The 48,338-nt window shown below is 64.0% G+C and carries 39 protein-coding genes; 13 read left to right on the top strand and 26 right to left on the bottom strand.

Annotated features, from left to right (window positions below):
- Positions 1–350: 350 nt before the first annotated feature.
- Positions 351–1,145, bottom strand: coding sequence for a SapC family protein (locus NKJ75_RS27225; protein ID WP_023835061.1), 795 nt, complete (start codon positions 1,143–1,145; stop codon positions 351–353).
- A gap of 238 nt (positions 1,146–1,383) precedes the next feature.
- On the opposite strand from NKJ75_RS27225, the gene NKJ75_RS27220 reads away from it, so the two are divergent.
- Positions 1,384–1,653, top strand: a complete 270-nt coding sequence (locus NKJ75_RS27220; protein ID WP_023672960.1) for a DUF6916 family protein — start codon at positions 1,384–1,386, stop codon at positions 1,651–1,653.
- A gap of 72 nt (positions 1,654–1,725) precedes the next feature.
- Positions 1,726–2,304 (top strand): 2OG-Fe(II) oxygenase, encoded by a 579-nt coding sequence (locus NKJ75_RS27215; RefSeq protein ID WP_023835060.1) that lies wholly within the window; start codon positions 1,726–1,728, stop codon positions 2,302–2,304.
- A gap of 15 nt (positions 2,305–2,319) precedes the next feature.
- On the opposite strand, the gene NKJ75_RS27210 is transcribed toward NKJ75_RS27215, so the two are convergent.
- From NKJ75_RS27210 to NKJ75_RS27190, 5 genes are all read right to left on the bottom strand, one after another.
- Entirely contained in the window at positions 2,320–2,847 is a 528-nt protein-coding gene (locus NKJ75_RS27210) for a GNAT family N-acetyltransferase (protein WP_023835059.1), read from the bottom strand.
- Positions 2,848–2,857: 10 nt separating this feature from the next.
- Positions 2,858–3,385 carry a phage tail protein gene (locus NKJ75_RS27205; RefSeq protein ID WP_023685706.1) on the bottom strand — a complete coding sequence of 176 codons (528 nt, stop codon included), beginning with the start codon at positions 3,383–3,385 and terminating at the stop codon, positions 2,858–2,860.
- A gap of 9 nt (positions 3,386–3,394) precedes the next feature.
- Positions 3,395–3,886, bottom strand: a complete 492-nt coding sequence (locus tag NKJ75_RS27200) for a phage tail protein (RefSeq protein WP_245265697.1) — start codon at positions 3,884–3,886, stop codon at positions 3,395–3,397.
- A gap of 42 nt (positions 3,887–3,928) precedes the next feature.
- A complete protein-coding gene (locus tag NKJ75_RS27195; RefSeq protein WP_023672955.1) occupies positions 3,929–4,435 on the bottom strand; it encodes a phage tail protein in 507 nt (168 codons plus the stop codon).
- 118 nt (positions 4,436–4,553) lie between these two features.
- Positions 4,554–16,748: an inverse autotransporter beta domain-containing protein gene (locus tag NKJ75_RS27190; protein WP_352500400.1), complete on the bottom strand. Its 12,195-nt coding sequence runs from the start codon at positions 16,746–16,748 to the stop codon at positions 4,554–4,556.
- 270 nt (positions 16,749–17,018) lie between these two features.
- Here NKJ75_RS27190 and NKJ75_RS27185 point away from each other — a divergent pair, with 270 nt between their 5' ends.
- Positions 17,019–17,558 (top strand): invasion associated locus B family protein, encoded by a 540-nt coding sequence (locus NKJ75_RS27185; protein ID WP_023672953.1) that lies wholly within the window; start codon positions 17,019–17,021, stop codon positions 17,556–17,558.
- A gap of 55 nt (positions 17,559–17,613) precedes the next feature.
- Here NKJ75_RS27185 and NKJ75_RS27180 read toward each other — a convergent pair whose 3' ends face one another.
- The 9 genes from NKJ75_RS27180 to NKJ75_RS27140 all read right to left on the bottom strand — a co-directional run bounded on the left by NKJ75_RS27180 (position 17,614) and on the right by NKJ75_RS27140 (position 25,554).
- Entirely contained in the window at positions 17,614–19,122 is a 1,509-nt protein-coding gene (locus NKJ75_RS27180; protein ID WP_352500399.1) for an aldehyde dehydrogenase family protein, read from the bottom strand.
- Between the two features lie 20 nt (positions 19,123–19,142).
- A complete protein-coding gene (locus NKJ75_RS27175; RefSeq protein WP_023672951.1) occupies positions 19,143–19,487 on the bottom strand; it encodes a cupin domain-containing protein in 345 nt (114 codons plus the stop codon).
- 23 nt (positions 19,488–19,510) lie between these two features.
- Positions 19,511–19,852, bottom strand: coding sequence for a cupin domain-containing protein (locus NKJ75_RS27170; protein ID WP_023672950.1), 342 nt, complete (start codon positions 19,850–19,852; stop codon positions 19,511–19,513).
- 21 nt (positions 19,853–19,873) lie between these two features.
- Positions 19,874–20,224 carry a cupin domain-containing protein gene (locus NKJ75_RS27165; protein WP_023672949.1) on the bottom strand — a complete coding sequence of 117 codons (351 nt, stop codon included), beginning with the start codon at positions 20,222–20,224 and terminating at the stop codon, positions 19,874–19,876.
- Positions 20,221–21,495: a glycosyltransferase gene (locus NKJ75_RS27160; protein WP_023835058.1), complete on the bottom strand. Its 1,275-nt coding sequence runs from the start codon at positions 21,493–21,495 to the stop codon at positions 20,221–20,223. Before NKJ75_RS27160 ends, NKJ75_RS27165 begins: the two co-directional genes overlap by 4 nt.
- Before the next feature lie 9 nt (positions 21,496–21,504).
- A complete protein-coding gene (locus NKJ75_RS27155) occupies positions 21,505–22,578 on the bottom strand; it encodes an ABC transporter ATP-binding protein (RefSeq protein ID WP_023835057.1) in 1,074 nt (357 codons plus the stop codon).
- Positions 22,575–23,366, bottom strand: a complete 792-nt coding sequence (locus NKJ75_RS27150; protein WP_023672946.1) for an ABC transporter permease — start codon at positions 23,364–23,366, stop codon at positions 22,575–22,577. The genes NKJ75_RS27155 and NKJ75_RS27150 overlap by 4 nt, the downstream gene beginning before the upstream one ends.
- Positions 23,367–23,552: 186 nt before the next feature.
- Positions 23,553–24,395, bottom strand: a complete 843-nt coding sequence (locus NKJ75_RS27145) for an ABC transporter permease (RefSeq protein ID WP_023701453.1) — start codon at positions 24,393–24,395, stop codon at positions 23,553–23,555.
- Positions 24,396–24,489: 94 nt separating this feature from the next.
- The gene (locus NKJ75_RS27140; RefSeq protein WP_023698839.1) at positions 24,490–25,554 is read right to left on the bottom strand and encodes a polyamine ABC transporter substrate-binding protein; all 1,065 of its coding nucleotides are present in this window, start codon (positions 25,552–25,554) and stop codon (positions 24,490–24,492) included.
- Between the two features lie 235 nt (positions 25,555–25,789).
- On the opposite strand from NKJ75_RS27140, the gene NKJ75_RS27135 reads away from it, so the two are divergent.
- From NKJ75_RS27135 to ggt, 5 genes are read left to right on the top strand one after another with little or no spacing between them, the layout of a single operon-like run.
- Entirely contained in the window at positions 25,790–26,728 is a 939-nt protein-coding gene (locus NKJ75_RS27135; RefSeq protein ID WP_023698838.1) for a GntR family transcriptional regulator, read from the top strand.
- A gap of 10 nt (positions 26,729–26,738) precedes the next feature.
- Complete coding sequence (locus NKJ75_RS27130; RefSeq protein ID WP_023698837.1) at positions 26,739–28,022, top strand: glycosyltransferase; 1,284 nt, start codon at positions 26,739–26,741, stop codon at positions 28,020–28,022.
- Between the two features lie 6 nt (positions 28,023–28,028).
- A complete protein-coding gene (locus NKJ75_RS27125) occupies positions 28,029–29,411 on the top strand; it encodes a glutamine synthetase family protein (protein ID WP_023698836.1) in 1,383 nt (460 codons plus the stop codon).
- Positions 29,412–29,413: 2 nt separating this feature from the next.
- The gene (locus tag NKJ75_RS27120) at positions 29,414–30,715 is read left to right on the top strand and encodes an NAD(P)/FAD-dependent oxidoreductase (protein ID WP_031201307.1); all 1,302 of its coding nucleotides are present in this window, start codon (positions 29,414–29,416) and stop codon (positions 30,713–30,715) included.
- Between the two features lie 41 nt (positions 30,716–30,756).
- Complete coding sequence (ggt, locus tag NKJ75_RS27115; protein WP_023704262.1) at positions 30,757–32,343, top strand: gamma-glutamyltransferase; 1,587 nt, start codon at positions 30,757–30,759, stop codon at positions 32,341–32,343.
- A 22-nt stretch (positions 32,344–32,365) separates the two neighbouring features.
- On the opposite strand, the gene NKJ75_RS27110 is transcribed toward ggt, so the two are convergent.
- From NKJ75_RS27110 to NKJ75_RS27090, 5 genes are all read right to left on the bottom strand, one after another.
- Entirely contained in the window at positions 32,366–32,530 is a 165-nt protein-coding gene (locus tag NKJ75_RS27110) for a hypothetical protein (RefSeq protein ID WP_023701459.1), read from the bottom strand.
- A complete protein-coding gene (locus tag NKJ75_RS27105; protein WP_023685718.1) occupies positions 32,527–33,582 on the bottom strand; it encodes an ABC transporter ATP-binding protein in 1,056 nt (351 codons plus the stop codon). Before NKJ75_RS27105 ends, NKJ75_RS27110 begins: the two co-directional genes overlap by 4 nt.
- Positions 33,583–33,593: 11 nt before the next feature.
- Positions 33,594–34,427 carry a carbohydrate ABC transporter permease gene (locus NKJ75_RS27100; protein ID WP_023835053.1) on the bottom strand — a complete coding sequence of 278 codons (834 nt, stop codon included), beginning with the start codon at positions 34,425–34,427 and terminating at the stop codon, positions 33,594–33,596.
- Between the two features lie 10 nt (positions 34,428–34,437).
- Entirely contained in the window at positions 34,438–35,370 is a 933-nt protein-coding gene (locus NKJ75_RS27095) for a carbohydrate ABC transporter permease (protein ID WP_023835052.1), read from the bottom strand.
- 67 nt (positions 35,371–35,437) lie between these two features.
- Positions 35,438–36,751 (bottom strand): ABC transporter substrate-binding protein, encoded by a 1,314-nt coding sequence (locus NKJ75_RS27090; RefSeq protein WP_023826303.1) that lies wholly within the window; start codon positions 36,749–36,751, stop codon positions 35,438–35,440.
- Positions 36,752–36,988: 237 nt separating this feature from the next.
- Between NKJ75_RS27090 and NKJ75_RS27085 the strand changes: the two genes are divergently transcribed.
- Genes NKJ75_RS27085 through NKJ75_RS27065 form a run of 5 tightly spaced genes read left to right on the top strand, consistent with a single transcriptional unit; the run spans position 36,989 to position 42,026 of the window.
- Positions 36,989–37,666: a beta/alpha barrel domain-containing protein gene (locus NKJ75_RS27085; RefSeq protein ID WP_023835050.1), complete on the top strand. Its 678-nt coding sequence runs from the start codon at positions 36,989–36,991 to the stop codon at positions 37,664–37,666.
- Entirely contained in the window at positions 37,666–39,123 is a 1,458-nt protein-coding gene (locus NKJ75_RS27080) for a xylulokinase (RefSeq protein WP_023835049.1), read from the top strand. Before NKJ75_RS27085 ends, NKJ75_RS27080 begins: the two co-directional genes overlap by 1 nt.
- Before the next feature lie 14 nt (positions 39,124–39,137).
- Positions 39,138–40,430, top strand: a complete 1,293-nt coding sequence (locus NKJ75_RS27075) for an iron-containing alcohol dehydrogenase (protein WP_081726209.1) — start codon at positions 39,138–39,140, stop codon at positions 40,428–40,430.
- 7 nt (positions 40,431–40,437) lie between these two features.
- Positions 40,438–41,241, top strand: coding sequence for an HAD-IIB family hydrolase (locus NKJ75_RS27070; RefSeq protein ID WP_023824656.1), 804 nt, complete (start codon positions 40,438–40,440; stop codon positions 41,239–41,241).
- Positions 41,242–41,243: 2 nt separating this feature from the next.
- The gene (locus NKJ75_RS27065) at positions 41,244–42,026 is read left to right on the top strand and encodes a DeoR/GlpR family DNA-binding transcription regulator (RefSeq protein ID WP_023835046.1); all 783 of its coding nucleotides are present in this window, start codon (positions 41,244–41,246) and stop codon (positions 42,024–42,026) included.
- A gap of 10 nt (positions 42,027–42,036) precedes the next feature.
- Here the strand turns inward: NKJ75_RS27065 and NKJ75_RS27060 are convergent, their stop codons facing one another.
- The 6 genes from NKJ75_RS27060 to NKJ75_RS27035 form a co-directional block, all read right to left on the bottom strand.
- Positions 42,037–42,549 (bottom strand): L-2-amino-thiazoline-4-carboxylic acid hydrolase, encoded by a 513-nt coding sequence (locus NKJ75_RS27060; protein ID WP_023824654.1) that lies wholly within the window; start codon positions 42,547–42,549, stop codon positions 42,037–42,039.
- A gap of 58 nt (positions 42,550–42,607) precedes the next feature.
- Positions 42,608–43,384, bottom strand: a complete 777-nt coding sequence (locus NKJ75_RS27055) for an ATP-binding cassette domain-containing protein (RefSeq protein WP_023744052.1) — start codon at positions 43,382–43,384, stop codon at positions 42,608–42,610.
- Positions 43,381–44,382 (bottom strand): ABC transporter ATP-binding protein, encoded by a 1,002-nt coding sequence (locus tag NKJ75_RS27050; protein ID WP_023835045.1) that lies wholly within the window; start codon positions 44,380–44,382, stop codon positions 43,381–43,383. The genes NKJ75_RS27055 and NKJ75_RS27050 overlap by 4 nt, the downstream gene beginning before the upstream one ends.
- The gene (locus tag NKJ75_RS27045; RefSeq protein ID WP_023835044.1) at positions 44,379–45,209 is read right to left on the bottom strand and encodes an ABC transporter permease; all 831 of its coding nucleotides are present in this window, start codon (positions 45,207–45,209) and stop codon (positions 44,379–44,381) included. Before NKJ75_RS27045 ends, NKJ75_RS27050 begins: the two co-directional genes overlap by 4 nt.
- The gene (locus NKJ75_RS27040) at positions 45,206–46,192 is read right to left on the bottom strand and encodes an ABC transporter permease (RefSeq protein WP_023804581.1); all 987 of its coding nucleotides are present in this window, start codon (positions 46,190–46,192) and stop codon (positions 45,206–45,208) included. Before NKJ75_RS27040 ends, NKJ75_RS27045 begins: the two co-directional genes overlap by 4 nt.
- A 270-nt stretch (positions 46,193–46,462) precedes the next feature.
- Positions 46,463–48,067 (bottom strand): ABC transporter substrate-binding protein, encoded by a 1,605-nt coding sequence (locus NKJ75_RS27035; RefSeq protein ID WP_081726211.1) that lies wholly within the window; start codon positions 48,065–48,067, stop codon positions 46,463–46,465.
- Between the last annotated feature and the right edge of the window lie 271 nt (positions 48,068–48,338).

The raw sequence follows: 48,338 nt of genomic DNA, 5'->3' as shown, positions 1-48,338 counted from the left end.
GTCACAGGTTCAAATCCTGTCCCCGCAACCAACAAAAAAAGCCCGCTTCACGCGGGCTTTTTGCGTTCGGACCGTGATCGATGGCCGCGACCGGCTATTCAACGATCGAGGAGGGCAGCAAGGCTGGCGTGCTCGACTTTATTGACAGGTCCGCGAACCGGGGGGTGATGCCGCCTCGGCGCATTTCGGCGAGAGCTACACGTCGAGCATTGGGAGTTCGCCAACCCGTCATGGCAATCGATCTGCACGACAACAGCATGATTCGAGCGGCGGAGAGATCGTCGTGCGAAGGCGCGAACCGTTGATTTAAACAACCCGCGCCTTGCCGAAGCTTTTCGTCGCGGGCCGCGTCAGCCAGCTCGCCGCAATGACGCCTGGAAGGCCAGCGAGGTCCAGCTGTTGCTCGAGGCGAGATGGCAATAGAGCAGCGCAAGCGCGCCGGATTTCCTGAGATCAAGAAACGCCTCGTCGCTCAATTTGTTGAAGGCCGGCTCGTCGATCACCTGAAAGTCGGTGAGGTTGAGGGTCTCGCCGCCCTCCAGCGTCACCTTGCTCTGCCGCGGCGCGAACAGGCCGTGCGCGTCGATCTTGTCGATCATGGCGCGAGTCGCATTGAAGTCGGTCTGGAACTGGCTGCAGAAGGCGAGCGCCTGCTTCGAGGCCTCGGCCGGCTCGTTGCCGTCGAAGAAGGGCGCGGTCTCGTCGCTGTCCTTGGACGAAGGCATCTGCTCGACGACGCGTTCGCTGGCACGGTCGATGCACAACGTCAGGCGGCCGGTCGTTTTCGATTCATCGGCGAGGATGAAGGGGTAACGGCGGACATAGGCGGGAATGTAATGCGGCTCCGCCCATTTGCCGTCGGCGCCTACGAACAGGTTCTGGTCCTGGCGCAGACCGGTGATGATGACAGGCGCCTTGGCGTCGCCAATGAAAACGATCGGATAGGAGCGCATCGCCGCGGGCATTTCCGATGCGAGGACGGGGATGGCGTGCGCGGTGCGGGCAAAGGAGAAATCGGCCCGCGCCGTAAGGCCGAGTGAGCCGTGCCGCAGCGGATTGAGCGCCTCGGGTTTTTTGTAGAACAGCGGCAGCGCGTTGGTCGCGGTGCTTCCGGCCGGGGCCGTGTCTGTTTTCGCGTCAGTCATCCCTAGTGTTCTCCTCTTATACCATTCCGGTTTAGGCCAGTGGCTGCCGGTGCGCAACGCGTTGACGGCTGCTTCACCCTACGTGGCCAAGATAAATCTATCTGTTTGTTTGATCGTGCTCTTTTGTACTTCTGGAGATCGAGCTCTATAGACAGCACGCCATGAAGCGGCGAGATTGGCTGACGGGATAGACATCTCAAGAGAGCCGTCTGAAAGACAGACGAACCAGGGCAGGCGCATGGCATCGCTTTCGGATTTCGAGCAGGGGCAGAGCTTTTCCGTCGAAGCCGGCGGTCAGACGCTCACGATGGAACTGAGCGCGGTGCAGCCCATTGCCAACAGCCCGCGCGACGGCGGTGGCTTCACGCTGCTGTTCAGGGGGCCGCGCGACGCGGCGCTGCCGCAGGCTATCTATCGGTTCAACGGCAAAAGCGGCGCCCATGAGATCTTCATCGTGCCGATCGCTGCCGATGAGGCAGGGCGGCTTTACGAGGCGGTATTCAACTGATTTTTTTCGACCGGATCGGCCACGGGGACGCTCCGGCCATCAGGGCGATTTGGCAGCGCGGCGGCTCGACATATGATCGACTATATCGAGATTGCGGACGTATTTGACGGAGCGGCGTGTAGCGCACTGTGCGCGGAAATTCGGGCGGCCGTGGGCCGTCCGGCCGGCCTGCTGGGGCGTGCCGACCAGAAGATGGCATGGCCGGAGATCCGAAAGACCGTGCGCGCCGATGTTTCGCGGGCCACTGAAGAGCGAGTGAGTGCCCTGTTGGCGCAGCAGAAGGCGGCTCTGGAACGGCATTTCGGGCTGCTGCTCGGCCAGGTCGAGAAACCTCAGTTCCTTCACTATCGGCAAGGCGATTTCTTTGTGCCGCACCAGGATGGCAACACGCCGCTCATTCACGACGAGTCGCGGTTCCGAAAGATCTCGGCGGTGATCTTTCTCAACCGTCAATCGGACAACCCTTCGCCAAAAAGCTATGCAGGCGGCTCGCTGGTCCTGCATGGGCCTTACAGCGGCCCGGGCCTGCGCGTTGCCATGCCCGCGTTGCCGGGCTCTCTCGTCGCCTTTCGTTCGGAAACGACGCATGAAGTCACCCCGGTCACGCGCAACGAACGTTTCACCATCGTCTCCTGGTATCGCGGCACGTGACGACCGGCACGGCCCTTACGGCGAACGGATCATCAGGTCGTAGAGGCCCTTGTCCTCGGCAACGGTGAAGCCGAGGCGTTTGTAGAGCCGCCGCGCTGGATTGTTCTTCTCGACATGGATCGAGACCGACTTGCCGACGGCGGCGGCCTCATCGATGAGATCGGCGAGCAACGCACCGCCAGACCCCTTGCCGCGATGCGCCGGCAGGAAGGCGATATCTATGATGCAATGCTCGCTCGCCGAGCGCTCGATATACAGGCGACCGATATCTTGCCTTGCCTGCTCGATCACCAGCCAGTCGGCGTTGGGATAGTATTTCTGGTAATGCGCGTGCTGCGCTTGAAACTGCATGTCGAGGAACGCCGTTTTCTGCGCATCGCTCCACGGCGTGACGGCAAGTTCTTCGGCGCGGGTCGAGGCGTAGAGCGCCGACAGGAACGGCAGATCGGCGTCCGCCATCGGGCGGAACGTCAGATCAATCCGCGCCGCGCGCACCCAGCAAAATATAACAGGCCCGTTGTCCACAATCGGAAGCTGGATCATGGAGTGGCGCTTACGGACGCGCCGGATAAACGCCTTGCATGGCAATGATGAACGTCATCGCCAGATAGGGAGGCAGGTTGTTGTGAGGCAACGTACTGCCCGCCATGCTCAGTGCCTGGGGGTCCATCTGGACCAGATTTTGCGAAGTGTTGTTCTGATACAGCGTTCCGCCCCCCGACTTCCCCAGAACAACCGCATCGGTAAGAGTTCCCTGGGCGCCACTCTCGGTGGACATCGCGACAAAATGATTATGTTGCGGCATTTCCGTTTGCAGAAGGGTGATGGACGTTTCGCCACCCGTCTCGCCGAGAAACCGCTCCGACAAGCCATTGCCCTGTCCTTGCCCCATGGGCGCGGAGCCAGCCATATTCGGCAACGCGAAGGTCGACTTGCCGTCGCCGCCGTAAACTGTGCCCAGCAGCGAAAACAACGCCGTATTCTGCGAGATTGGCAGGAGCTGGCCATCGCAGGTCGCCCACCCCGTCGGGGCGAAATCTCCGGCAAAAATTCGAATTTCGGCGACGAACGGATTGGTCATGGCAAGTCTCTAGCTTTGCTGGGGGAAGATGCCAAATAGCGAGATGATGAAACTGACGGCGAGGAACGGCACCATATTGTCGTGAGGCTGGCTGCCGCCGGCCGGCGAAATGGCTCCGGCGGCCATGTTGCCATCAGGTGCGATACCCACATAGGGCGTCAGCAGGCTCGATGTCGCCAGGACACCGCCGGACGGACCCGGATTCTTGGCGATATTCGACGAACCGGTCCAGGTATGGGAATGGTTCGGCATTTGTTGGGTTGAAACAGTGACGGATTCGACCCCGCCCAGTTCTCCGATGATATAGGTCTGGCTGACCAGCGGGCCCTTGCCAGCATGGACGGGGATGCGGGATGCGAGGTTGGGCAGGGCGAATGTTTCCTCCCCGTCGCCGCCATAGGTCGTACCGATCAGATTGAACAAGGTTTCGTTCTCGGAGATCGGCATCAACTGGCCTTGGCAGAACGCCCAGCCATTCGGAGGGAAATTGCCACCGAACATCCTGATCTCGCCGACAAAAGGTTGGCTCATCGAAGCGTCCTCTTAATTTCGCGACGGGAATATGCCTTGCAGGGCAATGATGAAATTCAAGACGAGATAGGGCGATCTGTTCTCATGCGGCTGGCCGCCACCGACGAAAGTGATGTTTTCCTTCGCCATAGCCACCGCGCTGCCAGGCGGCTGATAGATCGGGCTGGCGTTCGCCCCCAACAGCGCGCCGGATGGATTGTTGACGTTGCCGGCAGTGTTCGATGCGTTGACGAAATGGTTGTGTGTCGGCATTTCGCCGAGCGTGAGCGTGTGAAACTCTTCGCCGCCCTGGCCGCCGACAATTGCACCGATAGGGCCGCCCGTATGAACCGGCGCACGTCCCCTCATATCCGGAAGGGCAAAATTTGTCTGGCCGTTGCCGCCGTACCTGGTGCCAAGAAGTGAGAACAATGGCTGGTTCTGGTTAAGCGGCAACAACTGGCCGTTACAAAATGCCCAGCCGCGCGGTGCATAGTTCCAGGAAATGATCTTGACTTCACCTAAATAAGGCTCGCTCATCCCCGTTCCCTTCGTTGGCGGCTTACTGTCTGAATTCTTGTATTATGCCTAAGTAAGACAACAAGTCGATATCAGATTCATAAAATATATTTCCTAGGACGAAATCCAAGGTTGCTGACTACGGTGTCGCGGCAGGCAGCAGTGGCAGCGGCTGGTTGAAGAACGTCCGGGTGTCCGTCAGTGCCGTTGCCCCGCCATTGACGGTTTCGATACCGGCCTCGCTCGCCTGCGGTACGTTGATCGTGCCGTCGGCGCCGCCGAGGCCGTCCGCGAGGAAGCGGATGGCATTGGCGTTGTTGACGTTGGTGATGGTGTTGGCATGAACGTCGGCATTGATGATAGCGCCGGCAAATGTGGCGGTGACCGTGATGCCGCGGCTGTCGGCATTGTCGCGAATGGTGTTGTTGGTGACCGCCGCGTGCACGGTGCCCGGCTGCACGAGCTGCGTGATCGAGACGCTGTCGCCACCGCTTATGCCGTTGACGCCGATGCTCTGGATAATGTTGTTGTCGATCAGCACCTTGGCGACGCCGAGGCTTTCATGCCCAACCCTGATGCCGTTGCCGGTTCGCGATCCCGAGGTTGCTACGCCTTGCGTACCGATGACGTTGTTGGCGATTGTGCCGTCAAGCGTCCGTGCGAGGTCGCCGCTGCTGAACACGTTGATGGCCGTCGAGTCGCTGTTGGTGACGGTGTTGTTCCGGACGGTGAAATTCAGATTGCCGCCCGTGCCGGCGCCGGAATTGCTGCTCTGGGTGAGGTTGATGCCGTTGTTCAGATTGTTGAATAGATTTCCCGTGGTCTCGCCGATGTGAGCGTTGACGGTGCCGTCATTGGCAATGACGAACAGACCGGTTCCAGGGATGACTCCCGGTCCGGGATAGGCGTTGTTGCCGGTGAAGGTTGCGCCGTCGACGGTCAGCGTCATCGTCGGCGCGCCGGCGACACCGGCGCCGTCCGCCTCGAAGATGAAGTCGCTGCCGGCATTGTTCGAGGCGCCGTTGTTCGAGAACGTGCCGCCGCTCACCACCAGGTTCGCCAACGTGCCGCCGGAATTGATGACCTGCACGTTATGGGTGAATGAGTTGGAGACCGTGAGGTTGGTGAACGTGGTGACGTGCGAGGCGTTGCCGGTAAGTTCGTTGAACAGGATTCCGGACTCGGTGTTGGCATCGGCATTGCTGTTCAGGGTCAGACCGTTGAGCACCACGCCGTTGACCCGCAGCCCCTTTATGCCGTTGCCCGCATTGTCGCTGATGATCATGTTGCTCAGGCTGACATCCTGAGTGTCGGTCAGGCTGACGCCATCGCCGGTCGAGTTCTGGATCGTGCCGCCGCTGCCCCCCGTCGCGCCGGTGCCGGTCACCACCAGATTGCCGCTGGTGCCGGTGTTGTTGAGCACGATGCCGTTGGCTGCACCATTGGACGCAATGCTCCTGAACGTCACGTCGCCGGCGCCGATCGTCGTGTTGGCGACATTAAGCGCCGTGCCCGTGCCGGACGCGATGGTGTTGCCGGTGCCCTGCACCGTCACCGTGCCGCCGCCGGTGGCATTGAAACCGGCGCCGCTGGTGGTGGCGATGACCAGCCCGCCATTGGTGAAGTTGATCGTCGCACCGGTATTGTCGCTCAGGCTGACGCCAGCCGCCGTGGTCGAGGTGATCGACTTCGACGCGCCGGAGAAGGTGATGATGCCGGCGACATTGTCGTCCAGCAGGAGGCCGATCTGGCCCGCCGCATTATGCGTGATGTTGCCCGACAGGGTGATGTTGCCGGCGGTCAGGGCGCGATCCTGGATGTTGACCGCCTGGCCGGTGCTGCCGCTGGTGATCGCGCCGGCATAGGTGAAGGCCGCCGTGCCGCCGCTGTTGGCGGTGCCTAGGCCATCGCCGATACGGATCACGGCGCTTGTTCCGCCCACCAGCGCGCCGGTGCCGAGGTCGATCGCTCCCGAACCGGTGACGGTATCGAGGATGACGGCGCTGGTGCCGCCGGCGCCTTTGTTCGTGGAAGCGAAGGTCACGCCGCCCGCCGCGATGGCAACGCTGTCAAGGTTGACCGCGACGCCGCTGCCGGTCGAAATCGTGTTGCCCGAGCCGATAACGGTCACGGTGCCAGTACCGTTGCTCGTGGCGTTGAAGCCGGTGCCGGAGGTGGTGGTGATGGCCAGGCCGCCGCCGGTGAAGTTGACCGCGGTGTTGGTGTTCGCCGTCAGGTCGACGGCATTGTTGGCTCCGGTGGTCAGTATCTTGCTGGCGCCGGAGAAGTTGATCGTGCCGCCGGTGTTGGCGTTGACGAGGATCCCGTTGGCCACGCCGCCGGTGGCGCTGAGAGTGCCCGACAATGTCGTGGTGCCGGCGGTGCGGGTGGAGATGCTGACGACGTTTCCGGCCGTGGTCTTGGTGACCGAGCCGGCATAGCTGACATTGGCCGAGCCGCCGGTGACCAGGAAGGCCGCGCCGGTCGCGCCGCCGAGCGCACCGGAGCCGAGGCTGACAGTGCCGGCGCCGGTGACATTGGTCAGCGACACGTTGTTGGTTCCGCCGGTCGAATTGGTCGAGGTGAAATTGATGCCGGTGGTGGTGGCGATGCCGTTGAGGTTGACCGCCTGCGCGGAAGTGGAGCTCACCGTGCCGGTCGTCACATTGACCGTGCCGCCATTGATGGCGCTGAATCCGGTGGTGCCGTTGGTGACGATGTCGAGGTTTGCGAAGCTGACGGTCGAGGCCGTGGCGCCGTTGTTGATTGCGACTGCGGTGCCGGTCATCGGCGTCGTGGTGCCGAGATCGACCGTACCGGTGAAGCTCACCGTATTGGCCGCCGTCGCGCCGGAAATACTAATGCCGCTGGCAGCGCCATTGGCGATCACCGAGCCGGCGAAGGTGAAACTGCCGCCAGCGCGGGTCGAGATCGTGGCCGCCGCGCCCGACGTGCTGATGATAGAGCTGGCGCCGTCGAAGCTGATCACCGCGTTGCCGCCGGTCACCGAAAGGCCGCTGCCGCCCGATATGTCGACATTGGTACCGGCAATCGTGCCGCCAGCGCCCGACGCGCCACCGAAGGCGATGCCGGTTCCGGTCGCCGCCGTGGTGATGTTGACGTTGGTCAGCGTCGTCGTGCCGGTGGTGTTGTCGAGTTTGAAAGCAATGCCGGTGGCGCCGGTGCTGGTGACGTTGGTGATGGTGGTGTTGGACGCGTTCAGCCACACATCGCTGGCGTTGCCGGAGAAAGTAACGTTGTTGATCGTCGTGCTGTTTGACGGCGTGATCTCGATACCCTGCGTGGCGAAATTGCTGATGGTCATGTTGCTGATGACGGTATTCGCAGCACCCGCGCCATTGTCCTTGACGCCACGCGCGGCACCCGCCGGGCTGCCATTCAGGATGAAGCCGTCGATGATGTTGCCGCTGGCGCCGAGCGTGATGACATTGTTGCCGGCGCTCGTCGTCAGCGTCGCGGCGCCATTGGGCGTCTGGTCGATGATCGAGATGCTGTTGCTGGCGAGCTGGATGGTGGAGGGCACCGTCAGCGCCAGATTGATGTTGCCGTTGCCGAAGCCGCGCACCTGCTCGCCGGTGGCGAGAGCCAGCGTGTCGTTGCCATTGCTGCCTGCCGCGGTGATGGTGCCGCCATCGTTGACGAGAACCAGAATGTCCGTCGCCACGGCTGCTGCTTCGGCGGTGGCCAGCGTCGCGAGATTGTTCTGGTCGCGACCGCTGCCGTCACCGGTCGCGGACGCGCCGACGAAATAGACCTTGCCGACTCCGAAGCCCAGGCCGGGAGCCGACTGGAAGTTCACATCCTGGAAATTGTAGGTGCCGGCAACCGGCGCACTGGATGCGTCGATGCCTACATTGGCGCCGATGGTCGAGAGCTGGTCGGTCGCCGATTCGCCGTCGCCATAGGTGAAAGCGAGGTTGGTGGCGCTGTTGAGGAACACGCCGGTGTTGACGCCGGCAATGCTGGAGCTGGCGCCGCCGACAACGGCATCGCCGAGGCGTACCGTCTGGCCGCCAGTGGTGCCACGCAGGTCGACGCCTATCGAGGTGCCGGCGGCGGCGGCATTGGTGACATCGAAGTCATTGGCCGTCACCGCCGCATTGATGGTGGCACCGTTGAGGTCGAAGGCCACGCCCGTGGTGCTGTTCAGGCCGATGTCGAGATCGTTGAAGGACAGCGCCGCGCCAAGCGTGCCGGAAACATCGACACCACGCGTGGTGATGCCTTGCAGGTTGACCGTGCCGAGAATGATGGCCCCGCCGCCGGACGAGGCGATATTGGTCAGCGAGATGCCGGTTGCGGCGGCAGTGGCCGAAACACTGTCGAAATTCATGCCCGCAGCGCCAATCGTAACGCCATTGAGGTTCAACGCGGTGCCGCCGGCCGTCGTGGTGATGCTGTTGTCGCTGAGGAGCGCGCCGACGCTGACCGTGCCACCGCCGCTGGCGTTGAAGCCCGTGCCGGAGGTGGTGGTAATCACCAGGCCACCCGTATCGAAGTTGATCGTCGCGCCGGTGTTGGTCGTCAAGTCGACCGCCGTATTGGCGCCAGTGGTCAGCGTCTTCGTGCCACCGCTGAGAGTGATGGTCCCGCCGGAGTTGCCGTGGACATAAATACCATTGTCGAAACCGCCGGTGGCGCTGAGCGCGCCGGACAGTGTGACCGTGCCGCCGGTGACGCCGGAGATGTCGACGATCTTGCCGGCGGTGGTCTTGGTGACCGAGCCGGCATAGCTGACGGTCGCAGCGCCGCCATTGACCAGGAACGCAGCACCGGTCGCGCCGGTGAGCGATCCGGACCCGAGGCCGACTGTGCCGGTGACATTGGCCAGGCTGACATTGTTGGTGCCGCCGGCCGACGAGGTCGAGTCGATCGCGATGGTGGCGGTGACGCCGGTCAGGCTGATCGCCGGGCCGAGGGTCGAATTCACCGTCTCGCTGCCGCCGGTGGCGGTGATGCCCATCGTGCCGCCGGTGCCGAAAATGGCGGTGCCGAACGTGGTGTCGATGGTCAGGCCGCCGGTGAAGCTGGTGGTGCCACCGCTCTGCGAAAGGCCGATGCCGTTCGTCGTATCGATGTTGGCGAGGCCGGTGACGTTGACCGTGCCTGATACCACATGGATGCCGCCGCCGGCCGTGGCGGTGTTGTTGACCGTCACCGCGCCGAAGGTGAACGTACCGGTGTTGGCGCCGGTGACGTCTATGCCGAAGCTGCTGGTTCCGGTGATGCTGGTCGCGCCGGAGACATTCACCGCCCCGGTGACGCCGTTGAGGATGATGCCGCTGGTGGCGCCGCTCGAGGTGATGCTGTCGAAATTGACACCGCCGGCGCCGAGTGTGCCTTGCAGCGACAGCGCTGTCTGGCCCGTCGCGTCGATCGTCGTCGAACCGGCATTGGCGACGGTCAGGACATTCAGCCCCGAAAGGCTGAGGCCCGTGGCGAGCGATGTCGTGATGTCGAGGCCGCCATTGAAGTTGACCGCAGCTGCCGCGCTGCCGCCCGAAATCGAAACGCCATTGCCCCCGGTGATCGTCACCTGGTCGGTGAAGGTCACCGCGCCGCCGGTGCGGTTGGCGATATTGATGCCGCCGCCGGTCAGTGTTCCGGCCGGCCCGCCATTGGGCAGGAAGCCGCGCGACACCGAGAGGGTGCCGGTGCCGCCATTGACGTCGAGCAGCGTGCCGGCAACGTTGATGTTGTTGTTGATGACCGACAGGTTGCCATTGAGGCCGGTAACCTGGATGGCGGTCTGGCCGGCGGCGACGTTGCTGATCGTCACACCTTCGATGGTGATGCCGCTGGCATTGCTGAAGCCGACCGCGCTCTGGTCGACGAGGAAGGCGGCGCCGGTTGCGCCGGTGAAGTCGAAGGTGGTGTGGCGCACGGCATTGTCGCCGAGCAGATGCATGAAGTCGCCGGTGCCGCTGACCACGGCCTCGTCGCCGGTGATGTTGCCACCGGTGGCGCCGAGATTGCCCTGGACATTGGCCGGCTGGATCGTGCCGGTCGAAACCACATTGCTGTTGCCGAAACCGGTGATCGTCTGGCCGGAATCGAGCGTGAAGGCGGTGGCGCCGAGATTGATCGTGCCGACGAAGGCAAAGGTCTGCGCCCCGGTCAGCGCATCGGCGGCGGCAAGCGAAATGGTGTTGACGCCCTGGCTGAGATTGCCGGTCGTCCCGCCTGCGATGAACCCGCCCGACTGCGAGACCATCGTGACCGAGCCAGGCGCTACGGGCAGGTTGGCGCTGCCGGTGAAGAACACGTCGTCGAAATCGTAATTGCCGAGCGTCGGATCGAGACCGACCGTGTTGACGGTGAAGCCGCCGGGCGCGGTGATGGTGATCTTGGATTGCAGCCCGTTGACCGAGGTGCCGTCGCCGAAGGTGAAGTTGGCGTTGGCCGAGGTCGCGGTGGTGCCGCCGGACGACAAGTCGACGCCGATGCCGACAGTCTTGATCTCGGAGCCCGCCAGGAAGGTGACGACCTTGTTGCCGGTGGTCGACGACAGGTCGATGCCGCGCGAGGTCAGGTCATTCGTGCCGGTGATCGTCGTCAGGCGGAAATCGGCCGTCGTCGAGGAGCCGCTGAAGTCGATGCCCGTCTGGTTGGCGCCGACGTCGTCGATGGTGGTCGTGCCGAAGCTGACATCGTTGTTGGTGCCGGCGAAGTTGATGCCGGCAGTGCCGCTCGTGGTGCCCAGCGTGACCTGGGTCGTGCCGAAGGTCACCGGGCCGGCATTGCCGACAATGTTGATGCCGATGCCGCCGGCGCCCGTCACGGTCACCGCCCCGAAGGTTGCCGATGCGGTGCTCGCGACACCGGAGATGGACAGGCCGGTGCCCAAGGCATTGGTGATCGATAGCGGGATGGTAACATTCAACGTTGCGGTGCCGATCAGGCCACCGACCACCGCGCCGCCGCCACCGCTCGCCGACAGGGTCGGGCCGGTGAAGCTGAACGCACCGCCTGCCGGGGGCAATGTCGAGCCGATGGCGAACAGATTTCCGGTGCCGGTTGACGTGACGCTGCCGCTGAACTGGGCCGAGCCGCCGATGGTGCCGTCGATCTTGACCGCCGTTCCTGGTGCTGTTGCCGAGCTGGAGATGTTGGCCGAGACCGTGATCGCGGCGCTGCCGCCAAAAACCACGACGCCGTTGCCGGTGCCGGAATTGGTGATGGTGCCGCCGATGTTGATCGTGCCGGTGTTGTTGGTCAGGCTGACGTCGTCGCCCGAAACCAGCGTCGTCACCAGATTGTTGACATTAACCGTCGCGGCGCTGCCTTGCACCACGAAGCCGGGGCCACCGCCAACAACCGTGTCGATCGTCGTCGTGCCATTGAAGGTAACGGCGTTGGCCACGTTGGTGAGGCGGATGGCGTCGCCATCGACGCGATTGATGTCGACAGCGCCGAAGGTGACGCTGCCGCCGCTGGTGTTTTCGATGAGGATGCCGGTCTGCACGGCGCCGCCTGAGCCGTCGACGGTGATGCTGTCGAAAATGACGCCGCCTGCGCCGATGGTCAAACCGCCGGCGCCACCGAGATGGATGCCGTTTTCGACAGGGCCGAGCCCAGATGCGGTCGTGTTGGTGCCGGTGACGGTGAGCGTGCCGCCATTGATGGCGCTGAAGGCAAGGCCGCCATCGGTGGTGAGGTCGAGCCCGCCGGTGAAATTGATCGTGCCGCCGGCATTGCCGGTCAGGTCGATGGCGTTGGCCGCGCCGGTGCTGGCGGTGATTTGGCCGGCGAAGGTGGCCGACCCGCCGGTCATGCCGCTGATCATGACAGCGCTCGCGGCACTCGTCTGATTGATGGTGCCGTTGTAGGTGAGGTTAGGCGTTGCTCCAAGAATGCTGAGCGCCGTGCCCGTCGTGCCGGCGATCGAACTCGCATTGTCGAAGGTCAGCGTGCCCGTGGAACCGCCCGTGACGCTGACGCCGATACCGGCGCCGGTGATGTCCAAATTGTTGAAGGTGCCGGTGCCGCCGAAGTTGCTGGCCAGCAGGCCAGTGCCGCTGACGCCGCCCATCGTCGTGTTGGTGATGTTGATCGCACCCGTTGCGCCGGTCAGGTCGATGCCGGTTACGGCGCTGCTGATCGTCACCCCGGTGATGGTGGCCGCGTTTACATTCGATCCGTTGATCGCCGAGCCCGAACCTGCATTGCTGACGCTGAGGTCGGCGACGCGGTTGCCGTTGGCGAGATCGATGGTGCTGCCGGCCGAGTTGTTGAGAGTGGCGGCGCCATTGCCGAACGGATCGACCTGGGTGCCCGACGTAACCACCTCGGCGCCGGTGACGTTGGCGGGCGGCCCGCCGAGAGCGACGGTGTTGCCGTTGGCGAAGGAGACGATCTGCTGGCCGTCGGCAAGCGTGAAGCCGTCGGCATCGGTGTTGATGGTTCCAGCGCCGTTGTTGACAAGGACGAAGATGGTGTTGGCGTCGGTCGTCAGACCGTCGGCGGCGTCGGCGTTGATAAGGTCGCCAACGCTCGCGCCGGAGCCCGTTCCGGTGTCTGCGGCGCCAACGAAGACGATGTTGGCGGCATCGAACAGCTGCGGTCCGACCAGATGAGTGGCGTTGAAGGCATAGGTGCCGCTGCCGGCCATCAGGCCGCGCATGTCGAGCGAAGCGGTGGTGCCGGTGATCGTGCCGCCGCCGAACGAGAAGGTGGTGTTGGCGGTGGTGCCGGCTGCGCCATGTGTGCCCATCTGCACGCCGGTGTCGGCCGTAATGGTGCCGGTGCCGATGGTGACCGAGCCGCCAGTGGTGCCCGACAGGTCGATACCGGTCGACGTGGCGCCACCGAAGACGGTGAGCGAATTGGCGCTAAAGGCCGACTGGCTGCCCGACAGGTCGAGGCCGGTGGCCTCGACGCCGCCAATATAGATTGAGTCGAAGCTGATCGTGCCGTTGACGCCTTGAACGTCGATGCCATTGAGGCCCGGCGCACCGATTTCCGCATAGCCGAAGCTGACGGCGCCGGTGTTGCCGTTGAGCGCGATGCCATTGCCAAGCACCTGGCTGATGAGCACGTCGCCGCTGAAGCCGACCGTTGCCGTGCTGCCGCTGATCGAGATGCCGTCGCCGGTGGTGCTGCCGATCGTCGTCGGGCCGGTAACGCTGACGCTGCCGCTGACGCCCGAAAGGCTGACGCCGGTTGTGCCGCCGACGTGGCCGATGTTGGAGAGCGTGACACCGAGCCCGATATTCGACGCCGTAAAGGCGGATGTGGTGTTGTTGTTGACGGTACCGCCGTCGATCGAAAGCGAGCCGGTGCCAGTTGACGTGGCCTGGACGCCGCTGCCGCCATTGCTGGTCGCGTTGAGCGTCTGGAAGCTGGTGATGGCATTGCTGTTGATCAGCAAGCCGTCGCCGGCATTATCCGACACCGTCGTCGTGCCGGTGAAATTGTAGGTGCCGTCGCCCTGGATCGACAGCCCAGCGCCGCCATTACCGGTCGAGCTCAGATTGCTGCCGGAAACGTCGTTGGCGCCATCGAACAGCACGCCATTGAGGGCGGCCCCCGACACGGTCATGCCGGTCAGCACGACGCCGGTAACGCCGCTGCCATGGATGCCGTTGGCGGTACCGCCGGAGATGTTGAAGTCCTGGAGCGAGGTATTGTTGGCCAGCGTGACGACGTCGCCGCTGCCCGAAGCGGTCAGCGTTGCGGCGCCGGCCGCATCCGAGATGGTGCTGCCGTGATCGACGTTGTCGCCGGTCACATTGATCGGCAGGCCGCCGAGCGAGAAGGTGCGGCCGTTGCCGAAAGAGGCCAGGGTCTGCCCCGCTTCGAGCGTAAAGCCGTCGGTGTCGTCGATGACACCGCGATTGACCAGCACGAAAATCGCGGTGCCGTCGGTATTGTTGTCGGCGTCGGTGATCGAAGCCAGGTCCGAAAGCGAGGTACCGTCGCCTGTGCCGCCTGCGGCGACAAAGATCAGCTGCGTCTGGTCGAACAGTTGCGGCCCGTTGAACGTCGTCGTGCCGAATGCGTATTGGCCCGAACCGGAATTGAGGCCGCGTGCGTCGAGCGAGGCGAGGTTGCCGCCGATCGAGCCGCCACCGAAGGTGAATTGGGCGTTGGCGGTGTCGGCCGGCGAGCCGGCAATGCCGAGCCGCACGCCGGTGCCGACATTGGCGATGGTGCCGCCATTGGTGATGATGATCGTGCCGCCGTTGGTCTGGACAAGGTCGATGCCGATGGACGTCGTGCCGCCGGTGCCGTTTATGTTCAGGGACTGCGCGGTGAAATTCGTCTGGCTGCCGGAGAAGTCGAGGCCGATGCTGGAGCCGAGCCCCGAGATGATGATGTTGCCGGCGATGACGGACGCATTGACGCCGGTAAACACCATGCCGTCGGTGCCGGGATCGGTGATGTTGATGTCGCCGAAGCGGATCGCGGCCGGCGAATCCGTGATCGCGATGCCCGGTCCGGTCGTGTTCGAGATCGTCGTCGAGCCGTTGACGGTGAAGCTGCCCGAAAGATTCTCGAGCACGACGCCCGATGCGCCGCCCGTCTGGGTGATCGAATCCAGCACGATATGGGCGGTGATCGGATCGATGAAGACACCGACGCCGTCGTCGCCGAGCGCCTTGTTGGCCGACACCTGGCCGCCGCTGATGGTGATCGAGCCGGCGACCCCGGTGCCCTTCACGGTAATGCCGGCATCGTTGTTGTCGAGCGAGTTGAGGGTGGCGAAAGTGTAGGTGCCGTGGCCGGTTATATCCAGGCCGTCGTCGCCATTGCCCTGCAGTAGCGTCGTGCCGGTGAAGTTATAGGTGCCGTCGCCTTCGATGTGCAGTCCGTCGAGGCCGTTGCCGGTCGCGGTGAAGTTCGAGCCATTGACGCCGGTCGATGTACCGGTGAAGTCGGCGCCGTGGCCGCCGGTGCCGGTGACCGTGACGTTGGTCAACGTGGCGCCGGTGATGTTGTTGCCGAAGATGCCGTCCTTGCCGCCTGTGATGATGATGCCGCTCAGCGTGTTGCCGTTGGCGAGCGTCAGGACGTTGTTGGCGGGGTCGGTGCCCTGGAGGGTGCCGTTGGATCCGCCGAAATTGTAGGTGCCGATGCTGCCGTCGACGAGCCGCGCCTGGACGCCCCCGCCACCGCCGATGACGGTCTGGCCGTTGGCGAGCGTCACACCGGCTGTCGTAATGTTGCCCTTGCCGCCGAGCGCGACGACGACGGCGTTCGCGCCGGCGCCGGCGACCGCATTGTCGAGCGTGGTCGGGTCGCCGATCGTGCCGAGGCCGAGCGCGTCGTTGTCACCATCGGCAAAGAAGAACTGGCCGAATGCCGTGTTGGTGGCGGCATTGATCGCCACCCGCGTCGACGTGCCGGTAACTTTGTCCTGGCTCTCGATGCGAACGCCGATGTCGCCACGCACGCGCTCGTTGACGCGTTTGCGCAGGCCGGGGCTGACCGGATAGACCGGCTCGGCGCCGTCATCGGCCGAAGACGAGCCCTTGTCGAAAGCGTTGAGCGGCACCGTCAGCCGGATGCTGCCGGCGAACTGGGTGTCATCGCGGTTGTCGTTGCGCACCTCGCCGGTGAAGGTCAGCGACGTGCCTTTGCCGATGACGTCGCCGATCGAATATTCCAGGCCGGCCTTGGCGCCGGTGATGCTGCCGTCGTCGCCGTCGGGATCGCCGAAATGGTAGGCGCCGAGATCGAAACGCAGTGAATGGTTCTCGGGCAGGTTGAGCGGCACCTGAACGCCGACCTCGCCCTCGATGCCCCAGGCCGCGTAATCGCGGTGGGCGATGGCCGATATCTGCTCGATCAGCTGATGACCGACCAGCGACAGGCTCGACTCTTGCCCGGCCGTGCTGCGGTCGCCGCTGATCGGCAGATAGACGTTTACGTGCGCATCGTATTTTGAGGTGATGGCCTCGAGGCCGAGCGTCGAGGCGACGAACTGGTGACTGTCGTGGTTCTGGATGTTGAGATAGGCGTAGCCGCCGATCATCAGATCCGGATTCACGATGCGGCGAACGCCGAGGCCGACGTCCTGGCCGAAGCCGTCGTCGAAATCGTATTTCGAGCGCACATCGAGAAAGAGAACGGATTCGAGGTTCTGCTTCAGCGGCAGGAAACCCTCGATCGCCGTGTTGCCGCCATTGTTGTTGGCGCCGATGATGGCGCGGACCTGCGGCTGCCACAGTCCGGTGTCGCCGGCATGGGCGGCTATGCCGGAAAGGGCAAGTGCCAGAGTGGACAGCGCAGTCGTCTTCCAGAGATGCCTGGAAAAACCTGACCGGCGATACTTGCTATTCGCCCGGAAGCTTCTTCCGTGCGTCGCCATGTCATTGATCTGCCGAGTTTTCTCGGTCGTCTCCATCCCTTGCGAACCCCGACGAGTACACGCTCCGTCGCTAATACTATCCGAATCCCAGTGTATAGCGAGCATGATTGTTTGCTTTACACGTACAAGATTTCAAAGTTGTTTATTGTGACAATTCAGCAACAGTAATTTAGCCTGAGCTCATGTACCGTATTGGCTTCCCCGCCAGGCTCGGCTGTTGTATCAACGCGCTCGGCGAAACCCTGACACGACGAGGATCGGGTGGCTTCATTGCTGAGAACCGTTTGTGGCCGGGCCGCCTGGGTCGGCGCGCTATGGCTGGTCGTGACGGCAGGGTCGGCGCTTGCCGAAGAGCCGAAGTCAACCACATCTGCCGAGACCAAGCCTGCAGAAGGCAATCCGTGGGCGCTAAACTGCGCCAGCGGATCGGCCGGCATCGAGCTTCAATGCCAGGTCTCCCAAAACCTTACCGAGGCCAAGACGGGGCAGCGCGTTCTTACCGTTACGGTTCGCCGCGACAACGGCAATGGCAACCTCGCCATGCTGCTGGCCTTGCCGCACGGGCTGTTCCTGCCTTCCGGCGCCTCGTACCAGATCGACCAGGGGCAGAAGACGACCATTGCCATCCAGACCAGCGACCAGAACGGCGCCTATGCCGCGACCCCTTTGTCGGCGGACCTCGTCAAGGCGATGAAATCGGGAACCAACCTGAACATCGGCATGGAGTCGGTGACGCGCAAGCCGGTGACCATTCCGGTCTCGCTTGCCGGATTCACTGCCGCGATCGACAAGCTTCAAGCGTTGAAATAGCCGGCCTATCTCGGCAGATGCGTAAGCATCAGCTTACGTTATGGACTGGCCGGGCTCACACGTGCTTGCGGCCGCCTGTCTCGCGGAACCAGCTGTCGGGGTAAGGATACCACCAGTCCTGGATCGCCGGTCTGTGGTCGATGATGACCATCTTGGAGCGTCGGAAGGCGTCGAGTCCCTGGCGTCCCAGCTCGCGGCCAAGGCCTGATGCCTTCCAGCCGCCGAAGGGCAAGGCGTCATTGTCGATCAGCGGGTTGTTGACCCAGACCATGCCGGCCTCGAGCCGCTCGGCCGCCTCATGCGCCTCGGCGAGGTCGGTGGTGAACACCGAGGCGCCGAGGCCGAACGGGCTGTCATTGGCAAGCCGGATCGCCTCGTCGAAATCCTTGACGCGGCAGATCGCGGCGACCGGTCCGAAACACTCTTCGCGCACGATCGCCATATCGGGGGTGACGCCGGTCAGGATCGTTGGCTCGTAGAACCAGCCAGTGTTGTGCGCCGGCGGAATGCGCCCGCCGGCAACGGCTATAGCGCCGTTGCTGATAGCATCATCGACCAGCCGCATCACTTTCGCCCGGGCGGCTTCGCTGACCAGCGGGCCGATCTCGGTCTTGTCCATGCCATTGCCGATGCGCAGCGCCCGCGTCTTCTCGGCGAACAGCTCGACGAAGCGATCGTGAACCGAGTCGACGACAAAGAAGCGTTCGGCCGAGGTGCAGACCTGGCCGGTCAGGTGGAAGGCGGCGGTGACGCTGCCGGCTGCCGCCACGTCGAGCGGCGCGTGCTCGCTGATGATCAGCGGATCGCTGCCGCCGGCTTCGATGACGCAAGGCTTCATGCGCTCGGCGCAGGCGACTGCCACGGCTTTGCCGGCGGCGACCGAGCCGGTGAAGGCGACAGCGTGGGTGCGCTCGGAGGCGATCAGCGCCTGCGCGGTGGCGGCCGTGCCGGGCAGGCAGGAGACCAGCCCTTCGGGCAGCGAGCGGAACACGGTCATGTAATCGAGTGTCGACAGCGTCGTGGCTTCGGCCGGCTTGATGATGCAGCCATTGCCGGCGGCAAGCGAGGCCGCAACGGTCCAGGACATCAGCAGGATCGGGAAGTTGTAAGGCATGATGTGCACGGAGACGCCATACGGCTCGTAGCGCGCATACTGGAACGACCCGGCCTGCGTCGTACCGGCGATCTTGCCGGCGTCGTCGCGCGCCATCTCGGCATAGTAGCGGAAGATCGGCGCGCAATTGGCGATCTCGCCGATCGCTTCGGGATAGGGCTTGCCCATCTCGCGCACCATCAGCTCGGCGCAGCGCGTGAAGTCCGCCGCCTCGATGGCGTTGGCGACCGCATGCAGATGCTTTGCCCGGCTCTTGGCATCGAGCTGCTTCCAGGCGGCTTGTGCCGTGGTTGCGGCACACAGCACCGCATCGACCTCACCGTCCGTTGCGGCGGAGATCGAGCCGACGGTCTCCAGCGTCGCCGGATCGATCACCGGTTTTGCCGTGCCGGTCATCGGCCGGTAGTCCGGATTGACGAAGAAAGCCGGCCGTTCAGCGGAGAATTGCATGGTCGTCCTTTCAGGTCCGCTCAGCGGATCATGTAGACCTTCTTGATGGTCTCATGGACGGTGCAGACGCCTTTCCAATTCTGAGGAAAGAACGCCGCCGTGTCCGGCTCGATCTGGATGACCTCGCCCGATTCGTGCACATAGGTGCAGCGGCCCTCAAGGAAGTGGCAGAACTCGTCGCGGGTGACATGGCAGTGCCATTTGCCGGGGGTGCAGACCCACAGGCCGCATTCCGAACGGCCCTCCGGCCCCTTGTAGAGCAGCTTGCCCGAGGTGTGGGACACGCCCTCGATCATGGTCGGGATGACGCCCCAGTCGACGAGGTCGGTGATGGCAAGCGGGGATTGCATGATGGGCGTGGTCATGGCGATTTCCTTTAAAAAAGTGCTCAGCGGCACATGAAGGCCTTGGTCAGTGTTTGCGTGATGGTGGAGGTGCCGGCCCAGCCGGCGGGGAAGAACACCAGCATGCCGGCCTCGACCGGGATCTCTTCGCCATTCTCGCGGACATAGGTCCCGCGGCCCGACAGGAAATGGCAGAACTCGTCGGCGGCAAAGGTAACCTTGCGGCTGCCTGGCGTGCACGACCACAGGCCGCATTCGCTTGAGCCGTCCGGGTTCTGCGAGAGGATCCTGCCCGAGGCGCGCGGCGAGCCGGCAAGCGTGTTGCTGCCCCCGCCCCAGTCCTCCAGTTTCACGGTCGAGGCCTTTGGCCAGTGCGGTGTCGGCATATTGGGAAGCTCCGTTGCTGTTCAAGCCAGCATGTAGACGTTGCGCATGGTCTCATGCACGGTGCATTCGCCTGTCCAGCCGGCAGGGAACATGACCACGGTCCCGGCTGCGACTTCTACCACCTCCCCGGCATCCGACCGGTACGTCGCGCGGCCGGCGACGAAATGGCACAATTCGTCGCGCGGAATCGAGAGCCGCCAGCGGCCGGGCGTGCAGACCCAGATGCCGGATTCCGGCTGGTTGTTGGGTCCTTTGTGGACAAGCCTGCCGGTCGAGTGCGACGCGCCGTCCAGCGCGTCGGACTGGGCGCCCCAGTCGACGAGGTCGGTGCGGGTGGAGGCTTGGTAGAGGTGTGGGGCGGAGGAGGTCACAGCAGCGCCTCCAGCAGCCCGGCTGCCTTCTCAGGCCCGTTCTGGGCCTGCATCTGCGCCGAGGTCTTCGCCAGCCTGATCTTCATCTTGGTGTCAGTCAGGCAGGCTTCGATCCTGCTGATCAGCTGGGCGTCGCTCCAGTCGTAGCGCGGCATACCGAAGCCGTGGCCGGTTTCCTGGACGCGGGTGGCGTTGTCGTGGCCGTCCCAGACATAGGGCATGATGATGGCCGGCTTGCCGAAATAGAGGCACTCTGTGAACGAGTTGTTGCCGCCATGGTGGATGACCGCATCGACTTGCGGAATGACCGAAGGCTGCGGAAACCAGCTCTCGACGATGACGTTGCCCGGCACATCCGTGTACTGGTCCTTGTAGCCGCCGACATTGACCAGCGCGCGGTAACGGGTCTTGCCCAGTGTTGTGATGATGCGCTTCAACAAATCGACATCGCCGGCGCCGAGGCTGCCGAAGGAGACATAGAGCAGCGGCCCGTCATTGTTCTCGGCGAAGGTCGGCACGGCGTATGGCTTTTCCTGCCGCACGCAGCCTTCGAGATACTGGAATTTCGTCGTATCAAGCGGATGGCGGCGTTTGAACTTTGCCGCTTCGGGATAGAGCAGGAGATTGAGATAGGGCGAGGCCTCGAAGAACTGACCGACCGGGTATGGCGCTTCATTGTTTGCGGTGAGGAAGGCGTTGAAGTCGTCGTGGATGGGCTTGATCACCGCATTGAAATGATCGCGATAGCGCTGGTGGCCGACATGGTCGTTCTCGCCGCAACCGGAGAGATGCGGCGGGATGTCCTCATCCTCGATCTCGTTTTCCGAGCAGGAGATGACGCGCACCCAAGGCTTGCCGAACTGTTTGATGGCCGGAAACAGGATGACATTGTCGACGCAAATGACATCAGGCTTGATGGCGGCCAGGACTCGCGGCAAATCCTTCTGCGCCCATTTGGCGCTGTCGACGATCGCGGTCCAGCAATCCTTCACGTAATTGTCGACCTGATCGTAGGGCGATTTGCGGAAGTTCGGGATGTGGCCGTTGATGAAGTCTTCCCAGAATTTCGCCATCTGCTCGGGCGGCATCGGCTCCGACAAGTTCACCGGATGCGCTTCGAAGCCGTAACCCTTGTAGACATCGACAAAGCCGGGGTCGGACAGGAACACTACCCTATGGCCGCGCGCCTCGACGGCTTGCGCGATGCCGACCGAATTGAGCGCCGGGCCGTAGGCCGCTTCGGGAAAAAACGCGATCGTCTTCTGCGCCATCAAGCTCTCCTATTCCTGAAAAATTCTGACATCGGCGGCGTCCCAGCCGAGTTCGACCTGATCGCCCGACGAGACCGGCCGGCGGTCGGCGGCATCGGCGGTGACGCGCACCAGGAACGGTTTTGGCGACAGAGGCGTGCGGATATGCAGCTGCAGGTCCAGCCCGTGATAGGCCAGCGCCTCGACCGTGCCGGCGGTGTGGTTGGCGGTCTCGGGTGACGGGAACAGCCGGATGCGCTCGGGTCGCACCGAAGCGACAGCGGAAGCGCCGGGTGTGAGCTTGGCGGGAACCTTGCCGGTGATGCGCGCGCCGTTCGCGGCGATCACGCCATCCGCAGACACCTTGCCCGGTACGAAATTCATCACGCCGATGAAGTCGGCGACGAAACGGTCGGTGGGATGCTCGTAGATCGCGTGCGGCGCGTCGCATTGCAGCAGCTGGCCGTCCTTGAGCACCGCCATGCGGTCGGCCATGACGAGTGACTCTTCCTGGTCGTGGGTGACGATGACGAAGGTGATGCCGACTTCGTGCTGCAGGCGCTTCAGCTCCATCTGCATGGCGCCGCGCAGTTTCTTGTCCAGCGCGCCCAGCGGTTCGTCGAGCAGCAGCAACCGAGGCCGTTTGACCAGCGCGCGGGCGAGCGCGACGCGCTGCTTTTGGCCACCCGACAATTGCTCAGGCTTACGGTCGGCGAAGGGGACAAGCTCGGTGGTGGCCAGAATGGCCTCGACGCGGGAACGGATTTCAGCTTTCGGCAAGCGCTCCATCTCCAACCCGTAGGAGACATTGGCGCGCACGCTCATATGCGGGAACAGCGCGTAGGACTGGAACATCAGATTGACCGGCCGCTTGTTGGGCGGGGTCCGGGCGATGTCCTTGCCATCGAGCAGTATGCGGCCGTCGGTTGGCGTCTCGAAGCCGGCCAGCATGCGCAGCAGCGTGGTCTTGCCGCAGCCGGAGGGTCCAAGCAGCGCGAAGAACTCGTTTTCGCGGATGTCGAGCGAGATGCCGTCGACGGCGGTGACCCGGCCGAACTTCTTCGAAACGTTATCAATGGCCAGCAGCGTGCGCGGTTCGCTCATTGGCCGATGATCCCACGGTTGAGCCGCTGCGACAGGGTCAGCGCGGTGATGGATACCGCCATGACGATGGTCGCCAGCGCGTTGATCTCCGGCGTGATGCCGAAGCGGATCATGGCGTAGATCTGCATCGGCAGCGTCGTCGAGGCGCGGCCGGCACCGGCGGTGAAGAAGGCGATGATGAACTCGTCGACCGAGAGCGTGAAGGCAAGCAGAGCGCCGGCAATCACTGCCGGCGCGATGACCGGCAATGTCACACGCCGGAAGGTGGTCAGAGCCGAGGCGCCGAGGTCGGCGGAGGCCTCGACGATCGACCAGTCGAAACTCTTTAGCCTTGCGCGCACCACCGAGCAGACGAAGGCGAGGTTGAAGACGACATGGGCGAGGATGATGGTATGCAGGCCCATGGTCAGGTTTAGCATGGAGAAGAACGACAGCAGAGCGATCGCCAGGACGATGTCGGGGATGATCATCGGTGCGAAGATCAGCGCCTCGAGACCCCTGCCGTATTGCCGGCGCATCTCGATGCCGATGGCCAGCAGCGTGCCGAGCAGCGTGGCGATGGCCGTGGAGACCAACGCCACGATCAGCGTGTTGAGCGCAGCGGAAAGGATGGCGGAATTGCCGGCCAGCGAGGCATACCATTTCAGCGAAAAGCCCGACCATGCCGTCGGCAATCCGCCTTCGTTGAAGGACAGCGCCACCAGCACGGCGATCGGGATGTAGAGGAAGGCGAAGACGAGGGTGAGGATCGTACGCATGCCGAGCGTACGGGTGAAGGAATGGGTCATCGCCGGCCTCCGACAATTGGAGGGCAAGCGAACGACCAGAGTCCTTCTCCCTGTTCGCGGGTAGAAGCTACCGGCAGGCAGACGGGGGGCAGCGTTGAGCGTCGCAAAGGTTGACGCCGCCCCTCATCCGCCCCTTCGGGGCACCTTCTCCCGGTGAACGGGGAGAAGGCAAGAATTGCGCGGCGCTCAGCCATAGGCGTCACCCCTTGCCTCAGCCGCACGCCCCGCGGCGCGGTCGGCGGCGAGCGCCTGCGCCATCAGCACCAGAAGCATGATGGCGATCAGCGCCATGGCGAGCGCTGCGCCGAACGGCCAGTCATTAGCAGTCAGGAACTGGTCGTAGACGAGGTTGCCGATCATCTGGAAGCGGCCGCCACCGAGCAGCGCCGGGGTGACGAAATTGCCGATCGACAGCACGAAGACGAAGACAGCACCCGCAGCGATGCCGGGCACGGTCAGCGGCAGGATGACACGTCGGAAGGTGGTGGCAGCGGAGGCGCCGAGATCGCGCGATGCCTCGGCCAGTTCCGGGTTGAGGCGCGACAGCGGCGCGTAGCAGGCGAGGATGACGAAGGGCAGATAGTTGTAGACGAGGCCTGCGATGACCGCGCCTTCGGTATAGAGCATCGAGGGCGACTCGCCGGTGTAGCCGAACCAGCGCAAGAGCTGGGTGATCAGCCCTTCGCGGTTCAGCAGCACGATCCAGGCATAGGTGCGGATCAGGTAATTGGACCAGAACGGCAGCACGGCGAAGAACAGGAACACCGGCTGCCACCGGCGTGGTGCGGCGGCAATTGCATAGGCCGCGGCATAGCCGATCACGACTGCGATGAGCGTCGCGGTACCGGCGATACGTGCTGAGTTGAGGAAGATGCCGGCATAGAGCGGGTCGAAGACCAACCCGAAATTTTCCAGCGTCAAAGTGTAGTCGATGCCGCCATAGACGCCGCGCCGGAAGAAGGCGAGCGCCAGCACCAGGGCGCATGGGATAACCATCAGCGCGGTCAGCCAGACCAGCGCCGGGGCCATCAGCAGAGAGGAACGAAGTCGGGTCTGGGACAATTTCTCGGGTACCGCTCAGGGCCGGCGGCAGAAGTGCTGCCGGCCGTGAAGTCTGCGCCGCTTACTGCGCGGCCTTGATCTCGCTGACGATCTTGGAATAGTCGCGCTGGGCTTCGCCGACGTCACGCAACTGCTCGAACTTGACGAGATCGGCCACCGGCATCGCCATGTTGGGGAATTTGGCCAGGAAGTCGGCCGGCAGGCTTTCCATCGCCGGCTTGTTCGGCACCTTGTAGTCGATGTTCTGCGCCGCCCAGGCGTGGTTCTTGGCGTCGAGCATGAAGTTGATGAACTTGAAGGCGTCGTCCTTGTGCTCGGACGCCTTCATCACCACCATCGTGTCGACCCACAGGTCCGAACCTTCTTTAGGGATGACGTATTTGATCTCCGGCTTGTCGGCGATGCCGTAATTGCACCAGCCGTCCCAGGCCTGCACCATCAGCGCCTCGCCGGAAACCAGCTTGGAATAGAAGGTGGTGTCGTCATAGGCGAGCAGGGTCTTCTTGGCGGAGATCAGGAGGTCCTTGACCTCGGCCATCTTGGCCGGGTCGGTCTCGTTGACCGAATAGCCCTTGTCGAGCTGCCCGGCGGCCAGCAGCCAGCGATCGGTCGCCAGCATGGTGGTCTTGCCCTTCATCTCGTCGGAAGGGGCGAGCAGGTCGCTCCAGCTCGTGGGCGCCGTCTTGACAAGGTCAGAGCGGTAGCAGAGGCCCGTCGTGCCCCAGGTGTAAGGCACGGAGAAAGCGTTGCCGGCATCGTGCGGCAGCTTGGTCGCTTCGGGATAGAGGTTGGCGAGGTTGGGGATCTTGGCATGGTCGATCGGCTCGGTCAGGCCAAGCTTGTTTAATACTTCGGCGAAGGGCGAGGAGACGAAGACCACGTCATAGCCCTTGCCGCCGGCGGCAATCAGCTTGCCCATGATCTCTTCATTGGTGGCGTGCACCACCACTTCGCCGGCAACGCCGGTGGCGGTCTTGAAAGCGGCCATGGCGTCGGGTGCCATGTACCCATCCCAGTTCGAAATAACGAGGTCGGCTGCGGCGGCCGGCCCCGAGAGCGTCAGGGCGAGACCGAGAGCGATTGAGGATGTATTGAGCGCACGGCGCCGCAGGCTGGTAGCGGTCATGGCAGTCTCCCATTCGGTTTGATCGTCGAAATCATTTGCCGGACCAAGGCCGGCGACGCGCGCGCCTGCCTCGATCCTGTTCCCTCGGTCTTTTCTCGCCGATTGTGCCGACAGTACTATTGCAGAAAAAAGTACGTCAATCCATAATCTGTCAACCGACGGAGGAATTTGGCCGATTGTCCCTGTTCCGGCGATCAGCCAGACCAATGCGCCACATTCGCATTCGAGAAAAGTCATGCAAGCCGTAGCCAGACGACCTCGCACCAACCATCTCGATCTGGCGCAGCGCATCCTGGATGTGGCGCGGCAGCGTGGCTTCGAGCCTGGCGCCCGCCTGCCCGAACAGCAGATCGCCTCGCTGTGCAATGTCTCGCGCACGCCCGTACGCGCCGCACTCGGCCTGCTCGCGGAACGGGGCGTGGTGCGCTGGGAGGCCGACAGCGGTTATCATCTGACGGTCGACCTCGCCGCCCAGCCCGCCATTGCCGCCGAACTACCCAGTGCGGAGGAAGACGAGCTCGCCGAAGCCATCCTGCGCGACCGCTCGGCGCGACGGTTGGACCAGACGGTGACCATCGCGGGGCTGATGCGACGCTACGACGCTGATCGCAAGACGGTACTAAAAGCACTTAACAAACTGACCGACGAGAATCTTCTGGATCGTGCGCCTGGGCAATCCTGGTTGTTTCGCCGCGCGCCGGACGATCCGGAGGCGCAAGGCGAAAGCTACGAGTTCCGCCTGGTGCTGGAGCCGGCGGCCATCCTGACGCCAGGCTTTCGGCTGGACGGGGCGCGGGCAGCAATGTTGCGGCAAGGCATGGAAGCGCTTGCAGCGCTGCCGGACGAGACATTCGACACGCGCGAGTTCCAGCGGCTGGACATGGATTTTCATGGCATGATCGCCGAGGGCTGCGCCAACCGTTTTGTGTCGGATGCATTGGCCGATCATCTCCGCCTGCGCCGGCTGCCGGGCATCTATTCCGGCGTCAACGTGTTTCGGCTGCGGCAATCGTTGCGCGAACACTCGGGCATACTCGACTATCTTGAAAGCCGGCAGTATGAGGTGGCTGCCGATCTGCTTCGCATCCACCTGCGGCTCTCCCGCAGCCAGCGACCGCAAGCAGCCAGCCGCGGAGCTCCCGCACTGTTCAGCATGATCAGCCGGCCGGATTGAAGAGGAATAATTGACGCGTAAAGCCAGCCCGACCATCGCGCTGTTTCCCGAAGCCAGTTTCGGCGCCGCGTTGAATTGCGTCGGTATCGCACAGGCATTGCGCGCACGGGGCGCTCGCCCCGTCTTCATCTGCCATGCCGGCTTCTCCGGCGTCTTTACCGACTATGGCTTCCAGGAATACCATCTGCCGACGGATGAGCCGCTGAGCGACAGCGACCGCCAGAGCTATTGGCAGGCCTTCGTGCGCCGGCACCTGCCGCATTTCCGGCTGAGCCCGATCGACCAGCTCGAGACCTATGTCGCGCCGACCTGGCAAGCGATCGTCGACACCGCCGTCAACGCCGAGGCGCCGCTGCGCCAATTGCTGGCGCGGCTGAAGCCGGACGCGGTGGTGCTCGACAACGTCATCATGTTCCCGGCGATCGCCGCCGCCGGCTGCCCGTGGGTGCGCGTCGTCTCCTGTGCCGAGACGGAACTGCCGGATGCCGAGGTGCCGCCCTATCTCTCGGGGATGGGTGCCGACGACCCGCAACGTGCGGCGTTCGAAGCGCGCTATCTCGCGGCCTCCGCACCCGCGCATGAGCGCTTCAACCGTTTTCGTGCGGATGCCGGCCTGGCGCCATTGCCCAAGGGCCTGTTCCTCGAGACATCACCCGACCTCAATCTGCTGCTGACGCCAGCGATCGTACGGCGTGAGCGGGCCGAGCCGCTCGACCCCAAACGCTTTGTCTATCTCGAAGGCTGCGTGCGTTCGGAAGGGCCATTCGAGGTGCCGGTGTTTCCGCGCAATGGCGGCCCGCTGGTCTATGTCAGCTTCGGCAGCCTCGGCGCGATGGATGTCGGGCTGATCGAGCGCATGCTCGCCGTCTTCGACAGGCTGCCGGCGCGCTTCATCGTCAATGCCGGCGGCCTGCGCGACGCCTATCGCGCGGTGCCGGACAATGTCTATCTCGACGCCTGGTTTCCGCAGCCTTCGGTGGTGGCGAAGTCGGACCTGTTCATCCACCATGGCGGCAACAACAGCTTTTGCGAGGCGCTGCGCTTCGGCGTGCCGTCGCTGATCATGCCCTATTGCTGGGACGGTCACGACAATGCGCAACGCGCGGGAGAGACAGGTGTCGGCGACCATATCGGCCGCGACGCCTGGACGGAAGGGGGATTGGAGAGAGCCATTCTCGGCCTGCTGGCCGACGATGCGATGCGCGCCCGCCTCAGGGACAATGCTGCCAAGATGGCGCTGACCCCTGGAACGGATGTGGCCGCGCAAGCCATACTCTCTCTCATAGGTACGTGAACCAAAATGCAGGACAAAAATACCAACACCGCTCTCTTCACCGGCAACGATCCCAAGGCCTGGCTCGCCCAGCACGGCATCACGGAGGTCGAGTGCCTGGTGCCCGACATGAATGGCGTGCTGCGCGGCAAGGCGCTGCCGACGGTGAAATTCCTCAAGGCGCTGGAAGACCGCGCACTCTACCTGCCGAGCAGCGCTTTCCTGGTCAGCATCGATGGCCGCTACTCCGGTTCCATCGACGAAGGCTTTGCCTATCAAGACCCGGATATGCGCATGGTGCCTGATATGTCGACGCTGTGCCTGGCGCCGGGCGGTGGCGTCGGCAAAGCCTATGTCTTCGCCGACGCCTTCCACATGCAAGGCAAGCCCTGGATGGCCTCGCCACGACATGTGCTGCGCGCCGTGCTCGATCTCTACCGGAAGCGCGGTTGGCGCGCGGTGGTGGCGCCGGAAATCGAATTCTATCTGACCGCGCCCAATCCGAATCCCGACCAGCCGCTGACGGCACCGGTTGGCGCCAATGGCCGCGCCGAGGGCTCGCAGCATCCCTATGACATGGTGGCGCTGGAAGAATTCGAGCCGGTGATAAGGCGCGTCTATGATTATGCCGCAGCCGCCGGCCTGCCGCTCGACACGCTGATCCATGAGTCCGGCACCGCGCAGCTGGAGATCAATCTCTTGCACGGCGACGCGGTGCCGCTCGCCGACCAGGTGCTGCTGTTCAAGCGGCTGACCCGCCAAGCGGCGCAACAGAGCGGCATGCACGCGACCTTCATGGCCAAGCCGATCGCGGCGCAGGCGGGAAGCTCGATGCATCTGCACATGTCTGTCGTCGATGAAACGACAGGCGCCGCGCTGTTTGCCGACAGAGATGATGCAGACACCGAAATGTTCGGCCATTTCATCGGCGGCCTGCAGAGATATGTGCCCGAGATCATGCCGCTGTTCGCACCCAACGTGAACTCGTTCCGCCGCATCCGGCCGAACCACAGCGCACCGGCCAACATCGAATGGTCGCATGACAACCGCTCTTGCGGCCTGCGCGTGCCGGCAGGTGGCCGCGCCGCCCGGCGGGTAGAGAACCGCTTGCCGGGAGCGGATTGCAATCCCTATCTGGCGATCGCCGGTTCGCTGCTTGCCGGCTATCTCGGCGTCGAGCAGAAGCTGGCGCGCTCGGCTGAGGCCTCGGGCAATGCCTACAAGATCAAAAGCACGCTGCCGAAAACGATGGAGGAGGCGCTTGATCGTTTCATTGCTTGCGAGCCGGTGCGGGCATTGCTCGGCGAGGATTTTTTCCAGACCTATCTGCGCGTCAAGAGCGTCGAACTCGACCTGTTCCAGAGCGTGGTGACGAGCTGGGAACGCGACCATTTGCTGCTGAAGGTGTGATCATGGCCTCCGGCTCGACGGGTTTCAATTCGAGCCTCGATATCGGCAATTCCTATTATGTCGCCACCGCCAATCCGGCGCCGGACCATCCGGCGCTGGTGGGAGATGTCGGCGCCGATCTGGTGGTGGTCGGCGGCGGCTGCACCGGCCTGTCGGCCGCCCTTCATGCCGCCGAGCGCGGCCTGAAGGTGGTGCTGCTCGAAGGCGGCAAGATCGGCTGGGGCGCGTCGGGCCGCAATGGCGGCCAGATGATCCCTGGCCTGCGCAAAGGCGCCAAGGGGTTGGTCAAGCTTTACGGCCCCGAGCGGGCGAAGGCGCTGTTCGACCTCGCCTTCGAGGCGCGGGGCCTGGTGCTCGACATCATCGAGCGCCACGCCATCGATTGCGATCTGCGGCTGACCGGCCATCTCGTCGGTGCCGTTAATGGCTCCGACCTCAGGGATCTCGAAGACGAGGCCAAATGCCTCGAGAGCGTGATGAAGTTCCGCGACGTCGAGATCCTGTCGGCGGCGCAGGCACGCGGCAAGGTGGACACGCCCTATCATGGCGCGATGTATGAGCCGCTTGGCGGCCATATGCATCCGCTGAACTACACGCTCGGCCTTGCCCGTGCCGCCGTGGCGGCCGGTGTCGTCATCCATGAAAATTCCGTCGCGGTAAAGCTGGAGCGCGAGCCTTCGATCCGGGTCTCGACGGCGCAGGGGTCGGTAAGGGCCAAACATGTCGTGCTGGCCGGCGACGCGTTGCTGCATGGGCTGGAGCCGCGCGTCAACAGCCGCATCATGCCGGTCGGCAACTACATCGTCGCCACCGAACCGCTGGAGGGCAAACACAATGTCATCCCGGCCAATGTCGCGGTGTCCGACACGCGCTTCGTCGTCAACTACTACCGCATGTCGGCGGACGGTCGGCTGCTGTTCGGCGGCGGCGAGCGCTACACGCCATCGCCGCCGGCCGACATCGCCGGCTTCGTGCGGCCGCACATGGAGGCCACCTTCCCGCAACTGAAGGGCTGCCGCATCGATCATGCCTGGGGCGGTCTGGTGTCGGTGACCACGTCGCGGCTGCCGCATGTCGGGCACTATGGCGAGGTCTATTTCGCGCATGGCTATTCCGGCAAGGGCGTCATCCTGTCAACGCTGTCGGGCAAGCTCTTGGCCGAAGCGATTACGGGCGACGCCTCGCGGCTGGACCTGTTCTCGACGCTGACGCCGATGCCGTTCCCGGGCGGTACGGCGCTGCGGGGCCCGCTCTATGTGCTGGGGATGTTGTGGTACGCCATGCGCGACCGCATCAAGCATTGAAGGCTGCGGCCGGCGGGCGCGAAATCATTGGAGGCGATTGCATGCGTGATTTTCAGTCCCCCGGACGCTCGCCAGTTCGCGCGACAGAAGCGATGGCGGCGACATCGCATCCGCTGGCGACGCTGGCCGCCATCGACATGCTGCGCTCCGGCGGCAATGCCATGGATGCCGCTGTGTGCGCTGCGGCGGTGCAAGGCGTCGTCGAGCCGCAATCGACCGGCATCGCCGGCGACTGTTTTGTGCTCTACAGTCCCAAAGGCGAGGGCGATGTTCTCGCTTTCAACGGCTCGGGGCGTTCGCCCGCTGCGGCAACCGCCGAATGGTATCTGGAGCGGGGGCATTGCGAACTGCCTGCGGCCGGACCGCATGCCGTCACCATACCAGGCGCCATCGATGCATGGTGCCGGCTACTCGAGGACCACGGAAAAAAGGGCATCGACGCCGCGCTGGCGCCAGCCATTCGCTATGCCGAACAAGGCTATGTCGTTCATGATCGCGTCGCCTTCGACTGGGCCGACGAGGTCGCCCTGCTCTCAGCCGATGAACATGCCGCGCGCATATTCCTGCCCGAGGGAAGGGCGCCGCAAGCCGGCGATGTGCATCGGCAGCCGCACTTGGCGGACACCTTGCGCATCATCTCCAACCGAGGCCGTGCAGGGTTTTATGAAGGTGAAGTCGCGGACGATCTGGTGGAACGTCTTCGCGCGCTGGGCGGGCTGCATGCATTGGAGGATTTCGCCGAGACCCAAGGCGACTACGTCACGTCGGTGAATACGTCCTATCGCGGCTACGATATCCATCAGATGCCACCGAACAATCAGGGCATGACGGCGCTGATCATGCTGAATGTGCTTTCGGGCTTCAGCCTTGGTTCGTTGGAGCCGAACAGTGCCCAGCGGCTGCATCTCGAGATCGAAGCCGGCCGGCTTGCCTACCAGGACCGCGATACTTTCATCGGCGACCAGGATTTCGTCCAGGTCCCCGTCGAACAACTGCTGTCGGCAGCTTATGCGGAGCGGCTGCGCGCCGCCATCGATCCGGCCCTCGCCATGACGCATCTGCCGCGGCTTGAGCTGCCGCGCAGCGACACCGTCTATATCTCCGTGGTCGACCGCGACCGCAATGCAGTCAGCTTCATCAACTCGACCTTCGGTTCCTTCGGCAGCGGCGTCGTCGGTCCCAAGACAGGCGTCGTGCTGCAGAATCGCGGCAGCAGTTTTCGCCTCACGGAAGGCCATCCAAATCGTATCGCGCCGCGAAAGCGACCGATGCACACCATCATGCCTGGCATGGCGACGCGAGGGGGTAAGGTGGTGATGCCGTTCGGGGTGATGGGCGGCGGCTACCAGCCGTTCGGCCATGTCCATCTGTTGACCAACATGATCGATTTCGGGATGGACCCGCAGCAGGCACTGGATGCGCCACGGGTGTTCTACAAGGACAATGCCGTGCTGGCCGAGCGCGGGATTCCGGCTGAGGCGATCGCCGGCCTGCGTCAGCGCGGTCATCAGGTTTCGATCGCCGAGGAGCCGCATGGCGGCGGCCAGCTGGTGCTGATCGATTGGGAAAAGGGCACGCTCACCGGTGCCTCCGATCCTCGCAAGGACGGTTGTGCGCTGGGCTACTGATCTGCGTTGCTGGAATGCGCATTCAGAACCAGATCAGCCAGACAAGCTGCAGGGTTACCAGTGCAATGGCGTCCCAGAAGATGAGTTCGCCTGTCGAGAACCAGCGCCGCGACCGGTTGAAGCTGTAGAACAGCCACCAGACCAAGGCTGCGGCGGCCAGCGGCACCAAAGCGAGCAGCGTGCTCACGGCAGCCGCGCTCCCGACACAGCATCGAATGTGTGCAGCGCTGCCGGCGGAAAGCGTAGATAAAGCGGCTGGCCGGGATCGAAAGCGCGATCGTCATTCACAGTCCTGACGATCAGCGCGTTGGCCTCGCTATTGGCGAAGATCAGCACGTCCGGCTCGACCGGTTCGACGACGTCGACGGCAAACAGGATGGCGTCGCCGGCAGTCGCGTCGACAAGCTGGATCTGCTCCGGGCGAATGCCGAGCACGATGGGACCATCAGGCTTTCCCGGAAGCGGGCAAGTGAAACCGCTGGCGTGGAAGACGCCGGCGCGGACATCGCCATCGAACGTGTTCATCGCTGGACGGCCGATGAATTCGGCGATGAAGCGATTGGCAGGCCGCCGATAGATCTCGCGCGGGTCGTCGTACTGGATCAGTGCGCCTTCGCGCAACACCGCGACCCTGGTCGCCAGCGTCATCGCCTCTTCCTGGTCGTGGGTGACGAAGACGAAGGTCTTTTTCAGCTCGCGATGCAGACGCTTCAGCTCGGTGCGCATGTGGAGCCGCAACAAGGCGTCGAGATTGGACAGCGGCTCGTCCATCAGACAGAGGCTCGGCTGCCAGACGAGTGCGCGGGCCACAGCCACGCGCTGCGCCTGGCCGCCCGACAATTGCGAAGGGCGGCGGTCGAGGTAACGGGTGATTTCGAGCAGCTCGGCCATGGCGCGGACGCAGCGGTCAAGCTCGGCGGCCGGCATTTTTCGGATGCGCAAGGGATAGGCGATGTTCTCGTAGACGCTCTTATGGCTGTAGAGCGCATAGTTCTGGAACACCATGCCCATGCCGCGCAGGCGCGGCGGCAGGTCGGTGACATCGAGGCCCTCGACCATGATGCGCCCGGCGGTCGGCCGCTCCAGCCCGGCGAGCAGCCGGCAGGCTGTCGTCTTGCCGGAACCGGACGGGCCGAGCAGAACCAGGAATTCGCCGGGCTCGAAAGCAAGGTCGAGCGCCTGCAGCGCCACCGTCCCGTCAGGGAAAGCCTTGGTGACGCCGTCGAAAACAATTGCCATGCGAGATCCCTTCAACCCTTGACCGCGCCGAAGGTGAGGCCGCGCACGAGCTGTTTCTGGACAAGGAAAGTGAAAAGCACGATCGGCAGCGTCGCCACGATGGCGACCGCCGCGACCTGTCCCCAGAGCGTGCCATGCGGCGTCACCAGTCCGGGTATGCCGACGGTCAGCGGCCGCCCGTCGAAAGCGACGAGGATGAAGGCATAGAGGAACTCGTTCCACGACAGGATGAAGCAGAGCACCGCTGTGGCGCCGATGCCGGGTGCGGCCAGCGGCGCGACGACGAAGAAGAATGCGCCGAGCCGCGAGCGGCCGTCCATCATCGCGGCCTCGTCGATCTCCCTGGGGATTTCGGCGAAGAAGCCGCGCATCATCCAGACGACCAGCGACAGGTTGAAGGAGGTGTGGGCGATCACCACGGCGTAGATGGTGTCGATCAGGCCCAGCGAGGTGAAGAACAGGAACAGCGGCACGGCGATCGAGATCGGCGGCGCCATGCGCGTGGTCAGGAAGAAGAAGAACAGGTCTTCCTTGCCTGGAAAATCCGAGCGGGCAAAGCCGTAGGCGGCCGGCGCGCCGATGACGATGCAGAGCACCGTCGACGAGACCGAGATCAGCACCGAATTGATCGCCAGCGGCCAGTATTCCTTGTCGATGAAGACCGCCGGATAGTTGGAGAACGTCGGCGTAAAAACCCATTTCGGCACCGAGGACAACAGGTCGACGCGGTTCTTGAACGAGGCCAGCACCATCCAGACGTAGGGCGTCAAGGCCACCACGACAGCGACCAGCAGCACGGCCCAGGCAAAGCTGCTCCAGGCGCGGTTGGTGGATTGATCGATCATCGCAGCGCCCTCAAAACGACGCCGCCTGCTTGCGGCTCGACCAATAGACGGCCTTGTAAAAGACGGAGCACAGGATCAGCACGACGAGATAGATCATGAAGGCGACCGCGGCGCCGTAGCCGAGATCCCAGTTGCGGAAGTTGACGCGGTAGGCGTAGATCGACACCAGTTCGGTCAGCGTTCCCGGACCGCCGCCGGTCATCAGGAAAACCTTGTCGAACTCCTTGAAGGCATCGATGCCGCGCAGCAATAGCACCAGCGCGATGACGGGCCGCAGCAGCGGCAGCATGACATCGCAAAAGATCTGAAACGGTTTTGCGCCATCCATCATCGCCGCCTCGAACGGCGCGCGCGGCAGGCTCATCATCCCGGCGAGCATGATCAGGGTGACGAAGGGCGTCCACTGCCAGACATCGATGGCGACGATGGTCGGAAACACCAGGTCGGGTGCCGAAAGCACCGCCGAATTCTGCGCCAGCAGGCCAACCTTGCGCATGTAGAAGGTGAGCATGCCGAAATCGCCCTGCAACAGCAGCCGCCAGATCAGCCCGACGGCGACCGGCGCAATCATCATCGGGATGAGCAGCAGTGTGGTGAGAAGCCGCTGGCTGGCGACGAAGCGGAAGATCAGGAAGGCCAGCGCAAAGCCGAGCAGGAATTCGAGGCCGACGGCGATGATGACGAATTTCAGCGTCAGCAGGAACGATGCCCAGAAGAGTGGATCGTTGCGCATCAGCTTGCGGAAATTGTCGAAGCCGACGAAGGCGCCCCCATGGCTGGCATCAGCGAAGCTGAGGTCGGTCAGCGCGGTGTAGACCATGTAGTAGAACGGGCCGACCAGGAAGACGACGACGAGCAGTGTCGCCGGCAGTATCAAGAGCGGTCCCACCCCACGGTCGAGAAGCGGCATTCCGCGGCGCGGCGATGGAGTGCGGTTCGTCACGAGCGTTTCCTGCGGACAAGAACGGCTACCCACTTGTGCGGGTAGCCTCTGCGCGACATCTCAAGGCCTATCGTGCCGGATAGGTCATGGGTGCGCAAGAACCGAGCAATGTCGAGATATCGGTGGCGGCGGTGTCGAGGGCGGCCTGCGCCTCCTTTTCGCCGGCGAGGTAGGACGACAGTTCGCGCACCAGTATGTCGGTCATCTCGGCCGATTGCGGCAGCGTCGCCTTCGGCACCGCATGCTCGTTGGCCTCCATCGAAGCCTTGGCATAGGGCAGCTTCTGCACCTCCGCCGAAGCATAGACATCGGGCCGACCTGAAGCGCCGCCATTGAGATGCTGCTCGAGCTGGCGGTCATAGCCCATCATCCACTGGACGAAGAGGAAGGCGGCCTGCTGGTTCTTCGAATAGACCGGGATGAGATAGGTCCAGCCTTCGACCTGGCCGATCTTGCCGCCATCGCCTTGCGGCACGAGATCGAAGCCAACCTTGCCGACGACGGTGGAGGCCGTGGTGTCGACCGATACGGCATAGGTTGCGTCGTTCCACATGATCAGCTCGGCGACCTTGGCTTGCTGCATCAGCGCCATGACATCATCCCAGAAATAGTTGAGGCTGTCCGGCGGCGAGAATTGCAGCAGGCTCTTGTAATATTCGAGCGAGGCGACGGCCTTGGGGCTGTTGACGATGACCGGGCCGCAGGCCGAGCCGCTCTTCACGTCGAGCACGTCGCCGCCGAAGGAATAAAGGAAGTTGAGCCACTCATACCACAGCGCCTCGTGGCGCTTGCCCTGCAGGGCGGTGCCGTAAAAGCCCTGGTCGGGGCGATAGAACCATTCGGCGATATCGCGATACTGCTTCCAGTCCTTGGCGGGAGCGAGGTCGTAGCCATACTTGGCCTTGAAGCCTGCCTGCTCCTTGGGATCGGCGAGCAGGTCCGACCGATACCACATGAACATGTTGAGCACGGTGAAGGGGAAACCGTACTCCTTGCCGTCATACCAGGAGATTTCGTGCCAGGCAGTCTGGTAGAGCTGCTTCTCCGGCTCGAAGCTCGGATCGCGCAAAGCCGGGTCGGCCATCATCTTGGCGATTTCGACCAGATGGTTGTTGGTGGCGAACTTGCCGAGTTCGCGATGCGGCTGGATGATGACGTCGTAGCGGCCGCGGTGCGAGTTGAGATCGAGCTGCACCTTGTTGACGGCTTCCGAGTGCTCGTACATCTCGACTTCGACATGGATGCCGGTCTGTTTTTCAAACTCCGGCGCCATCTTCTTCAGCGCTTCGAGCGGCGGCAGCGCCTCGCCGACCATGCGGATGGTCTGGCCGCTATAGGGTTTCGACGCCTCTTTCAGATCCCACGCGGCCGCTTGTGTCACTTGCCACGTCAGGGGCCACACAAATACGGCTGCGACGAGCAGTCTGGACGCGGTACGTCTCAGCGGCTTGAGCATTCTTCCCTCTCCCTAGAAGTCGTGCCTGGCGGGCCGGCGCCCGTTCTGTCATAAAATGTGTGGTACTGCAAATCAAAATGTGGCACCTTGCAACAAATGGTTGGGAGGTGTTAACAGACCGGCAGCAAACCGGCTTTCCCGACCAGGCGAGGGACCTTTCGGATGGACTTCATCTTTATGCTGACGCGTAACGATCGCACGGTCGAGGACTGTCTCGACCTGGTCGAGTTGATCGAGCCGGTCGGCCTGAAGCATGTCGGCTTCAAGGATATCGGCGTCGCGCCGGATGTGCTGCGAAAGCTCGCTGGCGCCATTGGGCGGACAGGCGCCACTACTTACATGGAAGTTGTCTCGACGACGGCGGAGGCCTGCCTCAATTCTGCACGCATCGCCAGGGATCTCGGCATCCAGCGCCTGCTCGGTGGAACCCAGGTCGACGAGATCATGGCGCTGCTGGAGGGGAGCGGCACGGAATACTACCCTTTTCCGGGTCGGCCGGTCGGCCATCCAACCAAGCTCGGCGGCTCGGCCGAGGACGTCGAGGCCGACTGCAGGGCCTTCGCCGAGAAGGGTTGTGCGGGATGCGACATCCTCGCCTATCGCGCCACCGAGGCCGACCCGGCCGAACTGGTGCGCGCAGCCCGGCGCGGGCTTGGTCCGTCGCGGCATCTGATCGTCGCCGGCGCCGTGGCATCAGCCGATCGGCTCAAGGCGATCAAGCTGGCCGGCGCCAACGCTTTTACCATTGGCACAGCGATTTTCGATGGCTCCTATTCGCCGACGAAAGGTTCTATCCTCTCGCAATTGCGGGATGTCCTCGCGGATTGCGAGCGCGTCTAATGCCAGTCATCGGCATCGATCTCGGCACACAAAGCCTAAAGGCGATCGTTGTCGATGACGAATTGCGGCTGCGTGGCGAGGCCGCTGCGCTGTACCAGCCGGCCTTCCCGGCGCCCGGCTGGGCCGAACAGAACCCGGCGCTGTGGCTGGCGGCGCTCAAGCCGGCCATTGCCGGCGCGCTCGACAAGGCTGGGCTTGCGCCGTCCGACATCAAGGGTATTGCCATTGCCGGCCAGCTCGACGGCTGCGTCGCGGTCGATGGCAATGGTGAGGCGCTGGCTCCGTGCATCATCTGGATGGACCGGCGGGCGGCAGGAGAGATCGCCGGCATCGATCCGGACTTCATCCGTGAGCGCACCGGTCTCGTTCTGGACGCCACCCATATGGCGGCGAAAATCCGCTGGGCCGCGCGCAACCTGCCCGAAGCGCGCCGGGTGGCGCTCTGGCATCAACCGGTATCGTTCGTGGTCGCGGCGCTGTGCGGTCGTGCCGTCATCGATCACGCGCTGGCCTCGACAACCATGCTCTATGGACTGAAGGAGCACAACTATGCCGGCGATCTGCTGGCGGCCTTCGACATCGATGCAGATAAATTGCCCGGCATCGACGATGCATCTGAGATCGCCGGCGCCTTGACGCACGCCGGCGCCGAGCTCACCGGCCTGCCTGTGCGCACGCCGCTGGCGGTTGGCACCGGCGATGATTTTTCGGCCGCCATAGGCGCCGGGGTTGTCGTGCCCGGTGTCGTCGCCTGCAATCTCGGCACGGCCGAAGTGGTCGGCGCGGTTTCCGGCACGCTTCGCCTCGACCCCAGCGGCCTGGTCGAGACCCATGGCTTTCTCGGCGACGGCTATTTCATCTCCAATCCCGGATGGCTCTCGGGCGGCGCGGTGACGTGGTTTCTAACAACCTTCGGCGTCGATTCGCCGGCGGCGATGTCGGAACTGGCGGCGACGGTGGTTGCCGGCAGCGACGATTTGCTGTTCTTGCCCGCGTTGTCCGGTGCCATGGCGCCGCGCTGGATCGCCGAAGCGCGTGCCGCTTTCTACGGCCTGACATCCTTCCACGGCAAAGCGGCCTGCGCTCGCGCAGTGCTGGAAGGCTGCGCCTTCGCCATGCGCGACGTGGTCGACCGGCTGGACGATCTCGATATCGCGACGGATCGCATCCGGCTCTCAGGCGGTGGCGCGCGCAGCCGGGTATGGGCGCAAATCCGTGCCGATGTCAGCGGCAGGCCGGTCGAGATCGCAGGTGCGGCCGATGCCTCGCCGATCGGTGCGGCAATCCTTGCCGCCGCGGCCATCGGCCTTACCTCCTCAGTGCAGCAGGCGGCTGAAAGGCTGGCCGGCCACATCGAGACGATCGACCCTGATCCTTCCGCCAAGGCCGCCTACGACAGAAGTTACCGCCGGTATCGCACCTTATTCGATGCCCTGACCCCGCTTCATGCTGACTGACCGGACTGCATCCTATGTCCAGACAAATGCTCGATCGCCTTATTGCCGGCACGCTGCCTGACCCGGATAGCCAGGGAATGCTGTCGGTGCCGCTGAAGACCATCGTCATAGGGCGCGGCCTCGGCGACGAAGCCGATGCGCTGGTCAAGCCGCTGCCGCTCGGCCGCAAGCTTTCCGTGGTCATGGACCCAGACACAAGGCTGGCGCTCGGCGAGAGGGTGTCGATTGCGCTGCGCGGCTCCAGCGATGTCGACAAGATCATCCTGCCGCGCCATCCGCATCCCGACATGGACGCCGTGCGATCGGTGATCGCCCGCACGAAAGACGCCAGCGGCCTGGTCGCGGTCGGATCGGGCTCGATCAACGACATCACCAAATATGCCGCCCATCTGACCCAAAAGCCCTATGCGGTGTTCGGCACCGCGCCGTCGATGAACGGCTACACCTCGGTGTCGGCGGCAATCACCGAGGACGGCCTGAAGAAATCGCTGACGGCGAGCCTGCCGGTCGGCGTTTTCCTCGATCTCGATGTCATGGCGCGGGCGCCGGACCGGCTGATCGCTGCCGGCTTCGGCGATTCGATGGCGCGCCCGACCGCGCAGACCGATTGGCTGATGGCGCATCTGTTGCTCGGCACGCCCTACCGGGAGGCGCCGTTCATGCTTCTGGCCGAGGACGAGGAGGCGCTCATCGCCAAGGCCGGCGAACTCGGGACCGGCGACCTTGAGGCGATGGAAGTGCTGGTGCGCACGCTGGTCATGTCGGGTCTTGGCATGACTTTGTGCGGCGGCTCCTATCCGGCCAGTCAGGGCGAACATCTGATCGCCCACTATATCGACATGCGGGGCCAGGGATTGCCTGAGGCGCATCACGGCGAACACATAGCGGTGACGACGTTGACGATGGCGCGGCTGCAGGAGCGCGTGCTGGCACTGCCGGAGCTGCAGCTCGCGCCGTCCGCGGATACGCCAGAACGCTTCATCGAGATCTTCGGCGAAACGCTCGGACGTTCCTGCTGGGCGGCATTCAAGCCCAAGCTGCTGGACCGCGAACGGGCAAACGCCATCAACACCATGCTGGCCAAGCAATGGCGCTCGCATCGTGAAAGGCTGGTGCGGGTGGCACGCCCGGCGCGCGAGATCGCGGCAGCACTGCGCGCCGCCGGCGCGCCGACCACGCCGCAGGAGGTTGCCATACCGGCTGGCTTCTACGACGAGGCGGTCGCCAATGCCCGGCTGATCCGCGACAGGTTCACCATGCTCGACGTCGCGGCTGCCTCGCTCGAAACGGTTGCGGCGGGAGCCTGAGCGGGTGCTGCGTCCGCTTGCCGACTTCACCGCGCTGGACCGGCGCAACATCGCCGTCGTTCTGACCGATATCGACGACACCTTGACCGACAAGGGACGGCTGCCGGCAAAAGCCTATGCGGCGCTCGAGCGGCTGAAGCAGGCCGGCTTTCTTGTCGCGCCGGTGACCGGCCGCCCTGCCGGCTGGTGCGACCTGATCGCGCGGCAATGGCCGGTCGATGGCGTGATCGGCGAGAACGGCGCCTTCTATTTCCGCTATGACGACGCCAAAAAGCGGATTGTTCGCCACTACGCCAAGAGCGCTGCCGAACGGCAGGCCGATGCCGCGCGCCTCAAGGAGATCGAGCAAACCGTTCTGCGCGAAGTTCCGGGTGCGGCGGTCGCGGCCGACCAGGCCTATCGCGAGGCCGATCTGGCGATCGATTTTTGCGAGGACGTGGCGCCGCTGCCCAAAACCGAGGTTCTGAAGATCGTCGGCATCTTCCAGCGCTACGGCGCGACGGCGAAAATCTCGTCCATCCACGTCAATGGCTGGTTCGGCAAATACGACAAACTGTCGACAAGCCGGCTATTCTTGCGGGACTGTTTCGGTATAGATATCGACCACGACAAGGACAGCATTGTCTTCGTCGGCGATAGTCCAAACGATGCACCAATGTTCGGCTTCTTCCCCAACAGCGTCGGCGTCGCTAATGTGCTGGACTTCGCCGGCGAGCTTCCGGCGTCTCCCGCCTTCGTCACAAGCGGTCGCGGCGCGGAGGGATTTGCCGAGCTTGGCGACGCGCTGATTGCTGCAAAGGGAATGGAATAGTCATGGACCAAGGCCGACTGACGAAGAAGGAGCGGCACGCGCTTATCCTTTCGGAAGTGCGCCGGTCGGCGTCGATACGCATCTCCAAGCTCGCACGGCGCATCGGCGTCGCCGGCGAGACCATCCGCCGCGATCTCATCGAACTCGGCGATGCCGGGCTGATCAACCGCACCTATGGCGGTGCGACGATCTCGCTGGTGACATCAGAACCGGTGATTTCGGAGCGTGGCCTGACCCTGATCGAGGAGCGCGCCCGCATCGGCCGCGGCGCGGCAAGCCTTGTCGAGAAGGGCCAGATCGTGATGATCGATGGCGGTTCGACCACCTATGAGGTGGCGCGCAACCTTTCGCAGCTGAAGCGCGACCTGACCATCATCACCAATTCCACCGGCGTGGCCTCGGTGGCGGGCGCCAATCCGACCTGTCGGGTGCTGCTCTGCCCCGGGACCTATGATAGCCGGGAAGGCAGCGTGTTGGGCGAAGACACCGTCGAGTTCCTGCGCCGCTACAATGCCGACGTCGCCATTATCGGGGCATCGGGGATAAGCGCCGATGGCCCGAGCGACATGATCTCGGGCGCCGCGGCCGTTAAACGCGCAATGATATCGCGTTCACTGTCGACGGTGCTGGTGGTGACCCACGACAAGTTTGGCCGCAGCAGTCTGGAACGCATCTGCGGGCTCGACGACATTGCCGATATCGTCACCGACAGCGAACCGAAGGCCGACCTGCGCACTGCTGCCGAACAGGCGGGCACGGAGCTGCATGTGTTTGCCGCCGACTGATCAGCATTGGCTATCCGGCGGCATCCCGGTTGGTCAGCGCGATGTGGCAGCAGCCGGGGCCGTGGCCCGGCGTCCAGGTGACATTGTCGAAGCGCACGCCCGTTGCCTCGAACAGACCACGGTCGAAAGCGCCGGCGATGCGGCAGAGCGTGGCGAGTTTTTCATCACCGACACCGGCCTCGACCCAGGCGTCCTTCAGCGGACAACGCTTCACCTTGAATGCGATGTGGTCCGGCCCGCGCTCGACATCGGTCGGATACATCAGGCCGCCATCCGGGCTGACGGCCAAAAATGCCTCGCCGATGGCCGGCGCGTCGTTAGGTCCGAAACGGGCGAAGGCGGCGGCCGCCACCTCCTTGCCGCGCTGCTCGATGGTGCGAATCATGATCGCCTCGGCCTTTTCCGCGCCGAGTTCGCCGGTCAGCTCGTCGAGAAACAGGCGGTAGAGATCGGCGCGGTTGCGGAAGGCGAAATCGAGTTCGCGCGAGAGTTTTTCGGCTCTGGGTGCTTCGGGATCGGTCATGATGTGTCCTTGCCTTTGACCATGATCTTGTCCGCAAACGGGTTTGCACTTTGCGGGATCATGGCCGGATCCTGTTCAATCTTGGCGCGGCCGCCACCAGCGCCTTGCCGACCGCCGATTGCGGCCCGTCGATGATGGTGCGGGCGTCGCCGCTCTCGGCGATCCGCCCGGCGTCGAGAAGGACGACGCGGTGAGCGATCGCACGGACCACGCCGAGATCGTGCGAAATGAAGAGATAGGCGATCCGTTCCCTGGCTTGCAGGTCGAGCAGCAGTTCGAGGATCTGTCCGCGCACCGAAACATCGAGCGCCGACACTGCCTCGTCGAGCACGATCAGCGACGGGTTTGTCGCAATGGCGCGGGCGATGGCGACGCGCTGGCGCTGGCCGCCGGAGATTTCGTGAATGGCGCGCGGGGCGAGATCGGCTGCCAGCCCGACGCGATCCAGCAAGGCAGCAATGCGGGCCGGCCTCTCGGCGCGGGAAGCGATGGCATGGATGCGCAAGGGATCGTCAAGCACGCGAGCCACCGTGGCGCGCGGGTTGAACGCGGCGAGCGGATCCTGGAACACCATTTGCAGGCGCGCGCGCTTGGTGCGCAGGGCCGCACCCTTCAAGAGCAGAAAGTCATCGCCTTCGAACTGGACGGTGCCGGCGTCCGGCTCGATCAACCTAAGCACCAGCCGCGCGATCGTCGACTTGCCGCCGCCGGAGGGCCCGGCCAGCGCCAGCGTCTCGCCGGGTTCGATGGCGAAGGAGACACCGTCGACGTGCGCGATGGCCTTGCCGCCACGACGGTATCGCTTGGTAAGACCGGAGACGGTGAGCAAGTTCATGCCGGCGCCCGTCGTAGCAGCGGATCGGCGTCGAGGCCGAGATGGGCGTCGAGCAGCGTTCGTGTATAGGCATGGCGCGGGGCGTTTATGATTTGCTCCGTCGGGCCGAGTTCGATCAGTTCGGCGTTCCGGAATACAGCGATACGCTCTGCGAGTTCGGCGGCCAGCGCGATGTCGTGGCTGATGAACAGCAGCGTCATGCCGTCCTCCGCCACCAGTTGCCGAATGAGGCTGACGATTTCGGCTTGCACAATGGTGTCCAGCGCGCTGGTCGCCTCATCGGCGATCAGCAGTTTCGGACCGGCTGCAATGGCCGCGGCAACAGCAACGCGCTGCTTCTGGCCGCCGGAGAGCTGGTGCGGGAAAGCACGCATGGCGGTTTGTGGGTCGGGCAGCCGGACACGTTGGAGCAGGGTTTTGGCTTTGGCGTAAGCTTGTGGCCAGTCGAGGCCGAGGTGGGTGCGGGCGACTTCGGCGATCTGTTTGCCGACGGTCATGACGGGGTCGAGGCTGGCGGAGGGGTCCTGGAAGACGAAACCAATGTCGCGACCGGGAAGGGGGAGCGTACTGGGTTCGGTTAATTTGAGAGGTCGGCGTTCCGTCACACCCCCCTCTGTCCTGCCGGACATCTCCCCCGCAAGGGGGGAGATTGCTCTCTCATCTCCGCCTTCGCCAACCACGAACGTTGCAGAAGGGAAGCCGTCGGCAAAGCTGCTGATCTCCCCCCTTGCGGGGGAGATGTCCGGCAGGACAGAAGGGGGTGGGAAGGATCGCGGCGCCTGAAATTGCCACTTGAAATGCCCTTCAATCTTGGCGCTCGCCGGCAGCAGTCCAGCCACCGCCAGCGCCAGCGTGCTCTTCCCCGACCCGCTTTCGCCGATAATCGCCAGCCGCTCGCCGGCAATAACATCCAGGCTGACCCCCTTCAGTGCCGTCACTTCGCCCCCGTCCCGCCGATAGCGCACCGACAGGTCGCGTACCTCAGCCAGTGCGGTCATGACAGGCTCCTCCGCACCGCCGTCGTTTCGACCACGCCTTCGCCGGCGAGATAGACGCCGAGCACGGTCAGCACCAGGGCAATGCCCGGAGCGATCGACAGAAAGGGCGCGGTTCGCAGCACAGTGCGGCCCTCGGCAATCATGCCGCCCCAGGTAACGCGATTGGGGTCGCCGAGACCAAGGAAGGACAGCGCCGCCTCGGTGAGGATCGCGGCGGCCACGATCACCGAGGACAAGGCCAGCACCGGCGGCAACGCGTTGGGCAACACCTCGCGAAAAGCGATCTCAAGCGGATGCATGCCGATGACGCGAGCGCCGGCGACGTAATCGCGCTCGCGGATCGACAGCACTTCGGCGCGCGCTACACGCGCCGGTCCGGTCCAGGCGCCAAGCGCTATTGCCGTGACGACGACGCCGAGCGACGGCCCGACGACGCTGACGAAGGCCAGCGCCAGGAGAAAACTCGGCACGGTCTGGAAGGCATCGGTGATGCGCATCAGCCCCTCGTCCACAAGGCCGCCGGCAAAACCGGCCAGGGTGCCGACGACCGCGCCGATGAAGAGTGCCGCCGCTGCCGCCGCCAGGCCGACCGCCAGCGAGGTGCGGGCGCCGTGGAACAGTTCGGCCAGCACGTCACGGCCGAGCCGGTCGGTGCCGAGCGGCAGCGACCAGTCCTGGAAGGGCGGCAGCAGTGCTGGTCCGGCAATGGCCTGCGGGTCGCCGGGGAAGAGCAGCGACGCAAACAGCGCCATGGCGAACAGAAGCGCCAGGATGATCGCGCCGGCGACCGCTTCCGGCCGGCGCAGGAACCGCGGCAGCGCGCTCACGCGCTGGCCTCGCCGGCGCCGACGCGCGGGTCGAGGAAGGCGTAGGCGATGTCGACGGCAAGGTTGACGGCAATGACGAGGACGGCGCTGGTGAGGATGATGCCGAGCAGCAGCGGCGTGTCGCGCGAAGCGACCGCTTCCTGCGCCAGCCGGCCGAGCCCGGGCACGGCAAAGACGCTTTCGATGACGACGCTGCCGCCCAGCATCTGCGCCGATTGCAGGCCGAGCATGGTGACCAGCGGCAAGAGCGCGTTGCGGGCGACATGGGCGAGCACGATGCGGCGGCGTGACAGCCCCCTGGCGCGGGCGGCGAGCACAAAATCCTGCCGCCACGCCTCGGCCATGCCGGCGCGCATCATGCGCAGATAGAGCGCGAGATAGATGAAGCCGAGCGCGGAAACCGGCAGGACGAGGTGGACGGCGATGTCGGTGGCGCGGTCAAAACCGGTCTTGTCCGAGGCCAGGCTCTCGATGCCGCCGATCGGCAGCCAGCGCAGGTCGACGGCAAAGACGACGATCAGCACCAGGCCAAGCCAGAAACCCGGCACGGCATAAAGCGCCAGCGAGCCGATCGACAGGAAGCAGTCGCGAAAGCTGCCGGGTCTGGCGCCGGCGTAGATGCCGAGCGCCGAGCCCAAACCGAAGGAGAGCGCGGTGGCGGTCACCATCAAGAGCAGTGTCGTCGGCAGGCGTTCCAGGATGACATCGCGAATTGGCCGCGAGAAGGTAACGGACTGGCCGAGGTCGAAATGCAGCAGCGCCCAGAGATAGTTCGCGAGCCGTGTCAGCTCGGACTGGTCGAGGCCCCAGCGATGACGCAGCAATTCGATCATGCCGGCGTCGCCGCCGGTCGAGACGATGTAGGCGTCGACCGCGTCACCGGGGGCGGCTTCCAGGAGGAGGAATGTGCCGATGATGACGATCAGCAGCACGAAGATGCTGCCGACGAGGCGACGGCGCATGAGGGTGAGGGCGCGGGTCATGGGAAAGGCATAGCGCTGCGCCAGTCGGGAGAGGTGCGGTGTCTAGGCACCCCCCTCTGTCCTGCCGGACATCTCCCCCGCAAGGGGGGAGATTGGATGTCGCCTCTGCCTTCGCCAATCTTCGATGCCGAATGTACGCGACAGCGAAGCTGCTGATCTCCCCCCTTGCGGGGGAGATGTCCGGCAGGACAGAGGGGGGTGTGATGAAACGCGGCCCTACGCCATGCTTTCACACCAATTTCTTTGCGAACTTTCATCCGCGCAAATGTGTCACGATTCCAGATAGGTGTCCGCCCAGTTCGACACCGCCCATCGCGGGTTGTTGGCGATGTTGCCCACGGTATCGCGCGCGACGCTGATGAAGCTCCATTCGGCGACGTTGATCAGCGGCAGGTCCGCCGCGACCTGTTTCTGGAATTCCTTGTAGAGGTCGGTGCGCGCTGACGTATCCAGCGTCTCCGAAGCCTTGGCGATCAGCGCGTCGAGCGCGGCGTTCTTGTAGCCGCCCTGGTTGGAGAACGGCACGCCGTCGGGAATGCCGCTCTGCACCAGGATGGTGGTCGAGATCGCCGGGTCGCCGCGGAACACCGGCGGGCCGACGGCGAGGTCGAAGGTGTGGTCGGTGTAGACGGCCTTGATGTGCGCGGCCGAGTCGTTGTTGACGATCACGGCGTCGATGCCGATTGCCGCCAGCGCCTGGCGCAGATAGTCGCCGAACTGCTTCGTCTCGTTGAAATAGGGTGCCGGCAGGAGTTTCAGCGCAAAACGCTTGCCGTCATCGGCGCGCTTGTACCCCGCGTCGTCGAGCAAGGCGTTGGCCTTGGCGACGTCGAATGGATAGATCGGCACGTCGGCAGTGTAGAATTGCGGATCGTTCTTCGGCACCGGGCCGGTGGCGGTGGCGGCATAGCCGAGGAACACCGTCTTGACGACGAAGTCCTTGTCGATGGCATGCGCGATCGCCTGGCGGACCTTCACGTCGGCCAGTTCCTTGCGGCGATGGTTGATCTCGACGACGAGCTGATAGGTCAGCCCCTCATAGCCCTTGGAGATCACCTTCAGGCCCGGCACCTTGGAGATGCGGTCGAGGTCGGCCAAGGGCACGGCGGAGAAGGCGGCGAGCTGGATCTCTTCGGCCTCGAGCGCCGCTGCAGCCGACGTGCGGTCGGGTAGCACCTGGTAGATGATCTCGTCGAGATACGGCTCGTCCTTGGCCCAGTAATCCGCATTCCTGGTCAGCTTGTAATACTGGCCGGCCTTGTATTCGCCGAACTTGAACGGCCCGGTGCCGATGGGTGCATTGTTGGCCGGGTTGTCCTCGATCTTGCCGACCTCGTAGATGTGCTTCGGCACCACGCTTGACAGCGCCGGCAGCGCGTTGCGGATCAGCTGGAACGGCGTTGGCTTGGCGAATTTGAAGACGGCGGTCAGATCGTCAGGGGTGTCGACGCTGGCCAGATCCTTGAACACGGTGCGGCCGAGATTCTGCAGCGGCTTCCAGATCTGCAGCGCGGAGAAGGCGACGTCGGCCGAGGTGAACGGCTCGCCGTCATGCCATTTGACGCCGTCGCGCAGTTTGAAGGTCACCGACAGCCCATCGGCAGCACCTTCCCAGGAGAGCGCAAGGCGGGGTTCCAGTCCGTCCTTGCCTTCGAACGAGGCTTCGGCCAGCGTTTCGACGATCTTGCTGGAGATGAAGAAGACGCCGTTGGAGGCGACGATGGCCGGATTGAGGTTGCGCGGCTCGGAATCGGCGGCAAGCACGAGGCGGCCGCCCTTCTTCGGCGTCTGCGCCCAGCTGAATGTGGGCATGGCGGTGGAGGCCAGCAGCAAAGCTGAGCCGCCAAGCAGCGTGCGTCTGGAAATATCCGACATGATCAACCTCCGTCCTCTCCGCGACCAGATGGGCGCACCCCTCGAAGCTGGCCTCACCCGCCAGCATCCTCGCGGCGATTATGACCCTTGCCAAGGGTTTCGCCAGAGACGGAATTGGCGCATCCTTGCTTGGCTTTGAAATTTTCGTCCGCTGGACCAGTTTTAGAGGTGGCCCTTTCATTCTGGTATTCTGGTAGGACCAGATTGCCTTAGTGTGCAGCAATGACGAGTGGTGACAGCCTGCCGAAGCAATCTAACCTGTTTCTGGCTG

Origin of the sequence: Mesorhizobium sp. M0058, assembly GCF_040323095.1 — a bacterium.
In the GTDB taxonomy this organism is placed as follows: Bacteria; Pseudomonadota; Alphaproteobacteria; order Rhizobiales; family Rhizobiaceae; genus Mesorhizobium.
This window is presented reverse-complemented; position numbering and strand designations above follow the sequence as displayed.

Excerpts from the sequence above, each read along its gene's own strand:
- NKJ75_RS27180 (WP_352500399.1), bottom strand. The coding sequence starts at position 19,122 with ATGCAATTCTCCGCTGAACGGCCGGCTTTCTTCGTCAATCCGGACTAC.
- NKJ75_RS27035 (WP_081726211.1), bottom strand. The coding sequence starts at position 48,067 with ATGTCGGATATTTCCAGACGCACGCTGCTTGGCGGCTCAGCTTTGCTG.
- NKJ75_RS27210 (WP_023835059.1), bottom strand. The coding sequence starts at position 2,847 with ATGATCCAGCTTCCGATTGTGGACAACGGGCCTGTTATATTTTGCTGG.
- NKJ75_RS27220 (WP_023672960.1), top strand. The coding sequence starts at position 1,384 with ATGGCATCGCTTTCGGATTTCGAGCAGGGGCAGAGCTTTTCCGTCGAA.
- NKJ75_RS27040 (WP_023804581.1), bottom strand. The coding sequence starts at position 46,192 with ATGACCCGCGCCCTCACCCTCATGCGCCGTCGCCTCGTCGGCAGCATC.
- NKJ75_RS27195 (WP_023672955.1), bottom strand. The coding sequence starts at position 4,435 with ATGAGCGAGCCTTATTTAGGTGAAGTCAAGATCATTTCCTGGAACTAT.
- NKJ75_RS27080 (WP_023835049.1), top strand. The coding sequence starts at position 37,666 with ATGCCAGTCATCGGCATCGATCTCGGCACACAAAGCCTAAAGGCGATC.
- NKJ75_RS27085 (WP_023835050.1), top strand. The coding sequence starts at position 36,989 with ATGGACTTCATCTTTATGCTGACGCGTAACGATCGCACGGTCGAGGAC.
- NKJ75_RS27215 (WP_023835060.1), top strand. The coding sequence starts at position 1,726 with ATGATCGACTATATCGAGATTGCGGACGTATTTGACGGAGCGGCGTGT.
- NKJ75_RS27150 (WP_023672946.1), bottom strand. The coding sequence starts at position 23,366 with ATGACCCATTCCTTCACCCGTACGCTCGGCATGCGTACGATCCTCACC.
- NKJ75_RS27120 (WP_031201307.1), top strand. The coding sequence starts at position 29,414 with ATGGCCTCCGGCTCGACGGGTTTCAATTCGAGCCTCGATATCGGCAAT.
- NKJ75_RS27100 (WP_023835053.1), bottom strand. The coding sequence starts at position 34,427 with ATGATCGATCAATCCACCAACCGCGCCTGGAGCAGCTTTGCCTGGGCC.
- NKJ75_RS27075 (WP_081726209.1), top strand. The coding sequence starts at position 39,138 with ATGTCCAGACAAATGCTCGATCGCCTTATTGCCGGCACGCTGCCTGAC.
- NKJ75_RS27135 (WP_023698838.1), top strand. The coding sequence starts at position 25,790 with ATGCAAGCCGTAGCCAGACGACCTCGCACCAACCATCTCGATCTGGCG.
- ggt (WP_023704262.1), top strand. The coding sequence starts at position 30,757 with ATGCGTGATTTTCAGTCCCCCGGACGCTCGCCAGTTCGCGCGACAGAA.
- NKJ75_RS27200 (WP_245265697.1), bottom strand. The coding sequence starts at position 3,886 with ATGTTCGGTGGCAATTTCCCTCCGAATGGCTGGGCGTTCTGCCAAGGC.
- NKJ75_RS27050 (WP_023835045.1), bottom strand. The coding sequence starts at position 44,382 with ATGACCGCACTGGCTGAGGTACGCGACCTGTCGGTGCGCTATCGGCGG.
- NKJ75_RS27175 (WP_023672951.1), bottom strand. The coding sequence starts at position 19,487 with ATGACCACGCCCATCATGCAATCCCCGCTTGCCATCACCGACCTCGTC.
- NKJ75_RS27065 (WP_023835046.1), top strand. The coding sequence starts at position 41,244 with ATGGACCAAGGCCGACTGACGAAGAAGGAGCGGCACGCGCTTATCCTT.
- NKJ75_RS27125 (WP_023698836.1), top strand. The coding sequence starts at position 28,029 with ATGCAGGACAAAAATACCAACACCGCTCTCTTCACCGGCAACGATCCC.
- NKJ75_RS27155 (WP_023835057.1), bottom strand. The coding sequence starts at position 22,578 with ATGAGCGAACCGCGCACGCTGCTGGCCATTGATAACGTTTCGAAGAAG.
- NKJ75_RS27225 (WP_023835061.1), bottom strand. The coding sequence starts at position 1,145 with ATGACTGACGCGAAAACAGACACGGCCCCGGCCGGAAGCACCGCGACC.
- NKJ75_RS27105 (WP_023685718.1), bottom strand. The coding sequence starts at position 33,582 with ATGGCAATTGTTTTCGACGGCGTCACCAAGGCTTTCCCTGACGGGACG.
- NKJ75_RS27170 (WP_023672950.1), bottom strand. The coding sequence starts at position 19,852 with ATGCCGACACCGCACTGGCCAAAGGCCTCGACCGTGAAACTGGAGGAC.
- NKJ75_RS27205 (WP_023685706.1), bottom strand. The coding sequence starts at position 3,385 with ATGACCAATCCGTTCGTCGCCGAAATTCGAATTTTTGCCGGAGATTTC.
- NKJ75_RS27160 (WP_023835058.1), bottom strand. The coding sequence starts at position 21,495 with ATGGCGCAGAAGACGATCGCGTTTTTTCCCGAAGCGGCCTACGGCCCG.
- NKJ75_RS27055 (WP_023744052.1), bottom strand. The coding sequence starts at position 43,384 with ATGAACTTGCTCACCGTCTCCGGTCTTACCAAGCGATACCGTCGTGGC.
- NKJ75_RS27060 (WP_023824654.1), bottom strand. The coding sequence starts at position 42,549 with ATGACCGATCCCGAAGCACCCAGAGCCGAAAAACTCTCGCGCGAACTC.
- NKJ75_RS27145 (WP_023701453.1), bottom strand. The coding sequence starts at position 24,395 with ATGGCCCCGGCGCTGGTCTGGCTGACCGCGCTGATGGTTATCCCATGC.
- NKJ75_RS27190 (WP_352500400.1), bottom strand. The coding sequence starts at position 16,748 with ATGGCGACGCACGGAAGAAGCTTCCGGGCGAATAGCAAGTATCGCCGG.
- NKJ75_RS27140 (WP_023698839.1), bottom strand. The coding sequence starts at position 25,554 with ATGACCGCTACCAGCCTGCGGCGCCGTGCGCTCAATACATCCTCAATC.